The sequence below is a fragment of the Janibacter sp. UYMM211 genome, from assembly GCF_040547045.1.
Classification (GTDB): domain Bacteria; phylum Actinomycetota; class Actinomycetes; order Actinomycetales; family Dermatophilaceae; genus Marihabitans; species Marihabitans melonis.
This window is the reverse complement of the sequence record NZ_JBEPOY010000001.1, coordinates 740,077-795,273: the sequence shown is the minus strand read 5'-3', so window position 1 is coordinate 795,273 and position 55,197 is coordinate 740,077. Positions and strand designations below refer to the sequence as shown.

Below are 55,197 nucleotides of genomic sequence, written 5' to 3'. Positions count from 1 at the left end.
CCGTGGCGCCCCGACCGTCTCGCCGAGCTCGGGTACGCGCCCTACCGCGACATGATCCGCGCCGTGCTGCGCGACGCCGGGGGAGTGCGGGTCGACCACGTCATCGGGCTCTTCCGTCTGTGGTGGATCCCCGTGGGCCACGCGCCGACCGACGGGGCCTACGTGCGCTACGACCACGAGGCGATGATCGGCATCCTCGCGCTCGAGGCGCACCGGGCCGGCGCCGTCGTCGTCGGCGAGGACCTCGGGGTCGTCGAGCCCTGGGTGCGCGAGTACCTCCTCCAGCGCGGGGTGCTCGGCACGAGCATCGTGTGGTTCGAGCAGGGCGAGGACGGACGTCCGCTCCCGCCGCAGGACTACCGCCGCCTCTGCCTGGCCTCGGTGACGACGCACGACCTGCCGCCCACGGCGGGCTACCTCGAGCTGCGGCACGTCGAGCTGCGCGACGAGCTCGGGCTGCTCACCCGGTCGATGGAGGAGGAGCTCGCCGCCGAGCGCGACACGGTCGCGACGATGGAGGAGGCGCTCGTCGAGGCAGGGCATCTCGCCCCCGAGCGCCGGGGCGACGTGCCCGAGGTCGTCGCCGCGCTCCACCGCTGGCTGGCCGCCACCCCGTCGGTCCTGCGCGGCGTCGCCCTCACCGATCTCGTCGGCGACACGCGGACGATCAACCAGCCCGGCACCGACGAGGAGTACCCGAACTGGCGGCTCCCGCTCGCCGACGCGCAGGGCCGCCCGCTGACCCTCGAGGACGTCATCGCCGGGGCCGGCGATCCTGTCTGACGAGCCACCCCTGAGGGTGACGGACGGGTCACAGTTGGGTCTCGACACCTCCACGACCGTGGCGCAACCGACTTCTCATCAGTTGAGATTGCCCCTGCAGCGACGACCGTGCTGCGACCAAGACCGGACTCGGTCCGGGGAGTCCGCCAACGTGGCGGCTTATTCGTAGGAGGACATCTATGCGAGTCAACTCTCGCGCGATGGCCATTGCCGGAATCTCCGCAGCCGCGCTCGTCGCGACTGCGTGCGGCGGTGGCGAAAGCAGCACCGAGGGTGGCAGCGGGGGCGAGGGTCAGGCCGGCGGGTCCTTCTCGATCCACGGCTGCACCCCGCAGAACCCGCTCGTGCCGGGTAACACCAACGAGACCTGCGGTGGCAACATCCTCGACGCCGTGACGGCGAAGCTGGTCCACTACAACCCCGAGACCGCCGAGCCCGAGAACGACCTCGCCGAGTCCATCGAGACCGAGGACAACCAGACCTTCACCGTCAAGCTCAAGGAGGGCCGCAAGTTCTCCGACGGGACCGACGTCACGGCCAAGAGCTTCGTCGACGCGTGGAACTGGAACCGCGCCGGCAAGAACGCCACCCTCTCCTCCTACTTCTTCGACGTCATCGACGGCGCGGCCGACATGGACTGCGGCACGAAGAAGGAGAAGGACAAGGAGTCCGGCGAGATGGTCGACGTCCCGGACTGCGAGGGCAGCCCGGCCAAGGCCGACGAGATGTCGGGCCTGAAGGTCGTCGACGACACCACCTTCACCATCAAGACCACCGAGAAGGTCTCGAACCTCCCGGTCCGCCTGGGCTACACCGCCTTCGCGCCGCTCCCCGAGTCCTTCTTCGAGGACGACGGCAAGGCCTTCGGCGACAAGCCGGTCGGCGCCGGCCCGTACATGGTCAAGACCTACGACAAGGGCCAGCAGGTCGTGCTCGAGAAGAACCCGGAGTACACGGGCGACTTCGCGGGCAACGCCGACGAGGTGACCTTCAAGTTCTACCAGGACACCGACGCCGCCTATAAGGACGTGCAGGCGGGCACGCTGGACATCCTCGACCAGCTCCCCACCTCGGCTCTCGCGGGCAAGAAGTACGAGGGCGACCTGCCCGACCGCACCGAGCAGAAGGCGACCGGCGTCTTCCAGTCGATCAGCTTCCCCTCGCCGAAGGCCGACAAGACCTTCGAGGACAACCTCGAGCTGCGCAAGGCCATCTCCATGGCCATCGACCGCGACACGATCATCGACAAGATCTTCGCGGGCACCCGTCAGCCGGCCACCGGCTGGGTCTCCCCGGCCGTCGACGGCTACAAGGAGGGTGCGTGCGGCGACGCGTGCACCTACGACAAGGCCAAGGCCAAGGAGATGTTCGACCAGGCCGGCGGCTACGACGGCACGATCACCATCTCCTACAACGCCGACGGTGACCACAAGGCGTGGGTCGACGCGACCTGCTCCTCGATCACCGACGCCCTCGGCGTGAAGTGCGTCGGCAAGTCCTACCCGGACTTCGCCACGATGCGCGCGCTCGTCACCGACAAGAAGATGAAGGGCCTCTTCCGCACCGGCTGGCAGATGGACTACCCGTCCATCGAGAACTTCCTCGCCCCGCTGTACGGCACGGGCGCCGGTTCCAACGACGGTGACTACTCCTCGGAGAAGTTCGACACCCTCCTCAAGGAGGCCGCTGCCGGCGAGGACGCCGAGGCCGCGAACACCAAGTACCAGGAGGCGGAGGCCGAGCTGGCCAACGGCTTCCCGGTCATCCCGCTCTGGTACGGCCAGGCCATCGCCGGCTGGAGCGACAAGGTGGACAACGTCAAGCTGACCCCCTTCGGCACCATCGACGTGGCGACTGTCACGGTCAAGTGACGTAACCTGCGGCGGCGTCCCCCACACCCGGGGGGCGCCGCCGCAGGCGCGCCCTCGCTGACGCGGGCGCGCCGAGCACAGGAAGAAGAGACGATGACGAAGTTCGTCCTGAGGCGACTGCTGCAGATGCTGCCGGTCGCGCTCATCGCGATGTTCTTGATCTACTGGATGGTCTTCGCCCTACCGGGTGATCCCACGGCCAACAAGTGCGGAGACAAGCCGTGCTCGCCAGAGTTCATCGCGCAGTTCCGCAAGGAGAACAACCTCGACGACCCGTTGCTGCTGCAGTACGTCAAGTACCTCGGCAACGTCGTCCGCGGTGATCTCGGCACCACCTACCAGGACCTCGACGTGGCCTCCGAGCTCGCGAGCCGCTTCAAGGTGACCGCCAAGCTGGCCCTCATCGCGCTCGGCTTCGAGTTCGTCGTCGGTGTCCTCGCCGGCGTCCTCGCCGGCATCCGCAAGGGCGGCTTCGTCGACAGCCTCGTGCTCGTCTCGACGCTCTTCGTCATCGCGATCCCGAGCTTCGTGCTCGGCTCGGTCGCCCAGACGGCCTTCGGCGTGAAGCTGCAGATCTTCCCGGTGACCGTGAGCTCGCAGGCGACCTTCTACGAGCTCCTCCTGCCCGGCCTCGTCCTCGGGTCCCTCTCGCTGGCCTACGTCGCGCGACTCACCCGCACGAGCCTCGTCGAGAACCTGCGCGCCGACTACGTGCGCACCGCGACCGCGAAGGGCCTGACCCGCAACCGCGTCATCGGCGTCCACACCCTGCGCAACTCGCTCATCCCGGTCGTCACCTTCGCCGGCGCCGACTTCGGCGCCCTGCTCGGCGGCGCGATCGTCACGGAGGCGATCTTCAACATCCCCGGTGTCGGCGGCTTCATCGCGAACGCGGTCCGCGTCCGTGACGGCGTCTCCGTCGTGGGGTCGGTGACCGCGCTCGTGCTCGTCTACCTGCTCATGAACCTGCTCGTCGACCTTCTCTACGGCGTGCTCGACCCGAGGATCAGCAATGACTGAGGCCACTCACGAGATGCTCGTGCGCCAGGACACCCCCGAGGGGGGCGACGTCGGCGAGTCCCGCTCGCTGCTGTCCGACGGCTGGCGTCAGCTGCGCCGCAACTGGATCTTCTGGGCCTCGCTGGTCCTCATCACGGCCTTCATCCTCATGGCCGTCTTCCCCTCGCTGCTCACCAGCCAGGACCCGGGCGCCTCCGGCGCGCTCAAGGACAGCCACCTGCCCCCGAGCAGCGAGCACCTCTTCGGCACGAACCTCCAGGGCCGTGACGTCCTCGCCCGGTGCATCTACGGCGCCCGCGCCTCGATCCTCGTCGGCGTGCTCACGACGCTCGCGACCCTGACCGTCGGCTCGGTCATCGGGATCCTCGCCGGCTACTTCGGCGGGATCTTCGACACGATCTTCATGCGGGTGACGGACATCTTCTTCGCCATCCCGCTGCTGCTCGGCGGCATCCTCTTCATGTCGACCTTCCCCAACGAGGTCGACAGCGGCTACTTCGCCGTCGTCATGAAGGTCGTCATCGCCCTGTCGATCCTCGGCTGGCCGAGCGTCGCCCGCCTCATGCGCGGCTCCGCGCTGCAGGTCAAGCCCAACGACTACGTCCAGGCCGCCCGCGCCCTGGGCGCCAGCCCCTGGCGGATCATCCGCTCGCACGTCCTGCCCAACGCGATGGCCCCGGTCATCGTCGTGTCGATGATCAACCTCGGTGCGTACATCGCCGCCGAGGCGACCCTGTCCTTCCTCGGCATCGGCCTGGCCGAGCCCGCGGTCTCCTGGGGCATCGACATCTCCGGCTCGCTGGACTACATCCGCGTCGCGTGGTGGCCGCTCGTCTTCCCCAGCCTCTTCCTGAGCCTGGCCGTGCTGGCCTTCATCATGCTCGGCGACGCCGTGCGCGACGCCTTCGACCCGAGGAGCCGATGACCATGGCCCGTACCCGTACCGCCCCCACCACGGGGAACGACTTCACCCCTGTCGACGGCAAGCTCCTCGAGGTCGACGACCTCCACGTCGAGTTCGTCACCGACGACGGCGTCGCCAAGGCGATCAACGGCGTGAACTTCAGCCTCGAGGCCGGCAAGACCCTCGCCATCCTCGGCGAGTCCGGCTCGGGCAAGTCCGTGACCGCTCAGGCGATCATGGGCATCCTCCCGATGCCCCCGGGCCGCATCGCCGGTGGCGCGATCCGCTACTGCGGCGAGGACCTGCTGACCATGCCGGAGGACCGTCGCCGCAGCACGCGCGGCCCGGAGATCTCCATGGTCTTCCAGGACGCGCTGAGCGCGCTCAACCCGGTCTTCCCGGTGGGCTGGCAGATCGGCGAGATGTTCCGCAAGCACCGCGGGATGAACAAGTCCGACGCCTACGACGAGGCCGTGCGCCTCATGGAGCGGGTCAACATCCCCGCGGCCCGTGAGCGCGTCAAGGCCTACCCGCACCAGTTCAGCGGCGGCATGCGCCAGCGCATCATGATCGCCATGGCGATCGCGCTGGACCCCAAGGTGCTCATCGCCGACGAGCCGACGACCGCCCTCGACGTCACCGTCCAGGCGCAGATCATGGAGCTGCTCGAGGAGCTGCAGGCCGAGTACAACATGGGCCTGATCCTCATCACCCACGACCTCGGCGTCGTCGCCGACGTCGCGGACCGCATCGCCGTGATGTACGCCGGGCGCATCGTCGAGGAGGCGGACGTCCACGACATCTACGCCAACCCGGCGCACCCGTACACGAAGGGCCTGCTGGAGTCGATCCCGCGCCTGGACCAGAAGGGCCAGGAGCTCGCGGCGATCGGCGGCCTGCCGCCGAACCTCATGCGGATCCCGAGCGGCTGCGCCTTCCACCCGCGCTGCGTGCTCGCCCGGGAGAACTGCGTCCAGGAGCGCCCGCCGCTGGAGCCGGTCGGCCTCAACCGGGCTGCGGCCTGCCACTACTCGCAGGAGGTCCTCAATGCCTGACGACAGCGACATCATCCTCAAGGCCCGAGGCCTGAAGAAGCACTACCCGATCAAGGGCGGCGTCCTGCAGCGCACCGTCGGTGCGGTCAAGGCCGTCGACGGGGTCGACTTCGACCTGCGTCGCGGCGAGACGCTCGGCATCGTCGGCGAGTCCGGCTGCGGCAAGTCCACGCTCGGCCGGCTGCTCATGCGTCTCGAGGAGCCCACCGAGGGCACCGTCGAGTTCGAGGGCGTCGAGATGCACTCGCTCAAGGGTGCCGCGATGCGCAAGATGCGTCGCGACATCCAGATCGTCTTCCAGGACCCGTACACCTCGCTCAACCCGCGGCGCACGGTCGGCGACATCATCGGCGAGACCTTCGACATCCACCCGGACGTCGTGCCGAAGAAGGGGCGCCGGGCGCGGGTGCAGGAGCTGCTCGACCTCGTCGGGCTCAACCCCGAGCACATCAACCGCTACCCGCACCAGTTCTCCGGCGGTCAGCGTCAGCGCATCGGCATCGCCCGCGGCATCGCGCTCAACCCGAAGGTGCTCATCTGCGACGAGCCGGTCTCCGCGCTCGACGTGTCGGTCCAGGCGCAGGTCATCAACCTCATGGAGAAGCTGCAGCGCGAGCTCAACCTCTCCTACGTCTTCATCGCCCACGACCTCTCGGTCGTGCGGCACATCTCGGACCGGGTCGGGGTCATGTACCTCGGCCGCATGGTCGAGATCGGCGACGAGGACGAGGTCTACAGCCGGCCGACGCACCCGTACACGCAGGCGCTGCTCTCCGCCGTGCCGGTGCCGGACCCGACCCTGCGCGGCAAGCGTGACCAGATCACCCTCACCGGTGACGTGCCGTCACCGGCGAACCCGCCGAAGGGCTGCCACTTCCACACGCGATGCTGGCGTGCCCAGGACCTGTGCCGTGAGGAGACCCCGCTGCTCGAGATCCGTCCCGACGGCGAGGGCGGCCACCTGTCGCGCTGCCACTTCGCCGAGGTCCGCGAGGTCATCGCCACCGAGGACGTCCGTGCGAGCGAGCACTCGACGCTCTTCGGCACCGGCATCGTCGACGTCGACCCGGACGACCAGGCGGGCATCGCGCCCGACCGCGACGAGCCCGACACCCCGCGTGACGACGTCGACCGCGACCCTGCACGGGTGAACGAGCGGCCCGACTCGGACTCGCGAGAGCTCGGCGCCTGAGAGTCGACCTCGCCTCGCACGAGCGAAGGGGGCCGGTCACCGTGAGGTGACCGGCCCCCTTCGTCGTGCTCGGGGGAGACGTCCTACGAGAAGGGGATCTCGTCGGTGATCGCGGCCGCCTCGGCGTCGCGGAGGGCCTGGGGCTTCTCCTCGACGACGGTCTCGACGGCGTGGCGCTGGATCTCGCCGCGCTCGATCTCCTCGGCGAAGTGGCAGGCGACCTTGTGCCCCGCGGGGACGCCGTCGACCTCGACGACCCGCAGCTGCGGCCGCTCGTCGTCGCAGCGGGTCTCCTGGCGCCACGGGCAGCGCGTGTGGAAGCGGCAGCCGCTCGGCGGCGCAGCGGGGGAAGGGAGGTCGCCGCTGAGCAGGATCTGCTCGCGGGAGTCCTCGACGACCGGGTCCGGGACGGGCACGGCCGACAGCAGCGCCCGCGTGTACGGGTGCAGCGGCTGGGCGTAGAGGTCGTCGGCGTCGGCCTCCTCGACGAGACCCCCGAGGTACATCACCCCGACGCGGTCGGAGATGTGCCGCACCACCGCGAGGTCGTGGGCGATGACGAGGTAGGTCAGGCCGTACTCCTCCTGGAGGTCGGACAGGAGGTTGATGACCTGGGCCTGCACGGAGACGTCCAGCGCCGAGACCGGCTCGTCGGCGACGACGAGCTCGGGGTTGACCGACAGCGCCCTCGCGATGCCGATGCGCTGGCGCTGACCGCCGGAGAACTCGTGCGGGTACTTCTTCAGCGCGGCGGCGGGCAGGCCGACGTCGGAGAGCAGCTGCTTCAGGCGCGGAGCCGCCTCCTTCGCGTCCTTGACGATCCCGTGCGCCTGCATGCCCTCGACGAGGAGCGACTCGACGCTCTGCCGCGGGTCCAGGCTGCCCATGGGGTCCTGGAAGACCATCTGCAGGTCCTGGCGGCGCCGGCGCAGCGCGTCGCCGCGCAGGTCGGTGAGCGCCTCGCCGTCGAAGGTGACGGTGCCCTCGGTGATCTCCTCGAGCGCGAGGATCGCGCGACCCATCGTCGACTTGCCGCAGCCGGACTCGCCGACGAGCCCGTAGGTCTCGCCGCGCCGGATCTGCAGGTCGACCCCGTCGACGGCGTAGACGTGCCCGACGGTCTTGTCGAAGATCACCCCGCGCTTGATGGGGAAGTGGACCTTCAGGCCCTGGACGTCGACGAGGACGTCGCCGTCCTTCCCCTTCGTCCGGGTGCCGTCCGTGCTCGTCGTGGACCGCGCGCTCATCGGGTCACCTCCGTCGTCTGCTCCGCCGGCGAGGGCTCGCCGTGGAGGGGGTTGAAGCAGCGCACGACGCGGGCGTCGCGCTCGGCGAGACCGGGGGTCTCCTCGCGGCACCGGTCCACGGCGTTGGAGCAGCGCGGCGCGAAGGCGCACGCACTCGTCCACGGCAGGTTGTCGGCGACCGAGCCGGGCACCGGGTTGAGCCGCTCGCCACGGGCGCTCTCGAGACCGGGGACGGACGCGAGGAGGCCACCGGTGTAGGGGTGGCGCGGCTCGGCGAAGAGCGGGTGCCTGTCGCCGCGCTCGACGAGCCGGCCGCCGTAGAGGACGTTGACCTCGTCGCACAGGCCGGCGACGACGCCGAGGTCGTGGGTGATCATGATGAGCGCGGTGCCCATCTCCTGCACGAGGTCGCGCAGCAGGGTGAGGATCTGGGCCTGGATCGTCACGTCGAGGGCCGTCGTCGGCTCGTCGGCGATGAGCAGGCGCGGCTCGCAGGCCAGCGCCATGGCGATGAGCGCGCGCTGGCGCATGCCGCCCGAGAGCTGGTGCGGGTACTCCGAGAGACGCCGGTCCGGGTCGGGGATGCCGACCTTGTGGAGCATCTCCCTCGCGAGCGGGCGGGCGGCCCTCTTCGACATCCCCTTGTGCCGCTCGAGGACCTCGGTGACCTGGCGCCCGATCGGCACGACGGGGTTGAGCGAGGACAGCGGGTCCTGGAAGATCATGCCGATCTCCTGGCCGCGCCGGTCGCGCATCGCCTTGTCCGAGAGCGTCAGCAGGTCGGTGCCCTCGAAGTCGACCGTGCCTGTCACGGTGTTGCCGCGAGCGGGCAGCAGGCCCATGATCGCCAGCGAGGTCACGGACTTGCCGCAGCCGGACTCGCCGACGAGGCCGACGGTCTGACCGGGGGAGACGTCGAAGCTCAGCCCGTCGACCGCGGTGAAGGGCTGCTCGCCGGAGCGGGTGAAGGTCACGGTGAGGTCCCGCACGGACAGCAGCGGGGTCGCGCCGCCACCGGTGGGGCGGGGGTGCTGGGTGCTCGTCGCCGTCATGGCGTCACCTCCGGGTCTTGGGGTCAAGGGCCTCGCGCAGCGACTCGCCCATGAGGGTGAAGCCGAGCGCGACGACGATGATGCAGATCGCCGGGTAGAAGGCGAGGTGCGGGTAGTCGTAGAAGTACTTCTGCGACGCACCGAGCATCTGGCCCCATTCCGGGGTCCGGTCGTCGGGGTTGCCGAGGCCGAGGAAGGACAGCGCGGCCGCGTCGATGATCGCCGTCGCGAGGACGAGCGTCGCCTGGACGATGACCGGGCCGAGCGAGTTCGGCAGCATGTGGCGCAGGACGATCGCCGAGCGCTTGACGCCGAGGGCCCGGGCCGCGAGGACGTGGTCCTTGCTGCGCTGGGCGAGCATCGCGCCCCGCAGGAGCCGGGCGAAGATCGGGATCTGCACGATGGCGATCGCGATGATGAGCGTCCACTGGCTGGGCCGGGCGGCGAGCGCCGAGATCGAGAAGGCGAGCAGCAGGCTGGGGATGGAGAGCATGACGTCGACCGCGCGCATGATGACGCTGTCGACCCAGCCGCTGAAGGCTCCCGCGAGGGTGCCCAGGACGACGCCGCCGGCGAGCCCGATGAGGGTGGCCATGACACCGACGACGAGGGTCTGCCGGCTGCCGACGATGAGGCGGGAGAGCAGGTCTCTGCCCTTGTCGTCACCGCCGAGGGGGAAGCCGTCCCGGGGAGCGGGGACCGGGTCCTTCTGGGCGCTCACCTTGAGCAGCCACTCGGTGGGGTCGTTCGGCGCCAGCAGCGGCGCGAGCAGCGCGATGAGGACGAAGACCGTCGTGATCGCCAGCCCGACGAGGAAGACGGGGTTGCGGCGCAGCCGTTTCCACGCCGAGGCGATGAGGCTCGTCCCGGGGGAGTCGGAGACCGCGCCGGCCTCGGCGAGGGCGTCGATGCGGGCCCGCTTGCGGTCGCCGGGACGCGGCATGGGACGCGGCGTGCCGGGCTCGGGGGTGCTGGGAGTCGTGCTCATCGGGTCCTCACTCGGGGGTCGATGACGGCGTAGAGGACGTCGACGACGAGGTTGACGAGGACGTAGACGATGGCCGCCGCGAGGATGATCACCTGCAGGACGGCGAAGTCGCGGCTGCTGAAGGACTGCGAGAGCGCCTGGCCGATGCCGGGGAAGTTGAAGACGGTCTCGGTGAGCACCGCACCGCCGAGCAGCGCGCCGGTCTGCAGGCCGACGGCGGTGACGATCGGCAGGAGCGCGTTGCGCATGACGTGCCGCCCGCGGATGACCCGCGAGCCCAGGCCCTTGGACTGGGCGGTGCGCACGTAGTCCTCGTCGAGGACGTCGAGGACGCTCGCCCGGGTGATCCGGAAGATCATCGCGAAGGGGATCGAGGCCAGGGCGATGCTCGGCAGGACGAGGTGCTTGAGGGCGTCGAGAGAGGCGTCCCACTCGCGGGTGAGGATGCCGTCGAGGACGAAGAAGCCGGTGACCCGGGTCGCGTCGCCGACGTCCTGACGACCGGAGACCGGCAGCCAGCCGAGCTTGATCGAGAAGTAGTACTTCAGCAGGAAGGCGAGGAAGAAGACGGGGACGGCCACGCCCACGAGCGAGCCGACGACCGAGACGTTGTCCAGCGCGCTGCCGCGCCGCCGGGCGGCGACGTAGCCGAGCGGGATCGCGAGGAGGAGCGCGATGAGCATCGCGCCCAGGGCGAGCTCGATCGTCGCGGGGAAGCGCTCGAGGAATACCTCCATCGCGGGCCGGCCGACCTGCACGGAGGTCGAGGCGCCGAAGTCGCCCTGGAGGGCGCGCTGGAGGAAGCGCCAGTACTGCACGGGGAGGGGGTCGTTGAGCCCCAGCTCGGCGGTGAGAGCGGCGCGGCTCTCGGGGGTCGCGCGCTCGCCGAGCATCGCGGAGACGACGCCGCCGGGCAGCGCGCGCAGCCAGGCGAAGAGCAGGATCGACAGGACGAAGACGACGAGGACCAGCTGGAGCAGCCGGCGGACGATGAATCTCAGCACGGGTAGGTGCCTCCTAGCGCTCGACAGGCGGTGGGGCCGCCTGGTCCGGGGGTGACCCGGAGCAGACGGCCCCAGCCTGGGTGTCGGGACAGATCGGCCGACGTAGGGCTTACTTGCCGCCCTCGACGGTGACCGTGTCGAACTGCTCGGCCGTCAGCGGGCTCGCGGTGAGACCCTCGACGCCCTCGCCGACGACGAGCGCGGGCGGGCTGTGCGAGATCGGCAGCCCGGGGATGTACTCCTCGGCGATCTTCTTGTTCAGCTCCTCGTACATCGTCGTGCGCTCGGCCTCGTCGACCGTCTGGTCGGCCTCCTTGAGCTCCTTGCTCAGGTCGGAGCCGAAGTCGGTCGCCGAGGTGTGGAAGTCGTTGCTCTTGAGGTTGCCGAAGAAGGTGCCGATGAAGTTGTCGGCCGAGTCGTAGTCACCGGTCCAGCCGAGCAGCCACGCGTCGAACTGGCCGTTGTCGACGCCGTCGAGGTACCCGCCGTTCCACGGCTTGGTGACGACCTTGACCTTGATGCCGACCGCCTCGAAGTCGCGGCGGATGGCCTCGTGGATCTTCTGCGGGTTCGGCATGTACGGCCGGGTGACCTCGCTCGGGTAGGCGAAGGTCAGCTCCATGCCCTCGGCGCCGGCCTCCTTGAGCAGCTTCTTGGCGCCCTCGACGTCCTTCTTCATGGGCTGCAGCTCGGAGTTGTAGCCCTTGACGGTGTCGGGCATGAACTGCGACGCGGCGACAGCGCCCTCGGGCAGCTGGGAGGTCACGAGGTTCTCGCGGTCGACGGCCATGGACAGCGCCTGGCGGACCTTGAGGTCCTTGAGCTTGGTGTTCTTCTCGGGGTTGAGGCCGACGTAGAGGATGTTGAAGGCGGGGCGGACCTCGACGGTGTTGCCGGAGTCCTCCAGGCCCTTCCAGTCCACGGGGTTCGGCAGGTCGTAGCCGTTGATCGAGCCGGCCTCGAGCTCCTGACGACGGGTCGACTCGTCGGGGATGATCTTGAAGACGATCTCGGCGTTCTTGGCCTTCTCGCCCCAGTACTCGTCGTTGCGCTTGAGCGTCACCGTGCTGTTCGCGGTGTCGTACTTGTCCAGCGTGTACGGGCCGGTGCCGACGGGCTCCTGCGCGTTCTTCGGGTAGGCGAAGCCCTCGCCCTGCTTCTTGACGTTGTTCGCGTCGCCGGACTCGAGCGCCTTGGGCGACTGCATCGCGAAGGCCGACAGCGAGAGCATCGCCGGGAACTTCGAGGTGGCGCGAGAGATCTTCAGCTCGACGGTCTTGGCGTCGGTGGCCTTGCAGGAGCGGTAGAGCGAGTCCTCGCCGAAGCCCTCCATGGAGTAGGCCCAGTACTCGGCCGGACCGGCCTGCGCGGTCTCGTTCTGGTCGGCCATGCGCTCGAAGTTCGCGCAGACGGCCTCGGCGTCGAAGGTCTCGCCGTCGGTGAACTTCACGCCCTCGCGCAGGGTGAAGGTCCAGGTCTTGCCGTCCTCGCTGGGCTCCCACTTCTCCGCCAGGCCCGGGCCGATCTCGGCGCTGCCGGGCTTGACCTCGACGAGGCCCTCGAACATCTGGCGGGTGACGCGGAAGGTCTCGCCGTCGCTGGCGTAGAAGGGGTCGAAGACCTCCGGCGCGCCCGCGGCGCCGAAGGTGAAGGTGGCGTCGGTGGCGGCGGAGTCGCCGCCGCTGTCACCGCTGCCGCTGTCTTCGCGGTCGCTCTGGGCACAGGCGCTCATGGTCAGAGCGGCCGTGGCCAGGAGGACCACGGGAGTGGACTTCCGCATGGACATCGTCTACCTCGCTGGTGTGGCGTTCGGTCGACCGAGGAGTCGGTGACCCTCGGCAGCCACCCTGTGACGCGGTCACCCGGAGGAGGCCGACGCGCCATGGACGCGGCTGGTTGGTGAACCTAACCGAGTGAGCACCCGCTGGGTAGGCCGTCGGCGACGCCTTTACCGGTCTGAGACCGAGCGGGCGAAGGGGGTCCCCCTTCGCCCGGAGGGTCGGGAGCGGGCCATGGGCGCGACCGCGGATTTCCGGCATCGGCGCTCCTGCTGAGACAATCGCGCTCATGCCCATGAAGACCCGCTCAGACGTGCGCAACGTCGCCATCGTCGCCCACGTCGATCACGGCAAGACCACCCTCGTGGACAAGATGCTGTGGCAGGGCGGCACCTTCGGCGAGCACGACAAGAGCGGCTCCGTCGACCGCGTCATGGACTCCGGTGACCTCGAGCGCGAGAAGGGGATCACGATCCTCGCGAAGAACACCGCGATCCGCTACACCGGTCCGTCCGCCTCCGACTTCGACGCCCCCGAGGGCGTCACCATCAACATCATCGACACCCCCGGCCACGCCGACTTCGGCGGCGAGGTCGAGCGCGGCCTGTCGATGGTCGACGGCGTCGTCCTGCTCGTCGACGCGTCCGAGGGCCCGCTGCCCCAGACCCGCTTCGTCCTGCGCAAGGCGCTCGCCGCGAAGATGCCGGTCATCTTGTGCATCAACAAGGTCGACCGCCCCGACAGCCGCATCGCCGAGGTCGTCGACGAGGCCTACGAGCTCTTCATGGACCTCGACGCCGACGCGGACCAGATCGAGTTCCCCATCGTCTACGCCTCGGCGAAGGCGGGAGCGGCCAGCCTCAACCGTCCCGAGGACGGCGGGCTGCCCGACAACGGCGACCTCGAGCCGCTCTTCCGCACGATCATGGAGACGATCCCGGCGCCGGCCTACGACGACGAGACCCCGCTCCAGGCGCACGTCACCAACCTCGACTCGAGCAACTTCCTCGGTCGCCTGGCCCTGCTGCGCGTCTTCAACGGCGAGATCCGCAAGGGCCAGCAGGTCACGTGGTGCCGTCACGACGGCTCGCAGGAGCGCGTGAAGATCACCGAGCTGCTCATGACCGAGGGCCTGGAGCGCAAGCCGCTCGAGGACAAGCCCGCGCGCCCGGGCGACATCATCGCCATCGCCGGCATCCCCGAGATCATGATCGGCGACACCATCGCCGACGCCGAGAACCCCGTCGCGCTGCCCGTCATCACCGTCGACGAGCCGGCCATCTCGATGACCATCGGCACGAACACCTCGCCGCTCGTCGGCCGTGGCGCGACCCGCGGCACGAAGGTCACCGCCCGCCTCGTCAAGGACCGGCTCGACCGCGAGCTCGTCGGCAACGTCTCACTGCGCATCCTGCCGACCGAGCGTCCCGACGCCTGGGAGGTCCAGGGCCGAGGTGAGCTCGCGCTCGCCATCCTCGTCGAGCAGATGCGCCGCGAGGGCTTCGAGCTCACCGTCGGCAAGCCGCAGGTCGTCACCCGCGAGGTCGACGGCAAGACCCACGAGCCGGTCGAGCGCCTGACGATCGACACCCCCGAGGAGCACCTCGGCGCGATCACCCAGATCCTCGCCTCCCGCAAGGGGCGCATGGAGCAGATGACCAACCACGGCACCGGCTGGATCCGCATGGAGTTCCTCGTGCCCAGCCGCGGGCTCATCGGCTTCCGCACGGAGTTCCTCACCGAGACGCGCGGCACCGGCATCGCCCACCACGTCTTCGAGGGCTACGAGCCGTGGTTCGGCACGATCACCACGCGCATCTCCGGCTCCCTCGTCGCCGACCGCAGCGGTCCCGTCACCGCCTACGCGATGGTCAACCTCCAGGAGCGCGGCACGCTCTTCGTCGAGCCGACGACCGAGGTCTACGAGGGCATGATCGTCGGCGAGAACTCCCGCGCCGACGACATGGACGTCAACATCACCAAGGAGAAGAAGCTCACCAACGTGCGCGCCAGCTCCGCGGACAACTTCGAGAAGGTCGTGCCCCCGCGCAAGCTCTCGCTCGAGCAGTCGCTGGAGTTCTGCCGCGAGGACGAGTGCGTCGAGGTCACCCCCGACGCCGTGCGGATCCGCAAGGTCGAGCTCGACCAGGTGCTGCGCAACCGGCTGGCCCGCTCGCGCAGCTGAGCCCCAGGACGTCCCCAGGAGGACCTCACCGATGACCCCCACCCCCCGCCGCGCCGCGGCGCTCGTCACGACGAGCGGCCTGCTGCTCGTCTCCGCGTGCACCTCGGCAGACGGCGGCGGGGGAGGGGGCGCGTCGGGCGCGAGCACGACGCCCCTCGCGGGCCCGGAGCAGCAGCTCACGGTGCTCTCCCAGGGCCCGGTCCTCTCCTGGGACCCCCAGCGGATCACCTCGCGCCAGCAGTCGGCCTTCGCCGGCCGCACCTACCTGCGGACGCTGACGACCTACGCGCCCGCGACCGACCTCGCCGGGCAGAAGGAGCTCGTCGGCGACCTCGCGACGAGCACCGGCCGGGCGAGCAAGGACCAGACGCGGTGGTCCTTCACCCTGCGCAAGGGCGTCAGCTGGCAGGACGGCTCGCGGATCACCTGCGGCGACCTGCGCTACGGGGTCTCCCGCTCCTTCAGCAAGGACACCGCCTCCGCCGGGTACGCGCTGACCTATCTCGACATCCCGAAGAAGCCGGACGGCAGCTCGCGCTACCCCGGCCCCTTCGGCAGCGCGGGTCGCAGCGCCGGGGCGACGAACCTCATCCAGGCCGCCGTCACGTGCTCCGGCGACACGATCACCTACCGGCTCAGCGAGCCCGTCGCCGACTTCGGCGAGGTCGTCTCCACCCCCGAGTTCGCCCCCGTCAAGCGCAGCACCGACAAGGGCGACGACTCCGCCTACCTCGCCTACTCCAACGGCCCGTACAAGCTCGAGGACGCGTGGCAGCCCGGTGAGGGCGGCACGTGGGTGCGCAACGAGGAGTGGGACGAGCAGAGCGACCCGGTGCGCGAGCCCACCCTCGAGCGCATCGTCCACCGCGAGGGAGTCGAGCCGGTCGAGGCGGTCGAGACGATCACCGACGGCGACGACGGCTCGCGCTCGGTGCTCCTCGACCCGCTGCCCGACGGGCTGCAGCAGCCCGTGGCCGACGCCGCCGACCAGGTGCAGAGCGTCACCAGCGACGGCCAGATCGTCGACTACCTCGCCCCGAACCACACGAGCGAGGTCATGCGCAGCGCCCGGGTGCGCACCGCCCTGGCTCTCGCGACCGACCGCGAGGGCTACGCACGGGCCCTCGGCGGCCAGGCGGTCGCCACCCCGGTGTGGTCGCTGCTCAGCACCGCCCTGCCCTCCGCCCACGAGCCGGTCCTCGACCGTGGCCCCACCGGCGACCCCGCGGCCGCCCGCGCCCTGCTCACCCGGGCGAAGCAGGAGAGCCCGCGCATCCGGGTCGCCTACCGCTCCGGCGAGCAGAGCGACGCGGCGATGGCCGCGCTGAAGTCCGGCTGGGAGAAGGCCGGCTTCGTCGTCGAGCTCGAGGGCCTCGGCGAGGACTACTACACGACGATCGCGCAGCCGGCCTCGGCCAAGAAGTACGACGTCTTCTGGTCGAGCTGGGGCGCGGACTACCCCTCGGCGGCGACGGTGCTCCCGCCGCTCTTCGACGACCGGATCAACATCACGAGCGCCTCCTCCGGGCGCGACTACGGCTACGTGCGCGACGACGCGGTCAACGCGGCGATGGACAAGGCGATGGCCGTCGCCGACGCCGACCGGCGAGCCGCGGCGTGGACGAAGGTCGACGCCACCCTGCTCGAGCAGGGCAGCTACGTCCCGCTCGTGCAGCACCGGTCGACCTTCGTCGCCGGCCAGGAGGTCACCGGGCTGAGCAGCAACGCCGTCTTCGGGGGCACCCCGGAGATGGGCACGATCGGCGTGGCTCGGTGAGCCTGCGCCTGCTCCTCGTCCACGCCCACCCCGACGACGAGAGCATCGCCACGGGGGTCTGCCTCGCCCACCACGTCGCCGCCGGTGACGAGGTGCACGTGCTCACGTGCACCCTCGGCGAGCAGGGCGAGGTCATCCCGCCCGATCTCGCCCACCTCGACGCCGATCACGACGACGCCCTCGGGCCCTACCGCCGTGAGGAGCTGCGCCGCGCGATGAGCGCGATCGGCGCGCAGCACCGCGTCCTCGGCGAGGGAGCGGGCACGCTCTCGCGCTACCGGGACTCGGGCATGGTCGGCACCCCCTCGCAGGACGACCCCCGCGCCTTCGCCCGGGCCGACGTCGCCGAGGCGGCGGCCCTCGTGCGCGACGTCGTCGAGGAGGTCGACCCCGACCTCGTCATCACCTACGACCCGCAGGGTGGGTACCGCCACCCCGACCACGTCCAGACCCACCGTGTCGTCTGCGCCGCGGTCGCCGCCCTGCCCGCGGCCGCCCGGCCGGCCGTTCTCGCCGTGCTCACCCCGCGCAGCTGGGCCGACGAGGACCGGGCCCACCTCGCGCAGCACGGCCCGGCGCGCGCCTCGTGGACGCTGCCGACCGGCGAGCACCCGCCCCAGGTCGTGCCCGACGAGCTCGTCGCCTTCGAGGTCGTCGACCCGCAGGCCGTCGCCGGCCAGGTCGCCGCGCTGCGCGAGCACCGCACCCAGGTGAGCGTCGAAGGCGATCAGTACGCGTTGTCCAACGACATCGCGGCCCGGCTCTCCGGACGCGAGGGCTACGCCGAGCTCGACGTCGAGACCGGGGCGCTCGTCCCCCCTTCGTCCCCCGCTCGCCGACCCCTCGCCGAGGCGGTGCGCCGATGAGCCTCGAGCCCAGCGCCGCCCTGCGCCAGGCGATGAGCCGGCTCGCGACGGGTGTGTGCGTCGTGACGACGACCGTCGACGGCCACGACCACGCGATGACCGCCAACGCCTTCACGTCCGTCTCCCTCGAGCCGCCGCTCGTCCTGCTCTGCGTGCGTCTCGACAGCGGGTTCCAGGACGCCGTGAGCACGGCGCGTCGGTGGGGCGTGAGCGTCCTCGCCGAGGAGCACCGTCGCATCGCGAGCTGGCTGAGCACCCCGGGGCGCCCCCTGCAGGGCCAGCTCACCCGGGTCCCGCACCACCGCGGCGAGTCCGGGGTCGTCCTGCTCGACGGAGCCCTGGCCACCATGGAGTGCGAGACTGTCGAGGAGCACGTGGCGGGCGACCACGTCATCGTCGTCGCCGAGGTCATCAGGGCCGACCACGCCGACAGCGGCAGCCCGCTGGTCTACTACCGCAGCACGTACACGAGCACGAGGTGAACGCATGAGTGACCGCCGCGACGACGGCCGCCTGACGGACGAGGAGCTGGACGGCCAGGGGCCGCGCCGCCGCGGCCGTGGGGTCCTCGCCGGGCTCTTCGTGCTCCTCGTCCTCGGGGCGCTCTACGTCGGCACCGCGGTGTACTTCGGCGACCGGGTGCCCGCGAGCACGACCGTCGGCGGCGTGAGCATCGGCGGCATGGACGAGTCGGAGGCGCGTGCCGCCCTCGAGCGGGGCACGAAGGACGCCGTGACCCAGCCCCTGCAGGTCGAGGGCGCCGGCTCGAAGACCCGCATCGACCCGGCGAAGGCCGGCCTGACCGTCGACTACGACGCGTCGCTGGCCGGGCTCACCGGCTTCAGCCTCAACCCCGCCGACGTCGTCGCCCACGTGCGCGGCGGCACCTCGCGCGACCTCGAGGCCGACGTCGACGACGACGCGCTGACCCGCGCCGTCGCCACGGCCGCGAAGACCTTCGAGAAGAAGCCCGTCGAGGGGTCGGTCGCGGTGACTGACGGCGAGGTCGTGACGAAGAAGTCCGCCACCGGGCGCGCGGTCGACCGTGACGCGCTCGTCGAGCAGATCTCCTCCGGCTGGCCGCAGACCCGGACGTACTCCGCGAAGACCTCGACCCTCGAGCCGACGCTCGCCCAGGACGAGATCGAGCGCTTCACCACCGAGGAGCTCGAGCCCCTCGCCGACGGCCCGGTGAAGATCACGACGACCGACCCGGCGGCGAAGGGGGCGGCGCGGAGCGTGAGCTTCAGCGTCCCCGCGAAGGAGCTCATGAAGGCGGTCACGGTGTCGGCCGACAAGGGCGAGCTGTCCTACGACGTCGACGAGGCCAAGGTCTCCGCGGCGGTCGTCGCTGCGGGCACGAGCTCGGGCACCCTTCGCCCGGCCAAGGACGCCGAGGTCGTCCTCAGCGGCTCCCAGGACTTCTCGGTCACGCCGAGCCAGTCCGGCCTGAGCCTGAAGAAGGACGGGGTAGCCGCGCCCGTCGTCGCCGCGATGGCGAAGTCGGGCGACCAGCGCACCGCCGCCGTGCCCTCCGAGGCGACGAAGCCCGAGGTGACGACCGCGATCGCGCGCAAGACCATCCCGAAGGAGGAGATCTCCACCTTCACGACGTACATGTCGACCTACGGGCCCCGCGTCGAGAACATCAAGCTCGCCGCGAGCCGGCTCGACGGCGCCTACGTCGGCCCGGGGCAGACCTTCAGCCTCAACGACCATCTCGGGCCGCGCACCGCGGCGAAGGGGTACAAGTCGGCGGGCGTCATCATGAACGGTCGCCTCGCCGAGGACTACGGCGGCGGCATCAGCCAGCTGTCGACGACGCTCTTCAACGCCGTCTTCTTCTCCGGGGCGCGGATCGAGGAGTTCCACCCCCACTCCTTCTACATCTCGCGCTACCCCGAGGGCCGCGAGGCGACGATCAGCTACCCGGACGTGGACAACCGCTTCACGAACAACACCAAGGGCGGCATCCTCATCCGCGCGAACGCCACGAACTCGCAGGTGACGGTGAGCTTCTACGGCGTCAAGACGTGGGACGTCGAGGCGAAGAAGGGCCCGCGGCGCAACGTCGTGCAGCCCAAGACGATCACCGACGACTCGAAGGGGTGCGTGCCCCAGGCGCCGACCCCGGGCTTCGACGTCACGGTGACGCGCGTGCTCAAGCCCGTCGCCGGCGGTGCCGCGACGACGAGCACCTTCGACACGCACTACATCCCTGAGGACGACGTCACCTGCACCAACCCGTGACCTCCCTCGTGCGGTGGCTCGCGGTCGCCGACGTCGACCCGGGCTGGCGCTCGGTGCTCGACGACGGGGAGCGCGAGCGGCTCGCGGCCAAGTCCGCGCCCGAGGAGCAGGCGCGCTTCGTCGGGGCCGCCGCGCTCATGCGGCGGGTGGTCGGGGAGCTCGCGGGCTGCGACCCGGCCGACGTCGGCCTGCGGCGTGACTGCCCCGACTGCGACCTGCCGCACGGCCGGCCCGTGCCCACGGGAGCCGCGCAGGGGTGGCACGTCAGCGCGTCGCACTCGGGCCCGCACGTCCTCGTCGCCGCGTCCGCGCGGCCGGTCGGCGTCGACGTCGAGCTCGTCCGGTCGCGCCCGCCGTCGACGGCGCTCGTCGCCCGGGTGGTCTCGCGCGGCGAGCCCGAGCCTGCCGACGCCGAGGGCTTCGCCCGGCTGTGGGCGGCCAAGGAGGCCTACCTCAAGGCCCTCGGGACCGGTCTGGCCCTGCCGATGTCGTCGGTGCAGGTGGCCGAGGACCGGGCCGTCCTGCTCGACGGGAGCGCGCCGCAGGGCCGCCTCGAGCGGCTCGACGCCCCCACGGGCGCCGTCGCGTGGGTGTGCCTGACCTGAGCTAGAGCAGGCGCAGGTACGCGTAGTGGTGGTGCCGGCGCAGCCCGAGGTCCTCGTAGAGACGGACCGCGGGCAGGTTGTCGGTCTCGACCTGGAGGTAGACCAGACCGGCGCCGCGCTGCGCCCCGGCGGCGGTCGCCGCCGTCGTCAGCCATCGCCCGACGCCCAGACGTCGGGCCCGCTCGGCGACGTGCACCGAGTACACGCCGGTCCACCCGTCGTCGATGCTCGCCCGCCCGACCCCCAGCAGCTCGCCGTCGGCGTCGCGGGCGTGGAGGAAGACCTGCTCCCGGGGCGCGCCGAGCACGGCTCGTGCCGCCTCGCGGTGGTCGGTGATGCCCGCCCCGCTCGCCGAGAGCCACGCGTCGTCGATGCTGTCGCGCTGCTCGAGCCGCCACCCCGGCGGCGCCGGACTGGCCGGGACGGCCCGCCCGGTGAGCACGAGGGCGGGGGTGATCGGGGTCCACCCCTGGGCGAGGAGCCGCGCGGCGAAGGGGTCGTCCGCCAGCTCGACGTGGAGCGGCAGCGGCACCTGCAGGCGCGGCACGAGGTCGCGCTCGCGGTACCAGGCGACGACGTGCTCGACGGCCTCCTCATCGGTCGTGCCCGGGTCGCCGAGGGGGAGCGCGGAGTTGGCGCGACCGGTGAAGCCGAGCCCGGCGCGCAGCATCCAGCCCCGCCCGGGGGTGCCGAGCCACGCGACCTCGAGGCCGGGGTTCCCCTTCGTCATGACGCGGTGGAGGTCCTCGATGCCGATCGCCCGCTCCGGGGCGCCCCGACGGGTCGGTCGCGGCGGGATGACGCGGGCGGCGACGACGGACCCGAGGGGCAGCGCCACCTCGCCGCGGCGGGTGGCCAGGACGACGCTCTCGTCGTCGACGGCGAGCACCTTGCCGACCGTGTCGGTGAGGGTGGGGGAGCCCGGCAGGTCGGGCGCGCCCGCCGGGATCCGGGTCCGGATCGCCATCCGCGAACCTAAGGGGTACCTCACCGCCGACGCCGTCACGAGCGGCATAGTATTGCCGCCATGACGTACGTGATCGCCCAGCCCTGTGTGGACCTCAAGGACAAGGCCTGCATCGAGGAGTGCCCGGTCGACTGCATCTACGAGGGTGAGCGCAGTCTCTACATCCACCCCGACGAGTGCGTCGACTGCGGTGCGTGCGAGCCGGTGTGCCCGGTCGAGGCGATCTACTACGAGGACGACACCCCCGAGGAGTGGGCCGACTACTACAAGGCCAACGTCGAGTTCTTCGACGACCTCGGCAGCCCCGGCGGCGCCGCCAAGATGGGCATGATCAAGAAGGACCACCCCCTCATCGCCGCGCTGCCCCCGCAGGAGCACGACGAGTGACGACGGCGTCCGGGCTCTCCGGCCTGCCGGACTTCCCCTGGGACTCGCTCGCTCCGCTCAAGGAGCGGGCGAGAGCCTTTTCCGGCGCGGACCAGGCGCAGGGCGACGGGCTCGTCGACCTCTCCGTCGGCACCCCCGTCGACAGCACCCCGGCCGTCGTCCAGGACGCGCTGCGCGCGGCCGCCGACGCCCCGGGCTACCCCCAGACGTACGGCACCCCGCCGCTGCGCGAGGCCGTCGCCGCGTGGTTCGCCCGGCGTCGCGGTGCGCCCGACGTCGACCCCGACGGGGTCCTGCCGACGATCGGCAGCAAGGAGCTCGTCGCCTGGCTGCCGACGCTGCTCGGCATCGGTGCCGGTGAGTCCGTCGTCTTCCCGACCGTCGCGTACCCGACGTACGACGTCGGCGCCCGGATCGCCGGGGCGACCCCGGTGCCGGCCGACGCGACGACCGCGCTGGGGCCGGTGAGCGGCGCCTCCGCCCCGCGCCTCATGTGGCTCAACTCCCCGAGCAACCCGACCGGGCGCGTCCTCGGGGTCGAGCACCTGCGCAAGGTCGTGCGCTGGGCGCGCGAGCGCGGTGTCGTCGTCGCCTCCGACGAGTGCTACGCCGAGCTGGACTGGCGCTCCGAGGAGGAGCGCGGCCAGTCCTACGACGAGCTGCCCACCACGCCGAGCATCCTCGACCCGCGCGTGTGCGAGGGCTCCCACGAGGGCCTGCTCGCCGTGTACTCGACGAGCAAGCAGTCCAACCTCGCCGGGTACCGCGCCGCCTTCGTCGCCGGAGACCCGATCCTCGTGCGCCGCGTCCTCGAGGTCCGCAAGCACGCCGGCATGATCGTGCCCGCCCCCGTCCAGTCCGCCCTCGCCGCGGCGGTGTCCGACGACGCCCACGTCGCCGAGCAGCGGGCCCGCTACGCCGCCCGCCGCGACGTGCTCCTGCCAGCCGTGCAGGCCTTCGGCCTGCGCGTCGAGGACTCCGCGGCCGGGCTGTACCTGTGGGCGACGGCCGACGAGCCGGCCGCGACCACCCTTCGCCGTCTGTCCGACCGGGGCGTGCTCGTGGCGCCGGGCACCTTCTACGGGGCGGCCGGCGCGCACCACGTGCGCATCGCCCTCACGGCCACCGACGCCCAGATCGCCGCTGCCGCAGCCCGGCTCACGGCCTGAGCGCCGGCGTTCCCCAGGGTGGGCCCGTGTGGATCGGGCCGCGACGGCTGGGGTAGTTTCGGACGAGACCACGCGGTGCGTCTGCCCTCACCCGGGCGTGACGGGCCAGGCGTCACGACTGCGAAAGGGCAGGAGTTCTTCTTATGACTGACAGCGCCACCTTCTCCGCCGGGGGCAAGGACCTGAGCTTCCCGCTGATCCCCGCCGCCGAGGGCAACAGCGGCTACGACATCTCGAGCCTGATGAAGGAGACCGGCAACACCACGCTCGACGTCGGCTTCGTCAACACCGCCTCGGCCGAGTCGAAGATCACCTACATCGACGGCGACCAGGGCATCCTGCGCTATCGCGGCTACCCGATCGACCAGCTGGCCTCGAAGTCCACCTTCACCGAGGTCGCCTACCTGCTCATCTACGGCGAGCTGCCGACGACCTCCGAGCTCGAGGACTTCGAGGAGCGGATCAGCCGCCACACGATGCTCCACGAGGACCTCAAGGCCTTCTTCAACGGCTTCCCGCGGGACGCGCACCCGATGCCGGTGCTCTCCTCGGCCGTCTCGGCGCTGGGCACCTTCTACCAGGACAGCCTCGACCCCTTCGACCACGAGCAGGTCGAGATCTCGACGATCCGCCTCCTCGCGAAGCTGCCGACCATCGCCGCGTACGCGCACAAGAAGAGTGTCGGCCAGCCCTTCCTGTACCCGGACAACTCGCTCTCGCTCACCGAGAACTTCCTGCGGATGACCTTCGGCTTCCCGGCCGAGCCCTACGACCTCGACCCCGAGATCGTCAAGGCGCTCGACCAGCTCTTCATCCTCCACGCCGACCACGAGCAGAACTGCTCGACGTCGACCGTCCGCCTCGTCGGCTCGGCCCACGCGAACCTCTTCAACTCGGTCTCCGCCGGCATCCACGCCCTGTCCGGCCCGCTCCACGGCGGCGCCAACCAGGCCGTGCTCGAGATGCTCGAGCAGATCCAGAAGTCCGACGACGGCGCCGAGACCTTCATGAAGAAGGTCAAGAACAAGGAGGACGGCGTCCGCCTCATGGGCTTCGGCCACCGCGTCTACAAGAGCTACGACCCGCGCGCGGCCATCGTCAAGGACGCGGCGCACACCGTGCTCGAGAAGATGGGCGGCGACGAGCAGCTCGAGATCGCGATGAAGCTCGAGGAGATCGCGCTCAAGGACGACTACTTCGTCGAGCGCAAGCTCTACCCGAACGTCGACTTCTACACCGGCCTCATCTACACGGCGATGGGCTTCCAGCCCAAGATGTTCACCGTGCTCTTCGCCATCGGCCGCCTCCCGGGCTGGATCGCCCAGTGGCGCGAGATGATCGAGGACCCGAAGACCAAGATCGGCCGTCCGCGCCAGATCTACATCGGCGAGACCGAGCGCGACTACGTCGGCATCGACGAGCGCTGACCTCGGGGTCGAGCGAAGGGGGACCACCCGGCCGGGTGGTCCCCCTTCGTCGTGCTCGGGGCGGGTTCGGCGTGGGGCGGGTCAGCCGTCGGCGAGGGTGATCCGGACGGTCGAGGCGTCGACCGGGTCCGGTGCTGCCGACCAGCTGGACCCGTCCTCGCGGGTCCACACGCGGTCGCCGACCTGCACGGAGGTGACGCCGTGCCCCTTCGCCGTCGCGACCGCCCACGCCCCGACACCCCACGCGCGACGCTCCTGCGAGGCCCGGACGACCACGACGCCGTCCCCGGTGTCGGCGCGGTACCCGGTTTCGGTCCGCAGGCTCTCGACGAGACGCTCGCGGTCGCCCGCGCCCGTCGGCGGGTCGAGGCGGCAGACCAGGCCTTCGGGGGAGTGGCCGGAGATCGCCGAGGCGATGGTGCGGCCCTCGTGCTCGTGGTCGGCGTAGGCCTCGGGGTAGGCGCTGCGCTGGACCTCCTGGGCGATCTCGGTGATCCGCATGTCCTGCCAGCCGTCGACCTTGACGAGCGCGTCGTAGAAGGCGTTCGTCGAGTAGCGGGGATCGAGGATCTGCTCGACGGTGCCCCAGCCCTGGCTCGGGCGCTGCTGGAAGAGGCCGACGCTGTCGCGGTCGCCGTAGGTGATGTTGCGCAGCTTGCTCTCCTGGATCGCCGTGGCGACCCCGATCGAGCCGGCACGGGCGGGCAGGCCGCGGCGCTCGGCGACCTGGACGATCGTCGCGGCGTTGTGCATCTGCTCGGGGGTGAAGCTCACGTCCTGCTCGAGCGCGGTGGCCTCGCAGGACTCGCTCCACGGGGTGATGACCTTGTCGCGCACCCACCACGCGGCTCCGCCGAGGAGCCCGAGCACGGCCACGCTCGCGACGAGCGCGCGGTTGCGGCGCACCCGGGCGCGCGAGACCGCCCGTTCCTCGGCGAGGGGCGGGCGGTCGGCGGTGGGACGGCGGGGCGGCATGGCTAGTTCGTGTGGAGGGCCTCGTTGAGGGCGACGCCGTCACCCGTGCGGTCCTTGGCCTCGACGGCGCCGGTGACCGAGTTGCGCAGGTAGAGCAGGCCGCTGCGGCCGGAGAGGTCGCGCGCCTTGACGACGGTGCCGTCGGGGAGGGCGACCTTCGTGCCGGCGGTGAGGTAGAGCCCGGCCTCGACGACGCAGTCGTCGCCCAGGGCGATGCCGACGCCGGCCTCGGCGCCGACGAGGCAGCGCCGGCCGATGGCGACGCGCTGGGTGCCGCCGCCGGAGAGGGTGCCCATCGTCGAGGCGCCGCCGCCGATGTCGGAGCCGTCGCCGACGACGACGCCCTGGCTGATCCGGCCCTCGACCATCGAGGTGCCGAGGGTGCCGGCGTTGAAGTTGACGAAGCCCTCGTGCATGACGGTCGTGCCGCTGGCGAGGTGGGCGCCGAGACGCACGCGGTCGGCGTCGCCGATGCGCACGCCGGCCGGGATGACGTAGTCGACGAGGCGCGGGAACTTGTCGACGGAGTAGACGGTCACCTGGCCGCGGGTGCGCAGCCGGGCGCGGGTGGTCTCGAAGCCCTCGACCGCGCACGGGCCGTGGTTGGTCCACACGACGTTGGTGAGCACGCCGAAGAGCCCGTCGAGGTTGATCGAGTTGGGCTCGACGAGGCAGTGCGAGAGCAGGTGCAGGCGCAGGTAGGCGTCACTCGCGTCCTGCGGGGCCGCGTCGAGGTCGATCGCGACGGTGACGACCTCGGTGCGCACGCCCCGGGCCTCGTCCTGCCCGACGAGGGCGGTGAGCTCGGTGGGCACCTGGTCGGCCTCGGGGGCCTCCCCGAGCCGCGGCTGCGGGTACCACGTGTCGAGCACCGTGCCGTCCGTCGTCGTCGTGGCGATCCCATGGCCCCAGGCTGCGCGCGTCGTCATGCCCCGGAGTCTACGAACTGCTGCCCGTTGCCCCGAACTCGCTTGCCGTCTCCCCGTGGTCGCCTGGCCCGGGAGCGACAAAACCCTGCTGGCTGGGTCTTGATGGGCCAGCCGGGTCTCGACAGGGTCCTGGCACATCAAGAGGCTGCTGGCAGGGTCTTGTAGGCCGGCGGGGTGTGCCCGAAGAGGCTGACTAGAGGGGGTGGTGGCGAAGGGGGGTCAGGCGGCCAGGGCGAGGGCGCGACTGATCTTGGCCCGTGCGATCGTCGGCTGCCTCAGGTCGCGCCACATGAGCCGCACCACGACGTACCCCCGGGCACGCAGGTCGTCCTCGCGGGTCTTCTCGTCGACGAGGACCTGGCGGTCCGTGTACTTCAGCGCGCCGTCGAACTCGAGGATCACCCGGGTGCCCGCGATGAGGAAGTCCACGCGCCACGGGCCGATGTCGACCTGGGGGATGAGCGGCACGTCGAGCAGGTCGCACACCAGCGCGGTGAAGCTCTCGCCCGGTGACTCGCGCCGGCGATCAGCGAGCCGAAGCGCATTCCTCACGGCCCCGATGCCGCGCGTCCCCCGTGGGACGCGGGCCACTGCCGCCTCGAGGTCGGCAGGCTCGACGAGCCCCGCGTGCAGGGCCGCATCGGCGGCGGCGAGCGCGGTGACGGGGTGCCCGGTCAGACCTGCGGCGACCGTGGCGTCCGCCGGCCTCACGGTGGGGACCGGGGTCGTGACCAGCGGGTGGCGGTCCGAGGTCATGACGTCCCGCCGATATGTCCGCAACGTGTAGCCCTTCTCGAGCCGGGTCGACGCCGCCTCGGCCCTCACGAGATGGACGAGCCCAAGGTCGGCCTCGACGACCGGCAGGTCGTGCAGCAAGAGGGCCGATACCGAGTCGGCGGCTGTGCGGCGGGTCAGACGCGACAGGTACGCCACGGTGCGCAAGACATGCATGTCGGCGGGATCCGCGGGAGGCGAGATGCTCCAGACGCCCCGGACCACCTGGGTGATGAGACCGGCCCGACGCATCTGCTGCAGGACGAGGCGATGCACGCCGGCCCTGCCGGCGGCCCCGGTGGTGAAGACGCCGTTGACCTCGATCGCGGCGAGCAGCGGCAGGGTGTCCTCCATCGCCGAAGTCTGGCGCGGATCCCCCTTCGCGCCGATCGTCTCTCCACAGCCCGGCTCGTACGAAACACTGCCAGCAGCCCTTTGATGTGGCAGGACCCTCTCGAAACCCTGCTGGCTCACCAAAGGGCAGCCAGCAGGGTTTTGTCACGGGTCGGAGGGGGGTTTGTAGGGTGCGGGGCATGGGCCTGGACCTCAGCACGGACATCGTCACCCTCACGGCAGCTCTCTGCGACGTCGAGTCGGTGAGCCTGGGGGAGGAGGCGATCGCCGACGCGATCGAGGAGGCGCTGCGCGCGCTGCCGCACCTCACGACGACCCGCCACGGGCACACCGTCGTCGCGCGCACCGACCTCGGGCGGGAGGAGCGGGTGGTGCTCGCCGGGCACATCGACACGGTGCCGCTCATTGACCCGCCGAACCTGCCCGTGCGACGCGAGGTCGTCGACGGCGAGGAGGTCCTCTACGGCCGCGGGACCGTCGACATGAAGGGCGGGGTCGCGGTGCAGCTGCGCCTGGCCCACGAGGTGCGCGAGCCCTCCCGCGACATCACCTTCATCTTCTACGAGGCCGAGGAGATCGAGGAGAGCCACAACGGGCTCAAGGCCCTCGGCGACACCCGCCCCGACCTGCTCGCCGCCGACCTCGCCGTGCTCCTCGAGCCCACCGCCGCCGCCGTCGAAGGGGGGTGCAAGGGCACGATGCGCGTCGAGATCCGCACGAAGGGGATCGCCGCCCACTCCGCCCGCCCGTGGAAGGGGCACAACGCGATCCACGACGCCGCCGACGTGCTGCGCCGCCTCGGCGAGCACGAGGAGCGCTCGGTCGAGGTCGACGGGCTGACCTACCACGAGGCCCTCCAGGCGGTCGCCATCACCGGCGGCATCGCCGGCAACGTCATCCCCGACGCGTGCACGATCACGGTCAACTACCGCTTCGCGCCGGACAAGAGCGCCGACGACGCGCTCGCCTACGTGCAGACCGTCCTGCCCGGCTACGAGCTGACGGTCACCGACCTCGCCGAAGGGGCCCGCCCGGGTCTGGACCGGCCCGCCGCCCAGTCCTTCGTCGCCGCGCTCGACGTGCCCGTCGGCCCGAAGGAGGGGTGGACGGACGTCGCCCGCTTCTCCGCGCTGGGGGTGCCGGCGGTCAACTTCGGCCCGGGCGACCCCAACCTCGCCCACCACGACGAGGAGCGCTGCCCCACCGCGCAGCTGCGCGAGGCGGAGGCCGCCATGATGCGCTGGCTCGCGTAGGGTCGGCGGCGTGAGCCAGCGGCACGAGGACAGCGAGCGGGCATACCACAAGGGGCCGGTCGTCATGCGCGGCGCCCAGGTGCCCAGCTCGACCACCGACCAGCGTCTCCTCGACACCCGGGGCACCGCCGACTGGGTCCACACGGACCCGTGGCGCGTCCTGCGCATCCAGGCGGAGTTCGTCGAGGGCTTCGGCGCGCTCGCCGAGCTCGGGCCGGCGATCAGCGTCTTCGGCAGCGCCCGCACCAAGCCCGGCACCCGCGAGTACGCGATGGGCGTCGAGGTCGGTCGCCGGCTCGCGCTCGCCGGCTACGGCGTCATCACCGGCGGCGGGCCGGGCGCGATGGAGGCGGCCAACCAGGGGGCGCGCGAAGGGGGAGGCGTCTCCGTCGGTCTGGGGATCGAGCTCCCCTTCGAGGCCGGGCTCAACCCCTACGTCGACCTCGGCGTGAACTTCCGCTACTTCTTCGCCCGCAAGACGATGTTCATCAAGTACGCCGAGGGCTTCATCGTCCTGCCCGGCGGCTTCGGCACGCTCGACGAGCTCTTCGAGGCCGTCACCCTCGTCCAGACGCAGAAGAAGACCTCCTTCCCCATCGTCCTGCTCGGCACCGACTACTGGGGCGGGCTGCTGGACTGGTTGCGCGGCACCGCGGTACCGGCCGGCACGATCAGCGAGGTCGACGTCGACCTGCTCCACCTCACCGACGACCCGGCGCACGCCGTGCGCATCGTCAGCGAGTACGAGGACGAGCGCCCGCACCCGCACTTCACCCAGCAAGGACCCGAGTGATGGTCTGGGTCTTCCTCATCGGTGTCGCGATCCTGCTCGTCGTGGGCCTCGGGTCGCTCGTCGTCGGCCGCGCGAGCGTCGACCCCGTACCGCCCCCGGTCTCGACGACCCCGTCGACCGGCCTGGGCGCCGACGTCCACGCCGCGGACATCCACGACATCCGCTTCGACACCGCGCTGCGCGGCTACCGGATGGACCAGGTCGACGACGTCCTCGACACGCTCCACGCCCGCATCGCCGAGCTCGAGGCGCAGCAGCCCGTGACGCCCGCGGGGGAGGCGGCTCCCCCTTCGCCCCCGACCACCACTCGCCCGACCACCACGCCGCCGACGACCGAGCCCTCCACCACCCAGGAGCCGGCATGAGCGCCGTCACCGAGCGTCGCCGCGTCGCGGCCGACGTGCAGGAGGTGTGGGACCGCGTCACCGACATGGCGGCCCACGGCCGGCACGTCCCGCTCACCCGGATCACGCGGCAGGAGGAGCTCGCCCTCGGCGGCACCTTCGTCATGCGCACCTCGCTCGGGCCGCTCGGCTTCGACGACCCGATGACGGTCACCGGCTTCGACCCGCCGCCGGCGCAGCCCGCGCGGCTGCGGCTGGTGAAGTCCGGACGGCTGCTCTCCGGCTGGGCCGAGATCGTCGTTCGTCCTGTCGACGGGGGGTCCGAGGTCTCCTGGACCGAGGAGGCCGTGCCGACCTCGGCGCTCCTGCGCGCCCTCAGCCGACCGGCCGACCGGCTCTCGCGTCGCGCCACCTCCGAGCTGCTCACCCGCATCCTCGACGGGACCCTCGCGGGCCTGCCGGCGCTGCCGCCGGTCCCGCCCCACGGCAGGGGCTGATGAGCGGGCTGTCCTTCGCCGCCCGCGAGCGGTGGAGCACCACCGCGCTGCGCCACCCCGTGCGGACGCTGCTCGCCGTCTACGTCGTCTCGCGGCTCGTCGCCTTCGCCGCCATCTGGGTCGCCGCCCGGTACTACCAGGCGCCCGCCGGCGTCGGCCATCTCGACCCGACGCTCACCGACATGCTCCAGCTGTGGGACGCCGAGTGGTACGAGCGGATCGTGCGCGAGGGCTACCCGGTGCCGCTGCCGGCGGACCCGACGACGGGCCAGATCACCTACAGCCAGTGGGCCTTCTTCCCGGTCTTCCCCCTCCTCGTGCGGTTGCTCATGACGACCGGGCTGGGCTTCACGACCGCCGCCGTCCTGCTCAACCTCGTCCTCGGGGCGCTCGCGGTCGTCCTCGTGTGGAAGGTCCTGTCCTTCCCCGTCCACGCCGGCTCGCAGCCCGCCCGCGAGCGGCTCGCCCTCGTCGCCGCCGCGCTGTGGTGCCTCTACCCGGCGACCGGCGTCATGGTGCTGCCGTACACCGAGGCGCTCGCCGCGTGCCTCATCGCCGGGGCGCTGCTGCTGCTCATGCGCCGGCAGTACCTCGCCTTCGCCGTCGTCGCCCTCGTCCTGGGCTACACCCGCGCCGTCGCGCCGGCGCTCGGTCTCGCCGTGCTCGTCCACCTGTGGCTTCGGTGGCGCGAGGACCGTGCGGCCGGCACGGCCCCCCTTCGTCACGACCGCCCGCAGGTCGTCGTCATGCTCCTGGCCACCGCCCTCTCGGCGGTCGCCTGGCCGCTCACGGTCGGCTACGTCTCGGGCCTGCCGGGCGCCTTCTTCGACGTCCAGGCGGCGTGGGGGCAGCGCCCCGACCAGGGCCCCTTCGTCCTGTGGTTCAGCTGGGCGTGGGGCGAGCACGGCCTCATCTCGGTCCTCGTCATGGTCGCGCTCGTCGCGACCTACGTCGCCCTCGTCATCGGGCGGCACGGCGCGTGGATGCCGCTCGAGGTGCGCATGTGGGCCATGGCCTACCCGCTCTACCTCTTCGCCGTGGTCCGCCCGATCACGAGCATGTGGCGCTTCCTGCTCCTCGACTTCCCGCTGGCGGCGCTCGTCGCGTCGGTGGCGATGCGCACCTCGACCGGTCGCGAGGTCGTGCGGCACTGGCGGCTGCGGGTCGCGGTCGTCGCCGTCTGCCTCGTCGGCGGCATCCTCGCGTGGTCGTGCGGCCTGCTGCCGTACGTCCCGTGGCACGTCACACCTCCGTGAGCACGGGCGACGGGGAGCGACGCGCCCACGTCGGATTAGGAGTGATCCGGATCGCCTGGGATAATGGCGGGTAACGTACGGCGGCGCGACGGGCGCCGTTGCCACCACCCGGTGGTCGGGCGGTGACGAGAAGGGATTGCATCATGGCGGCAATGAAGCCTCGGACCGGCGACGGACCCCTTGAGGTCGTGAAGGAAGGACGGGGGATCGTCCTGCGCATGCCCCTCGAAGGTGGCGGCCGTCTCGTCGTCGAGATGACCCCCGACGAGGTCAGGGCCCTGGGCCAGGCCATCGACAGCTGCGAGGGCCTGAAGTAGGACCCGCCGAACGGCCCCCGACGCACCCGCGTCGGGGGCCGTCGTCGTCCCCGCAGGGCGCAGGCGAAGGGGTGGCCCCTCACCGCCATGGGGCGCCCGGATGATGACATCAGGCTGACGGTCCGGCAGGCCGCGGGCTACGGTGCACGCTCCTGACACCCCTGACGGCTGGGAGGCCTCATCCATGAACGCTGGCTACGGGCTCGCCGTGCGCTGGTCCCTCACCGAGACCTCGCCGGAGGTCGCGCAGGAGCTGCGGGAGTACGTCGTCGGCACGTCGATGGCGAGCTTCATGTTCCTCGACGGCCTCGCCTTCAAGACGTGGCGGATGCGCGAGGGCGAGTGGTTCGAGGGGACCTACGTCTTCGGCGAGGAGAAGGCCCGCGACGACTTCCAGGCCGACTTCGCCGGCCGGGCGGCGCAGTCGCCGGGCAGCGCGATCATCGGGTCCGCGCCGCTGAGCATCGAGGCCTTCGAGGTCGTCGCCGTGGCCGAGGGCCCGGCGCAGTTCCGCCGCGGCGCCGGCCCAGGCACCCTCTGACCCGCTAGCGCTTGACGGCCGCGAGCAGGCCGTCGCCCACCGGCAGCAGTGCCGGCAGGAGGCGGTCGTCGTCGCGCAGCGACTTGCCGAGGTCGCGCAGCACGCGCGTCGTCTCGTCGCGCTGGGCCGGGTCGGCGACGCGGTCGTGCCAGAGCATGTTGTCGAGCGCCAGCACGCCGCCCGGGCGCAGCAGCCGGATCGCGTGCTCGACGTAGGCGGGGTAGGCGCCCGTGTCGGCGTCGACGTGGACCATGTCGTACGCGCCGTCGGTCATCCGGGGCAGCACCTCGTCGGCGCGGCCGACGATGACGCGGGTGCGCTGCGAGGGGATGCCCGCGTCGGCGAAGGCCCGTCGGGCCGCCCGGGCGTGCTCGGGCTCGAGCTCGATGCTCGTGAGGACGCCGTCCTCGGGCATGCCGGCGAGCAGCCACAGGCCCGAGGTGCCCGCGCCCGTGCCGATCTCGACGACGTGCTGGGCCCGGCTCGCGGCGGCGAGCAGGCGCAGCGCGGCACCTGCCCCCGTGCCGACCGGGGTGGCGCCGAGCTCCTCGCCCGAGCGGCGGGCGGTCTCGGCGATCTCGGGCTCGGAGACGAAGTCCTCGGCGTAGACATAGCTGTTCAGGCGCGATCCGCTCATGGCGGGCCAGCCTAGTCGCAGCCACGGGGCGGTCCGGGGTCGCCTCCACGCACCGCAGGCCTGGACAGCGCTCAGGCTTTCCCCAGGTGAGTGGCCCAAGATCGTCGTGTCGGCAGATGCGAGGTCGGCGGGACCCGCCGCCGCGCGCAGCACGCACAGGAGGCGACGTGAGCACCCAGGAGTCGCTCGACTGGACCCCGCCCACGTGGCACGAGGTCGTCGAGCAGCACGGCCCGCAGGTCTACCGGCTGGCCTACCGCCTCACCGGCGACCACCACGACGCCGAGGACCTCACCCACGACGTCTTCGTGCGCGTCTTCCGCTCGCTGGACTCCTACAGCCCCGGCACCTTCGAGGGCTGGCTGCACCGCATCACGACCAACCTCTTCCTCGACCGTGCGCGCCGCTCGCAGCGGCTGCGCTTCGACGTGATCGGCGAGGGCCTCGCGGCCCGGCTGCGCACGACGAGCCCGGACCCCTACGAGGTCTACGAGCGCACCCACCTCGACGCCGACATCCAGGCCGCCCTCGACGCCCTGCCCCCGCAGTTCCGCGCCGCCGTCGTGCTGTGCGACCTCGAGGGGCTGACCTACGAGGAGGTCGCGGACGTCCTCGGGGTCAAGCTCGGCACGGTGCGCTCGCGGATCCACCGCGGCCGGGCCCACCTGCGCGAGTCGCTCGCCCACCGCCAGCCCGCCGAGCGCCCGAGCGCCCCGCGCCGCACCGGCGGCGGACGCCGCGGTCGGCCCACGGTGTCCGGCTTCCCGGTCGCCGCCCCCGTGCAGTGACGGCTGCCCGCCCCGGCAAGGCAGAATCGACGACATGACGCAGAGCAGCGACCACCCGGAGACCCCCGAGCGGGCCGACGGCACCCAGCCGCTGCCCGCGGCGGAGGACACCCAGGCGTTGCCGCCCCAGCAGCCGGTGTCGCCGCAGCAGGACGCGCTACCCTCCGAGCAGCACGAGGGCGCCTCGCAGCCCGCGCAGGACGCTGCCGCGCCGGCGGGCGCGCAGGAGGCTCCCGCGCAGGCGGGGGACAACCCCTTCGCCCCCGGGTGGTCCGCAGCGCAGCCGGGCGACCAGTCCGCGCCCGACCCGTACGCCGGGCCGCACGACCCCCAGCACGACCCGCAGGGCGACCCGTACGCCGCGCCGCAGGCGCAGCACGACCCCTCCGCGGGTCAGCCCCAGCACGACCCCTACGCCGCGAGCTACGGCTACGGGCAGCCGCAGCAGCAGGGCTACCCCGCGTGGACCGCGAGCGCCCCGCAGCCCGGCCCGGCCCCGGTGGCCGCGGCGCCGCGGCGCGAACGGCGCAAGGTCTCCTTCCTCGGTGCCGCGACCGCGGTCGCCGCGACCGCGCTGCTCGCCGGCACGGTCGGTGGCGCCATCGGTGGCCTCGCGGCCGACCAGCAGGCAGGGACGGGCGTCGTCACCCTCGACGGCCCGCCCGTCGAGCGCCCGGAGGGCTCGGTCGCAGCCATCGCGGGTCGCGCGGTGCCGAGCGTGCTGACGATCCGCGTCGGCAGCTCCGGCCGCGGGGGCACGGGCTCGGGCTGGGTCTACGACGGCAAGGGCCACGTCGTGACGAACAACCACGTCGTCTCCGCCGCCGGTGACGACGGCACCATCGTCGTCGAGCTCGCCGACGGCACCCGGCGCGACGCCGAGCTGGTCGGCCGGGACGTCAGCTACGACCTCGCCGTCCTCGAGGTCGACCCCAAGGGCCTGAAGCCGCTGCCCGTCGGCAACTCCGACGACGTCGTCGTCGGCGACCAGGTCGTCGCCGTCGGCTCGCCGCTCGGCCTCGACAGCACCGTCACCGCGGGCATCGTCAGCGCGCTTGAGCGACCCGTCGCCGCGGGCGAGCAGGGCGACCAGTCCTACATCAGCGCGATCCAGACCGACGCCGCGATCAACCCCGGCAACTCCGGCGGGCCGCTGCTCAACGCCCGTGGCGAGGTCGTCGGCGTCAACTCGGCCATCGCGCAGATCCCCGGGGGTGCCCGCGACTCGGCGTCGGGCTCGATCGGCGTCGGCTTCTCGATCCCGAGCACCCAGGTGCGTCGCACCGTCGACCAGCTCATCAGCACCGGTGAGGCCGTGCACCCCGTCATCGGGGTGCACCTCGACACGCAGTACTCCGGCGAGGGCGCCCGCGTGCTGCCCGACGCGGTCCAGGGCACCGAGCCGGTCGTGCCCGACGGGCCGGCCGACAAGGCCGGTGTCGAGGCGGGCGACGTCATCACGAAGATCGACGGCCGACGGGTCAGCGACAACGACCAGCTGGTGGTGCGCATCCGGGCCAAGGCCGTGGGCGATACGGTGCAGCTGACGGTCCAGCGCGACGGCAGGGAGCGTCAGCTGACCATGACGCTCGAGGCCGCGGAGGAGGACTGAGCCATGCCGATGAACGGCTGGGAGTTCATCATCCTCATCGTGCTCGCGGTGGTGATCCTCGGACCCGACCGCCTGCCCGAGTACGCGCAAAAGCTGGCACGCTTCGTCGTCGGCGCCCGCCGGATGGCCAACGACGCGCGGGGCCAGCTCCAGGACCAGCTCGGCCCGGAGTACGAGGACATCGACTGGCGTCAGTACGACCCGCGCCAGTACGACCCGCGGCGGATCGTGCGCGAGGCGCTCCTCGAGCCGATCGAGGACTCGGTGCGCGACGTGCGCGAGATCGGCACCTCCACCCGCGCGGACATCGACGGGTTGTCCCGTCGGCGTCGTGACCGCGACGAGGACGTGCGCCACGACGACGCCGCGCCGGAGCCCCTCGAGGGCACGCCCTACGACCTCGAGGCGACCTGACGCAGCACGCCTGCCACCCTGGGCCCGACCCGCCCGGTCACGACGAGGGCCCCCGACCGCATGCGCGGCGGGGGCCCTCGTCGTGGGTGACCTCGGTGGGTGACCCTGCGCGGGTCAGCGCCCGGTGGGGCTCAGCCCGAGCGAGCGGCCGGCGAGGCCGCGGGAGCGGGAGGCCAGCCCCTTCGCCACGCCACGGATCGCGACCGCGGCCGCGCTCTCCGGGTGGCCGAGGACGACGGGGGTGCCGCCGTCGGAGCCCTCGCGCAGGGTGACGTCGAGGGGGATCTGCCCGAGCAGCGGCACGGGGGCGCCGACGGTGCGGGTGAGGCTGTCGGCGACGGACTGGCCGCCACCGGAGCCGAAGATCTCCTGGCGGGAGCCGTCGGGCAGCTCGAGCCACGACATGTTCTCGACGACGCCGACGATGCGCTGGTGGGTCTGCATCGCGATCGAGCCGGCCCGCTCGGCGACCTCGGCGGCCGCCTGCTGCGGGGTGGTGACGACGAGGATCTCGCTGCTCGGGATGAGCTGGGCGATGGAGATCGCGATGTCGCCGGTGCCGGGCGGCAGGTCGAGGAGCAGGACGTCGAGGTCGCCCCAGAAGACGTCGGCGAGGAACTGCTGCAGCGCGCGGTGGAGCATCGGGCCGCGCCATACGACGGGCTGGTTGCCGGGGACGAACATGCCGATCGAGATGACCTTCACGTCGTGCGCGACGGGCGGCAGGATCATGTCGTCGACCTGCGTCGGCTGGTGGGTCACGCCGAGCATGCGCGGGATCGAGAAGCCGTAGATGTCGGCGTCGACGACCCCGACCTTGAGGCCCTGCTGCGCGAGCGAGGCCGCGAGGTTGGCGGTGATCGAGGACTTGCCGACGCCGCCCTTGCCCGAGGCGATGGCGTACACGCGGGTGAGCGAGCCGGCCTTGGCGAAGGGGATCTCGCGCTCGGCCGTGCCGCCGCGCAGCATCTGGCGCAGCTCGGCGCGCTGCTCGTCGGACATGACGCCGAGCGTGACGGTGACGTCGGTGACGCCCTCGACACCGCGCACGGCGCGCTCGGTGTCGGTCGTCAGGGTGTCCTTCATCGGGCACCCGGAGACGGTGAGCAGGATCGTCACGGCGACGTGCCCGGAGGCGTCGACCTCGGCGGACTCGATCATGCCGAGCTCGGTGACCGGCTTGCGGATCTCGGGGTCGATGACGGTGCTCAACGCCTCGCGGAGCATCTCGTCGGTGATCGTGGGGTGGGTCGAGGGCATTGCTCCATGCTAGGCGCCGTCGGCGACACCGCCGTCATCGCCTCCGGCGTCCGGGGCGAAGGGGGAGCGAGCTCACCCCTTCGAGGCGGGGCCCTCCGACTGCTCGCGCAGGCGCACCTCGAGACCCTTCTCCTCCATCTCCTCGAGCAGCGAGCGCAGCTCGCTGCGTACGAAGTCTCGCGTCGCGGCGTCGCGCAGCGCGATCCGCAGGGCGGCGACCTCACGGGTGAGGTACTCGGTGTCGGCGAGCGCCCGCTCGGCCTGCACGCGGTCCTGCTCGAGCGCGACGCGGTCGCGGTCGTCCTGCCTGTTCTGCGCGAGGAGGATGAGCGGCGCGGCGTAGCTGGCCTGCAGCGAGAGGATGAGCGTGAGCAGCGTGTAGTTGAGCGAGCGCGGGTCGAACTGCGCCGCCTCGGGCACGAAGGTGTTCCACGCGAGCCAGGCGACGACGAAGACCGACATCCACAGCAGGAAGGTCGGGGTGCCCATGAAGCGGGCGAACTTCTCCGAGAGCACGCCGAAGGACTCGGTGCTGAGGTTCGAGGGGCGCCGCAGGGTGCGCCGGCTCAGCTCGCGCGGCTGGTCGACGCGCACGTCGGAGCGGGCGTCGGGACGCCGCTGACGGGGCTTGCCGTCGCGCTCAGCCATCGGTCACCTCGTGCCGCTCGTCGCGCCAGTCCTCGGGGAGGATGTGGTCGAGCACGTCGTCGACGGTGATGACGCCGATGAGACGCTGCTGGTCGTCGACGACGGGCACCGAGATGAGGTTGTACGTCGCGAGGGTGCGCGTCACCTGGCCGAGCGGCGCGTCGGCGCGCAGCGGGTCGACCCCGGTGTCGAGGAAGGACCCGACCGAGGCGTGCGGGGGCTCGCGCAGCAGGCGCTGGATGTGGAGCATGCCGAGGTACTTGCCGGTCGGCGTCTCGTGCGGCGGGCGGCAGACGTAGGCGGTCGCGGCCAGGCCGGCGGCGATCTCCTCGCGGCGCACGACGGCCAGCGCCTCGGCGACGGAGTCGTCGGGGCCGAGGACGACCGGCTCGGTCGTCATGAGACCGCCCGCGGTGTTCTCCTCGTAGGTGAGCAGCCGGCGCAGGGGGGCGGCGTCGTCGGGCCGCATGAGCTGCAGCAGCCCCTCGGCGCGCTCGGGCGCGAGGGCGGAGAGCAGGTCGGCGGCGTCGTCGGGGTCCATCGCCTCGAGGACGTCGGCGGCACGCGACTGCTTGAGGGTGCCGATGATCTCGGACTGCTCCTCCTCGTCGAGCTCCTGGAGCACGTCGGCGAGGCGCTCGTCGTCGAGGGCGGCGACGACCTCGGCGCGCCGCTTCGGGGTGAGGTCGGTGACGACCTCGGCGAGGTCGGCGGGCTTGGAGTCCTCGAACTGCTCGAGGAACTTCGCGGCCGACTGGTCGGCGTCGCTCGTGTGCAGCCCGGTGACGTCCTCGAAGGGGACGGTGAAGGTCTCGCCGCGGCGTCGGGTGAGCAGCCCCCGCGTGCTGCGTCGGCCGGCGCGCACGAAGACGCGGGTGACCATCCAGTCGCGGTTGCTCGCCTGCTCGACGCCGATGTCCTCGACCGTCGCCTCGACCGGGCCGTCGTCGGTGCGCACGCTCACGGTGCGCTCGAGGAGCTCGGCGAGCACGAGGGTCTCGTTGGCGCGCTGCTCGAAGCGGCGCATGTTGACCAGCCCGGTCGTGATGACCTGCCCGCCCTCGACGGAGGTGACCCGGGTCATCGGGACGAAGACGCGGCGGGCACCGGGGACCTCGACGACGAGGCCGATGACGCGCGGGCGGCGACCGGAGCTGAAGGTGACGACGACGTCGCGCACCCGGCCCACCTGGTCGCCGAGCGGGTCGAAGACGTTGAGGCTCGCCAGCCGGGCGACGAAGAAGCGGGACGAGGCACTCACGCCGACCACAGTAGTGGCCGACCCGTCGTGCGGCTTAGCCGCCGTCGAGCCTCAGCGACGACGGGTGCGCCGACCCCCGAGGTGCCAGGGTCGACGGACCTGAGGGGCGGCGGCGCTCGGACGCACGGGGGCCGCGACGAGCTCGGTCGAGGGCGCGGCCGCCGGGGAGTCGAGGGGCTGGCCGAAGGGGGAGAGCAGCCACAGCGTCGCGCCCTCGCGCCAGCGCTCGAGGGTGCCGTCGGAGGCGTTGAGCCGGGCGGCAAGGGCGGTCTCGGCGGCGGGCTGCCAGCGCTCGTCGGCCGGGTCGAGGGCGAGCGCCCGGGCCTGCAGGACGAGCAGGCGGCGGCCGTCCCCCCTCGAGCGCAGGACGAGCTCGACCGGGTCGGGCAGCGCCCCGAGGTCGGGCTCGCCCCCGCCGCTCACGAGGAGCACCGAGCCCTCGGGCAGGTCGGTGCCCGCGCCGATCACGGCGAACCACGTCGCGCGCTCGCGCTCGGGGGTGCGCAGCCACAGCAGGTCCGACTTCGAGAGCGCCTCGCTCGTCACCGCGCTGAGGTTGACCATGGGCCCGATCCTCGCAGGAGGGCGGGTGTCGTGCGTCATAACCGGGCCGGGGCGCCCGCTGGTACGTTCGCGACCGACTCGCCCTGCCCCCTTCGGAAAGGACCTGCACCCCGTCATGCGCAGCGCCAAGGACTTCTTCGCCCCGCTCGCCGTCGGGGCGCCCGCCCCGGTCCGCGAGGTCCCCGCCCGACCCAGCCGGATGATCCACTTCTTCGACCCGAGCAACCCGAAGATGGCGGCGAAGGTCCCCGGCATGGTCGGCACCGTCGACGTCCTGCTCGGCAACCTCGAGGACGCGGTCAAGGCGGAGTCGAAGGAGGCCGCCCGCCAGGGCCTGGTCGACATCGCCCGCGCGACCGACCTGGGCGAGCACACCCAGCTGTGGACGCGGATCAACAGCCTCGACAGCCCGTGGGCGCTCGACGACCTCACGACCCTCGTGACGCAGATCGGCGCGAAGCTCGACGTCGTCATGGTCCCGAAGGTCCAGGGCGCCGAGGACATCCACTACGTCGACCGCCTGCTCGCCCAGCTCGAGGCCAAGGCCGGTCTGACCCGCCCGATCCTCGTCCACGCGATCCTCGAGACCGCGCGCGGCATGGCCAACGTCGAGGAGATCTGCGGGGCGAGCCCGCGCATGCAGGGCATCAGCCTCGGCCCGGCCGACCTCGCCGCGGACCGGCGGATGAAGACGACGCGCGTCGGCGGCGGCCACCCCGGCTACCTCGTGCGCGAGGACCCCTCCCGCGACCTCGGCGAGGGGGTCGACCCCGTGACCGCGCCGCGCTCGGTCCACCAGCAGGACCTGTGGCACTACACGATCGCCCGGATGGTCGACGCGTGCGCGATGCACGGGATCTTCCCGTACTACGGCCCCTTCGGCGACATCAAGGACGTCGTCGCGTGCGAGGACCAGTTCCGCAACGCCTTCCTCCTCGGCTGCGTCGGCGCGTGGTCGCTGCACCCGGTCCAGGTCGACATCGCCAAGCGCGTCTTCAGCCCCTCCGCCGAGGACGTCGCGCACGCGCGCCGCGTCAAGGAGGCGATGGGCGACGGCACGGGCGCGGTGATGCTCGACGGCAAGATGGAGGACGACGCGAGCCTCAAGCAGTGCCTCGTCATCCTCGAGCTCGCCGACCGCCTCTCGGCCGGCGACCCCGAGCTCGCCGAGCTCTACGCGACGCAGGAGGCCTGAGCGATGAGCGAGCTCGCCTACACCCCCCGCCGCTCGGTGCTCTACATGCCGAGCAGCAACGCCCGGGCCCTCGAGAAGGCCAAGACCTTGCCCGTCGACGCCCTCATCCTCGACCTCGAGGACGCCGTCGCACCGGCCGACAAGCCCGCCGCCCGCGACGCGGCGTGCGCCGCCGTCGCCTCGGGCGAGTACGGCGAGCGCGAGCTGACGATCCGCGTCAACGCGATCGGGACGCAGTGGCACGACGACGACATGGCCGCGGTCGCCCAGGCAGGTCCGGCCGGTGTCGTCGTGCCGAAGGTGAGCAGCGCCGACGAGGTCCGCCGGCTCGTCGCCGCCCTCGAGGCCGCCGGGGCGCCGGAGAGCACGCGGCTGTGGGCGATGGTCGAGACGCCGACCGCGGTGCTCGACGTGCGCGAGATCGCCCGTGCCTCGGACCGCCTCGCCGCCCTCGTCATCGGCAGCAACGACCTCGTCAAGGAGCTGCAGGCCGACCACGTGCCGGGCCGTGCCCCGCTGCTCACCGCCCTGTCGTGGTCGCTGCTCGCGGCCCGCGAGGCGGGCGTCGCGATCCTCGACGGCGTGTACAACGACGTGCGCGACGCCGAGGGCTTCCGCGCGGAGTGCGAGCAGGGCCGCGACCTCGGCTTCGACGGCAAGACCCTCATCCACCCCGGCCAGGTCGAGGTGTGCAACGAGGTCTTCGCCCCGTCGGCCGAGGCCGTCGAGGACGCGAAGGGGGTCCTCGCGGCCTGGGAGGAGGGCGCCGGCAGCGGCGTCGTCACCTACGGCGGCAAGATGGTCGAGCAGCTGCACGTCGACGTCGCGCAGCGGGTCCTCGCGACCCACGAGGTGATCTCCGCCCGCGGCTGAGGCCACGTACGTCGCGGCCGTCCCGGCGCGCCTGGGGACGAGTGCTCGCGGGGTGTTGACAGGTCGCAGTAGATTGTCAGCGGCTCGAGACAACCGGACGGGCCGGTGCGTCGTCGAAGCAGGGGGCACCACATCGGGTGCCGGCACCGATCAGTCCAGGGGAGCACGTACACATGTCTCGTTATCAGCCTCGTCACGCCGTCGGCACCACCCGCGTCGACATCGCACCGCTCGAGATCGCGCCGGTCGAGACCGCCCGGTCCGACCGCCGCACCGTCTTGCGTCTCGGGGCGGCCACCGTCGCCGTCGGCGCGACCGCGCTCGCCGCGCCCTCGGTGGCCGGTGCTGCCTCGCGCCCGACCCTCAAGCTCGGCTCGCGCGGCTGGCAGGTGAAGTCCCTGCAGACCAAGCTGCGGGCCAACGGCTACTGGTGCAAGGGCGCCAACGGCGTCTACGACAGCAGCACCCAGCAGGCCGTCATGGCGCTGCAGAAGATGCGCGGGCTCTCCCGCGACGGGGTCTGCGGCCCGAACACGTGGAAGGCCGTCGACACGATCTACCGCCCCGTCTCGCGGACGAAGAGCGGCAACATCATGGAGATCAACAAGGGCCGCCAGGTCATCCTCTTCGTGCGCGCCGGCAAGGTGAAGTGGGTCTTCAACACCTCGACCGGCAACGGCGAGCGCTACTGGTCCTCGGCCTCGGGGCGCTACCTCTACGCGACGACCCCGAGCGGGCGATTCGCCTTCCAGCGGGCCATCGACGGCATGCGTCGCGCGCCCCTGGGCAACCTGTGGCGCCCGCGGTACTTCAACGGCGGCATCGCGATCCACGGCTCGCCCTCGATCCCCGGCTACCCGGCCAGCCACGGCTGCGCCCGCCTGGACAACAAGGCGATCGACTACATCTGGTCGGCGGACCTCGCCCCGATCGGCAGCCGCGTCTGGGTCTACTGACCCCTCTCGTCCGCCACCACGGGCCGCGCACCTCACCGGGTGCGCGGCCCGTGGTCTGCCCGCAGGTCACGAGCAGGTCACGAAGGGCGCCCGAGGGCAACCGTCGTCGGGGTCGCCGCGTCCTAGGGGTGTGGCGGCGCGCAGGGGGCGCCGCCACACCAGCTTCTCGCCCTCGGGCGGTCAGGACAGGTGATGGTCGGCAGGGCGAAGGGGGAGCGCCGTCGCGCGACCGGGTCGGCAGCGCTCGTCGCCGGTCTCGTGCTCGGGCTGGGGGCCTGCGCCGGGGGCGGCACGAGCGACGCGGGCGGGCCCGCGAGCCAGACCTCCACCGGGCGGTCGACGACCGCGCCGAGCGCGTCGTCCACCAGCCCGTCGTCCGGCAGCACGTCGACGAGCGGCACCTCGTCAAGCAGCACGTCGCCCAGCAGCACGGGCTCCTCGAGCAGCGCGCCGTCCAGCAGCTCGTCGTCGAGCACCTCGACGCCCTCGCCGTCGGCGACGCCGCGGGACACCTCCCTTCGCCCGGGTGACTCCGGACCACGGGTCCGCTCGCTGCAGCGCTCGCTCACACGGCTCGGCTACTGGGGCGGCACGGCCGACGGCACGTACGGCGGTCTCACCGAGCAGGCGGTCCTCGCGCTGCAGAAGCAGGCGGGCCTGGACCGCGACGGCGTCGCCGGGCCGCGCACGCTGCGCGCCGTGGCCGACGGGACCCGGCCGACGGTCGGGGCGGGCGCGCCGGACCGCGTCGAGATCGACCTCGAGCGCCAGCTGCTCTACGTCGTGCGCGACGGCAGCGTGCGCTGGGCGATCAGCACGAGCACCGGCTCGGGCGAGACCTACGAGAGCTCCTACGACGGTCTCGCCGTGGCGGTGACGCCGCCGGGGACCTTCGCGGTCGGGCGGGTCTACGACGGGTCGGAGGTCGCGAAGCTCGGCACGCTCTACCGCCCGCGGTACTTCAACGGCGGCATCGCCGTCCACGGCGCCGCCTCCGTGCCCGGCTGGCCCGCGTCGCACGGGTGCGCGCGGGTGAGCGACCCGGCGATGGACCTCATCTGGTCGCAGGACCTCATGCCCGTGGGCAGCACCGTCGTCGTGCGCTGACGGATCTCACCCGAAGGCTGCCGCGCACACCTCGCCGACGAGCTCCTCGACGTCGACCTCGAGACCGCGGCGCACGAACCACGTGCACATCGTGCGCAGGTCCCGGTCGAGGAAGTCCATGCCGCGCGGGTTGCCGACGACGTCGACGACCTGAGGCCAGTCGATGACGACGAGGTCGCCGTCGCGGACGAGGACGTTGTACGGCGAGAGGTCGCCGTGGGTCCAGCCGAGCTCGACGAGGTCGAGCATGAAGCCCCGCAGCTGCTCGAAGAGGTCGGCGAGCTCGTCGGGGCCGGGGCGCAGCTGGACGAGGCGGGGTGCCACGGCGCCGTCGCTGCCGACGAGCTCCATGAGCATCTCGGTCTCGTCGAGCTGGACGGGGTAGGGGACCGGCAGGCCCTCGGCCCACAGCCGAGAGAGCGTGGCGAACTCCGCCATCGCCCACTGGCCGGCGATCATCTCCTTGCCGAAGGCGGTGCGGCGGGCCATCGCCCGCATCTCGCGGCTCTTGCGCACCCGGCGGCCCTCGAGGTAGCCGGAGTCGCGGTGGAAGAGGCGGTGGTCGGCGCTGCGGTAGCGCTTGGCCGCCATGAGGCACGCGCGACCGGTGCCGGGCACCCAGCGCCGCACGAGGTGGACGTCGGCCTCCTTGCCGGTCTTGAGCACGCCGAGATCGGCGTCGACGGCGCCGAGGTCGGTGACGACCCACTCGGGCAGCGGACCGGGGCCGTGGCTGGCGCGGTCCCACGAGGTCCAGCGCTCGCCCTCGGGCGGGGCGTCGGGCGCCGAGTCGACGGCGAAGGCGCCCGCCGGGGCGAGTCCCTCCCGCGCGGGGAGGTGGAAGGGTTGGTGAGCCATGCCGTCCAGGGAAGCGCTGCACCCCTTCGCCCGACAACCGAATTACCGGCTGCGGGCGGCTCGCAGCGTGTCCCATCCCACGCCCGGCGGGCCTGTCCCCGCGACGGTGCGCTGAGGCAGGATCGAGGAGTTCTCGCGCGCCCCGGCGTGCCCCCCAGACGCGAAGGCGGCTCATCGATCATGTCCCGACTGCAGACGACCGACGGCCTGAGCGAGGAGCAGCACGACCTGCTGGGTCTGGTGCGTGAGTTCGTCGACGAGCAGATCATCCCGGTGGCTCAGCAGCTGGAGCACGCGGACGAGTACCCGCAGGGGATCGTGGACCAGATGAAGGAGATGGGGATCTTCGGTCTGATGATCCCCGAGGAGTACGGCGGGCTGGGTGAGTCGCTGCTGACGTACGCGCTGTGCGTGGAGGAGATCTCGCGGGGCTGGATGCCGGTGTCGGGGATCATCAACACCCACTTCATCGTGGCGTACATGATCCTCAAGCACGGCACGACCGAGCAGAAGGAGCACTACCTGCCGAAGATGGCCACCGGGGAGATCCGGGGGGCCTTCTCGATGAGCGAGCCGGGGCTGGGCTCGGACGTGGCGGGGATCAAGACCAAGGCCGTGCGGGACGGGGAGTCCGACGACTGGACGATCACGGGTCAGAAGATGTGGCTGACCAACGGCGGCAGCGCCAACCTCGTCGCGGTGCTCGTCAAGACCGACCTGGGCGCGGACAGCGCGCACAAGAACATGACGACCTTCCTCGTCGACAAGACCGAGGGCTTCGGCGAGACCGCGCAGGGCGTGACGGTGCCGGGCAAGATCGAGAAGATGGGTTACAAGGGCGTCGACACCACCGAGCTCGTCCTCGACGGGCACCGCACGAGCACCGCGCAGATCCTCGGCGGGGAGCCCGGTCGCGGCTTCTACCAGATGATGGACGGGGTCGAGGTGGGCCGGGTCAACGTCGCGGCGCGGGCGTGCGGGCTGGCGATGCGGGCCTTCGAGCTGGGGGTGGCGTACGCGCAGCAGCGCGAGACCTTCGGCAAGAAGATCGTCGACCACCAGGCGATCCTCTTCCGCATCGCCGACATGGCCGCCAAGGTCGAGGCCGCCCACCAGCTCATGGTCAAGGCGGCGCGGCTGAAGGACAAGGGCGAGCGCAACGACCTCGAGGCCGGGATCGCGAAGTACATGGCCGCGGAGTACTGCGCCGACGTCGTGGGCCAGTCCTTCCGCATCCACGGCGGGTACGGCTACTCCAAGGAGTACGAGATCGAGCGCCTGTACCGCGAGGCCCCGATGCTCCTCATCGGCGAGGGCACCGCCGAGATCCAGAAGATGATCATCGGCCGCTCGATCCTCAAGGACTACCCCGCGAAGGGGTGAGCGGGGGGTCTACCCTCCTGCCAGCCGGGTCGCTCGGCCCGCCCCTCGAGAGGACACCCATGAAGCGCTCCACCATCGTCGCCGCCGCCGGTGCGGTGACCCTGCTCGCCGCCTCGCCAGCCGCGGCCATCAACACCTACAACGCCCAGCCCGCCCCGGAGCGCACCGAGGTCGGCGCCTACCTCGCGCTGTGGGACACGACCGGCGACGGCGTGCCCGACCGCTTCGACTGGCGGTGCAGCGGGACGATGGTCGACGACGACACCTTCCTCACGGCGGCGCACTGCACCGACGGCTCCCCGGCTGGCACCCGGACCTTCGTCTCGCTCGAGGAGGACGTGCAGAGCCTGCTCGACGAGCACGCCGACCTGTCGCCGAGCGCGCAGGCCGATCTCTTCCTCGCCAACGGCTGGGTCGTCGAGGGCGACCCGCACCAGGACGCGCGCTACCCCGGCCCGGCGAGCGACACCGCCGACATCGCCGTCGTCGACTTCGCCGGGCGCGACGTCACCCCGGCGGACGTCTGGGACTTCACGCCGGCGACGCTGCCGAGCGCGGGCCAGCTCGACCGGGTCGGCGGGACGACCCTGGCGCGCGCGCCGTGGACGGTCGTCGGCTACGGCACCGCCGAGGCGCAGAACGGGCCCGGCGGTCACACGCACCCCGGTGGCGGCGTGCGGCTCAAGGCCAGCGAGGGCTTCAACGCCCTGACGAAGAGCTGGGTGCGCCTGTCGATCAACGAGTCGAAGGGGTACGGCGGCGCCTGCTACGGCGACAGCGGCGGCCCGAACTTCGTCACCGTCGACGGGCGGCAGGTCCTCGCCGGGACGACGATCACCGGCGACGTGCCGTGCAAGGCGACGAACGTCGTCTACCGCCTCGACACCGCCCCCGCCCGGGCCTTCCTCGCCCCCTTCGTCACCCTGCGCTGACCCCGCGACGGGCCGTGCCCGGGTCGGGTGACCGGGGCGCGGCCCTCACAGCCCTCGTCCAGCGGACGGTGAGACAATCGCACCATGAGCCAGACCCCGCTGACCGCGGCCCGTCAGCAGATCCTGCACCTGGAGTTCCCCCAGTCGCTCGGCACGTACGACGCGTACCCCGAGGCGCAGCAGGCGGTCGACTTCCTCGCCGACCGTGAGTTCCCCGTGCAGGACGTCATGATCGTCGGGACCGACCTCAAGCAGATCGAGCGCGTCACCGGACGCCTCACGACCGGGCGCGTGCTGCTCGGCGGGGCGCTCTCGGGCGTGTGGATCGGTGTCTTCGTCGGGCTCGTCTTCGCCGTCTTCGAGGGCGGCGAGCAGTTCCTCGTGCGGATGCTCTCGACGATGATCATCGGTGCCTTCTTCGGGCTCGTGTGGGGCTGGCTGGGCTACAAGGCGACCGGCGGGCAGCGCGACTTCACCTCGGTGAGCCAGGTCGTCGCGACCCGGTACGAGGTCCTCGTCGAGCACCGCCACGTGCAGCAGGCGCGCGAGCTGCTCGCCGAGCACGACCCGATGCGTGCCGCCGTCGAGAAGGCCCGCATCATGCGCGAGGAGGCCGACCGCGCCGCGGCGGCCCGCGCGGCGCGCGAGACGCGCGACCACCCGCGCGCCTGATCCTCCCCGGGGGAACCAGAGCTGCGCCGACGGCGTCGAAGGGGGACCACCCCCGCCGTCAGGAGCCGTCATGGCATCTCCTCGTCCGACCATCGCCCTCGTCGTGGGCGGCCTGCTCGCCGCCGGGCTCGCCGGTACGACCGCCGCGTCGGCTCGTGCCGGTGACGGCTCGCCCGTGGCGACACCCCCGCCGCCCGCTCTGCTGAGCTGCCCCGCCCGTTACGACGGGACCGAGGACCGCCCTGTCGTCCCGACGTACGACGCGCCGGACGGCTTCGACCCGGGTGATGCCCTCGCACCGGCACAGACGCCGAGGCGCGCGCTCGTCTGCCTCTACGCGGCCGGGACGAACGCCGAGCCGGCCCCGCCCCCGCGTCCGCTCTCCGACGAGCTCGAGCTCACCGGCGGCCTGGCGCAGGTGGCGACCGACCTGTCCGGGGCGCCGGAGAGCGGCAGCTTCGACGGGTGCGGGGAGGTCGGCGGGCCGCTCACCCATCAGCTCGTGGGGCTGGAGTACCCGACCGGCACGGTGTGGGTCTCGGCGACCGACGAGGCCAACGCGTGCGTGCTCGGCTCGAACGGCGACTTCACGACCGACGGGGCGGTGGGTCGGCAAGTCGCGAAGGCGGTCGCCGACGGGGGCTGGGTCGTGCCGACGCAGGGCGAGCGGCCGGTGTGCGGCGCCACCGAGGCGGTGGGTCGTGCCGGGGTCGACTCCGAGCTCGTGCCGGCGGACCCGGTCGCCCTGTGGGTGTGCCGCGTCGACACCGACGTACCGGGCCGGAGCAGCGGGACCTTCGCGGTCCTGCGGGCCGACCGCCCACGCCTGCTCGCGGCGCTCAGGGCGCTGCCCACCCGCGCGGCGTCGGGCGACCTGCTGTGCGTCGACGACACCGCCGACCGCTGGCAGGTCGAGGCGCGCTACGAGCGGGGAGCCCCGGTCGTCCTCGACGTCACGACCGGCGCGTGCGGCCCCGGCGGGGTCGTGAGCAACGGCGCGCTCGAGGCCGACGTCTCGGGCGAGGTCGTCGCCCTCCTGCGCCGGACGACCACCCAGCCCTGACCCCCCTTCGCCCAGCTCTGACCCCCCTTCGCCCAGCTCTGACCCCCCTTCGCTGAGGTATGGCAATCCGTCGTCAGAGCGAGCCTCCGGCGACCGATCTCCATACCTCGGCGAAGGGGGAGGGGGCGGGTCAGCGGGTGAGGGCGGGGGCTGGGGCGTCCGAGCGGATCTGCGCGAGCAGGGCCTCGTGGGCGGCGGTGTCGCCGGTGAGCTCGGGGTGCAGCGAGATCGCGAGGACCGCGCCGCATCGCACGCCGACGACGCGGTCGACGCCGTCGACGGCCATCGTCGAGACGACCTCGACACCCGGACCGACGTCGAGCACCTCGGGGGCGCGGATCGCGGCGGCCCGGATGCGGTCGGGGCCGCCCGGCACCCGCCAGCTCGCCCACGTCTCGACGGAGTCGACCTGGCGCCCGAAGGCGTTGCGGCGCACGGTGACGTCGAGGACGCCGAGGCTGCGCTGACCGGGGGCGGGGTTCTCGACACGCGCGGCGAGCAGGACGAGCCCGGCGCACGTGCCGAGGGTGGGCAGCCCGCCGCCGACCGCCTCGAGCAGCGGTTCGCGCAGGCCGGCCACGTCGACGAGACGGTCGAGCACCGAGGACTCTCCGCCGGGGATCACGAGGGCGTCGAGCCCGACGACGTGCGCGGGGGAGCGGACCGGGACCGGCGTCGCGCCGAGACCGGCGAGCATCCGCTCGTGCTCGGCGACCCCGCCCTGCAGGGCGAGGACGCCGACCCGGGCCGCGCTCACCAGCCGCGGTCGGCGAGGCGGTGCGGCGCCGGGATGTCGGCGACGCTGATGCCGACCATCGCCTCGCCGAGCCCGCGCGACGCGGCCGTGATCGCCTCGACGTCGTCGTAGAAGGTCGTCGCCCGCACGATCGCCTCGGCGCGGGCGGCGGGGTTGCCGGACAGGAAGATCCCGCTGCCGACGAAGACGCCCTCGGCGCCCATCTGGCGCAGCATCGCCGCGTCGGCCGGCGTCGCGATGCCGCCGGCGGTGAACATCACGACGGGCAGCCGGCCGGTGCGGGCCACCTCGGTGACGAGCTGGATCGGCGCGGCGAGCTCCTTGGCGCGGGTGTAGAGCTCCTCTGGCGCGCTCGCGTGGAGCGCCTGCAGCTGGGCGATCTCGGAGCGGATGGTGCGGATGTGCCGCACGGCCTCGGAGACGTCGCCGGTGCCGGCCTCCCCCTTCGAGCGGATCATCGCGGCGCCCTCGGCGATGCGACGCAGCGCCTCGCCGAGATTCGTCGCGCCGCAGACGAAGGGGACCTCGAAGGCGTGCTTGTCGATGTGGTGCGTGTAGTCGGCCGGGGAGAGGACCTCGGACTCGTCGACGTAGTCGACCCCGAGGTGCTGCAGGACCTGCGCCTCGACGCTGTGGCCGATCCGGGCCTTGGCCATGACGGGGATCGAGACCGAGTCGACGATCTCGGAGATGAGGTCGGGGTCGGACATGCGCGCGACGCCGCCCTGCGCCCGGATGTCGGCGGGGACGCGCTCGAGGGCCATGACGGCCACGGCGCCGGCGTCCTCGGCGATGCGCGCCTGCTCGGCGGTGACGACGTCCATGATGACGCCGCCCTTGAGCATCTCGGCCAGACCGCGCTTGACGAGGTCGGTGCCGGCGCGGGGCCCGTCGGCGCTCGGGGTGGTCGGGTCGGTCGGGCGAAGGGGGGTCTGCGTGCTCATGCGGACAGCGTGCGTCGCGAAGTGGTCCAGCGAGAAGATCCAGAACGACGGATCTGAGATGGACCACTTCGAGTAGCGTGGGGGCGTGAGACATCCCCACGACGTCGACCTGCCGCTCGTCGTCGACCGCGGTGCCGGCACCTCGCTCGTCGTCCAGATCGCCGACGGGGTCCGACGTGCCATCGAGTCGGGTGCGCTGCGCGGCGGGGACGTGCTGCCCTCGACCCGCACGCTCGCCGAGCGGGTCGGGGTCTCGCGGGGCACGGTCGTCGCCGCCTTCGACCAGCTGCACGGCGAGGGCTGGCTCGTCGCCGACCAGGGGGCGACCCGGGTCGACCCCGGGCTCGCCGACCACCCGGTACCCGGCCGGGCGACCCGGCCGACCTCGACCTCATCGGCCAGATCTGGGCGTCGGGTCGGCGCGTCCGTGGCCGACCTGCGCCCGGGGCAGCCGGACGTCAGCGGCATCGTCGACCCGACGTGGCGGGCGGCGTGGCGCGAGGCCGCTGCCGGGGCGGGCACCCAGCACCCGCCGCAGGGCTCGCCCGCGCTGCGCGCCGCGCTCGCGGAGCACGTCCGGGTCGCCCGGGGGACGGCCGTCGACCCCGATGCGGTCGTCGTCACCGCCGGGGTCCGCGAGGGCCTGCAGCTCGTCCTCACGACCCTCTCGCGGAGGGCCGGGCGCCCCCTTCGCGTCGTCGTCGAGGACCCCGGGTACCCGGCGCTGCGGCGGGTCGTCGCCGCCCTCGGGCACGAGGTCCGACCGGTGCCCGTCGACGGCGACGGGCTGTCCGTCGAGCTCCTCGACGACGAGCCGGGGGCCGACGTCGTCCTCGTGACACCCGGCCACCAGTACCCCCTCGGCGGCGCGATGCCCGTCGCCCGCCGGCTCGCGCTCGTGGGCTGGGCGCGGGCGCACGGGGCCGTCGTCGTCGAGGACGACTACGACGGCGAGCTGCGCTTCACGGGCGAACCCGTGCCGGCGCTGGCCGCTCTCGACCGGCGAGGGGGCGAGGACGACGGGGTGGTCGTCACCCTCGGGTCGTTCGCGAAGGTCCTCGCCCCCGGCATCGGGGTCGGTCACGCCCTCGTGCCCGACGGGCTGCGCCCGGACGCCCTCGCGCTGCGCGGCGACCTCGGCTCGCCGGTGCCCGCCACGGTCCAGGACGCGCTCGCTCACTACCTCGACGCAGGGGCCCTGCGGCGGCGCACCGGGAGGATGCGCCGCCGCTACCGGGCGCGACGCGATCTCGCCGTCGCTGCCCTGTCGGACCTGCCCGAGGCGCGCCTGCGTCCTATGGACGGCGGTCTGCACGGGGTCGTCGAGCTGCTCGGCGCCGACGCCGAGCGCGAGCATGCCGTCGTCGACGCCGCGGCCCGGGCCGGGGTGCTCGTCGCCGGCATGGGTGACTACTGGGCGGACCCGGGAGGTCTCGTCGTCAGCGCCGACCTGCCCCGGCACGGGCTCGTCATCGGGCTCGGCTCGCCCCATCTGGAGCGCGGGCTGCGCCGGCTGCGCCCGCTGCTCGCCGGTGCCGAGTCACCCGCCCGATAGCGGCTCGCCGGACGAGCGGGATCCCTACGCTGGCGGCATGAGCGAGCCCGAGCTGCAGCCCCTGGACGAGGACGGGATCGAGACGGTCCTGTGCGTCGTCGCCCACCCCGACGACATCGAGTACGGCACGAGCGCCGCGGTCGCCCGCTGGACCGACGACGGCAAGAGCGTCTCGTACTACCTGCTCACCCGCGGCGAGGCCGGGATCGAGGGCATGGACCCGGTCGACGCGGCTCCGGCGCGCGCCGACGAGGAGCGGGCGAGCGCCGCGGTCGTCGGCGTCGACCGGGTCGAGTTCGCCGATCTCGCCGACGGCACGATCGAGTACGGCATCCCCCTTCGCCGGCTCGTCGCCGAGCAGATCCGTCGAACCAGGCCCGATCTCGTCGTCAGCCTCAACCGGCACGAGGTCTTCGGGCCCGGGCAGCTCAACCAGGCCGACCACCGCGCCGTGGGCCAGGCCGTCATCGACGCCTGCGCCGACGCGGGCAACCGGTGGATCCACCCGGAGCTGGCCGCCGACGGGCTCGAGCCCTGGCACGTGCGGATGATCGCCTTCGCCGCCTCGCCCGAGGCGACGCACTACGTCGACGTCACCGGGTACGCGGAGCGGGCCGTCGAGTCGCTCGAGGAGCACCGGCTCTACAACGCGGCGCTGCCGGAGAGCTTCCCCAGCCCGCGCGAGATCGTCGAGGGCTCGCTCGGCGGGGGAGCGGAGCGTCTCGGCGACCCGGACATCACGCACGCGCTGCTGCTCGAGGTCTTCACCCGCTAGCCGATCGGCTCGCCGGCCAGCGCCCGCGCGTCGAGACGCTCGACCTCGCTGGCCTCCCACACCTCGTGGGCGGCGTGCAGGGCCAGTGCGATGATCGCGCAGCCGAGGACGAGGTCCGGCACGCCGGAGCCGGTCGCGACGGTGAGCGCTGCCATTGCGATGATCGCGAGGTTGACGAGGACGTCGTTGCGCGCGGACAGGAAGGCCGCCCGGCTCAGCGAGCCCCCGTGGCTGCGCCACGAGAGCAGGAGCCACGCGGACACCCCGTTGACGACCACGGCGCCGAGGGAGGCGAGGACGACCGGGCCCGCGTCCGGCGCGACGGGGTCGCCGACGCGCTGCACGGCCTGCCATCCCGCGACCAGCGCGGGGACGAGGATGACCGCCGCCATCGCCTTGCCCGCTGCCGCTCGGCGGGCCAGCGGCCAGCCCAGCGCCAGCGCGACGAGCAGGTTGATCGACGCGTCCTCGAGGAAGTCGACGCTGTCGGCGAGCAGCGCCACCGACCCCGCCGCGAGGGCGACCGCGGCCTCGACGACGAAGTACGCGAGGTTGAGCCCCGCGACGACGAGGACGACCCGGCGCAGCCGGGCCCTGTCGGCTGTGCCGGTCAGCGCCCCTGCACCTCGGCGATCCACGCCTCGACCTCGGCGGAGGTGTGCGGCCACTCGCCGGTGAGGTTGCGCGAGCCGTCCTGGGTGACGACGACGTCGTCCTCGATGCGCACCCCGATGCCGCGGAAGCGCTCCGGGACGAGCAGGTCGTCGGCCTTGAAGTACAGGCCGGGCTCGACGGTGAGGACCATGCCGGGGGCGAGCTCGGCGTCCATGTACTCGGCGCGGGTGGCGAGCGCGCAGTCGTGGACGTCGAGACCGAGGTGGTGGCTCGTGCCGTGCACCATCCAGCGGCGGTGGTACTGGCCGTGCTCGGTGTCGAGGGTGTCCTCGACGGAGACGCCCTCGGGGAGCAGGCCCCAGCCGTGGAGGCGCTCGGCGATGACCCGGATGGCGGCGGCGTGGACGTCGGAGAACTTCGCGCCCGGGCGGATCGCGTCGATGCCGGCCTGCTGCGCGTCGCACACGGCGTCGTAGACCTCGCGCTGCGCGTCGGTGAAGGTGCCGTTGATCGGCAGGGTGCGGGTGACGTCGGCGGTGAAGAGGCTGTCGACCTCGACCCCGGCGTCGAGCAGGAGCAGCTCGTCGGGGGCGATGTCGCCGGTGTTCTTGATCCAGTGCAGGGTGTTGGCGTGGTCGCCGGCGGCGCAGATCGAGTCGTAGCCGACGCCATTGCCCTGGTGGCGGGCGTGGAGGCCGAAGACGCCCTCGACCCAGCGCTCGCCGCGGCCGCGCTCGGCGACGGTCGGCAGCTCGGCGATGACGGCGTCGAAGCCGACGCGGGTCGCGTCGACGGCGTCCTGCATCTGCCCGAGCTCCCAGTCGTCCTTGACCATGCGCATCGTCGAGACGCGGTGGGCGAGCTCGTCGTCGGCAGCGGTGAGGGCCTCGGGCTGCGCGCCGTTCTGGGTGCGCAGCTCGTCGACGCGCGCGGTGAGGCTGGCCTCGGCGTCGCGCACGACGCGCACGGTGACGGCGCCCGCGTCCTTGCCGACCGCGTCGGCGAAGCCGTCGACGTGCGCACCGGTGAGGCCCAGCTCGGCCTCGACGTCCTCGATGCTCGGGCGGGCACCTACCCAGAACTCGCCGTAGCGAGAGTCGCCGAAGAACTCCTCGGTGTCGCGGCCGGCCAGCGGGCGGAAGTACAGGACGGACTCGTGCCCGCCCTGCTCCGTCGGCTCCATGACGAGCACCGCGTCGGGCTCGCGGTCCGCACCGAGACCGGTGAGGTAGGCGAAGGCGGTGTGCGGGCGGAAGACGTAGTCGCTGTCGTTGGAGCGGACCTTGAGACCACCGGCGGGGATGACGAGGCGGTCGCCGGGGAAGGCGGCCGACAGCTCGTCGCGGCGCACGGCGGCGCGGCGGGCCGCCTCGGTCAGCTCCGGCAGCTGCGTCGAGCGCGGGGCCCAGCCCTGCGCGACGAAGGTGCGGAACTCATCGGTGGTCGGGCGGGCGCGGTTCTCGGGCTTGGTCTGCTCTTCGCTCACCGGCCCATCGTGGCACGACCCGCCGTCAGGGCACCCGGCGACGGCGAAGGGGGACCCGACCGCACGCGGCCGGGTCCCCCTTCGCCTCGTGTCACTGGTAGAGGTCGACCACGGCGACGCTGCTCACGGTGCCGCCACCGAGGACCGTCGTGTTGCGGCCGGTCGACAGGTCGTGGCGGGCGAGGCGGACGGTGCCGGGGCCGTCACAGCTGGCGCCGCTGGCGAGGTGGTACAGGCCGTCGCCGACGACCGTCTGGACCTCGGTGTGGTCGCTCGGGACGC

The 55,197-nt window shown here is 72.3% G+C and carries 55 protein-coding genes (2 of these 55 cut by a window edge); 35 read left to right on the top strand and 20 right to left on the bottom strand.

What is annotated here, in order from left to right; genetic code table 11:
- The 6 genes from malQ to ABIB53_RS03540 all read left to right on the top strand — a co-directional run.
- Positions 1-783, top strand: partial view of a 4-alpha-glucanotransferase gene (malQ, locus tag ABIB53_RS03565; protein WP_354587153.1) — the 3' portion only. The gene continues 1,338 nt to the left of window position 1, outside the view; the window shows 783 of its 2,121 coding nt (coding positions 1,339-2,121); the start codon falls outside the window, past its left edge; the stop codon is at positions 781-783.
- A gap of 200 nt (positions 784-983) precedes the next feature.
- The gene (locus ABIB53_RS03560) at positions 984-2,654 is read left to right on the top strand and encodes a peptide ABC transporter substrate-binding protein (protein ID WP_354587152.1); all 1,671 of its coding nucleotides are present in this window, start codon (positions 984-986) and stop codon (positions 2,652-2,654) included.
- Positions 2,655-2,747: 93 nt separating this feature from the next.
- Positions 2,748-3,674, top strand: a complete 927-nt coding sequence (locus ABIB53_RS03555; RefSeq protein ID WP_123092190.1) for an ABC transporter permease — start codon at positions 2,748-2,750, stop codon at positions 3,672-3,674.
- Positions 3,667-4,599, top strand: a complete 933-nt coding sequence (locus ABIB53_RS03550) for an ABC transporter permease (protein ID WP_502914623.1) — start codon at positions 3,667-3,669, stop codon at positions 4,597-4,599. Before ABIB53_RS03555 ends, ABIB53_RS03550 begins: the two co-directional genes overlap by 8 nt.
- Before the next feature lie 2 nt (positions 4,600-4,601).
- Entirely contained in the window at positions 4,602-5,633 is a 1,032-nt protein-coding gene (locus ABIB53_RS03545; RefSeq protein WP_225985134.1) for an ABC transporter ATP-binding protein, read from the top strand.
- Positions 5,626-6,825, top strand: a complete 1,200-nt coding sequence (locus ABIB53_RS03540; RefSeq protein ID WP_354587150.1) for an ABC transporter ATP-binding protein — start codon at positions 5,626-5,628, stop codon at positions 6,823-6,825. The genes ABIB53_RS03545 and ABIB53_RS03540 overlap by 8 nt, the downstream gene beginning before the upstream one ends.
- 83 nt (positions 6,826-6,908) lie before the next feature.
- On the opposite strand, the gene ABIB53_RS03535 is transcribed toward ABIB53_RS03540, so the two are convergent.
- The 5 genes from ABIB53_RS03535 to ABIB53_RS03515 form a co-directional block, all read right to left on the bottom strand.
- Positions 6,909-8,072: an ABC transporter ATP-binding protein gene (locus ABIB53_RS03535; RefSeq protein ID WP_354587148.1), complete on the bottom strand. Its 1,164-nt coding sequence runs from the start codon at positions 8,070-8,072 to the stop codon at positions 6,909-6,911.
- Positions 8,069-9,124: an ABC transporter ATP-binding protein gene (locus tag ABIB53_RS03530; protein ID WP_354587147.1), complete on the bottom strand. Its 1,056-nt coding sequence runs from the start codon at positions 9,122-9,124 to the stop codon at positions 8,069-8,071. The genes ABIB53_RS03535 and ABIB53_RS03530 overlap by 4 nt, the downstream gene beginning before the upstream one ends.
- Positions 9,125-9,128: 4 nt before the next feature.
- Positions 9,129-10,112, bottom strand: a complete 984-nt coding sequence (locus ABIB53_RS03525) for an ABC transporter permease (RefSeq protein ID WP_224766801.1) — start codon at positions 10,110-10,112, stop codon at positions 9,129-9,131.
- Positions 10,109-11,116, bottom strand: coding sequence for an ABC transporter permease (locus tag ABIB53_RS03520; RefSeq protein WP_354587146.1), 1,008 nt, complete (start codon positions 11,114-11,116; stop codon positions 10,109-10,111). Before ABIB53_RS03520 ends, ABIB53_RS03525 begins: the two co-directional genes overlap by 4 nt.
- Positions 11,117-11,225: 109 nt before the next feature.
- Positions 11,226-12,848 carry an ABC transporter substrate-binding protein gene (locus ABIB53_RS03515; protein ID WP_502914622.1) on the bottom strand — a complete coding sequence of 541 codons (1,623 nt, stop codon included), beginning with the start codon at positions 12,846-12,848 and terminating at the stop codon, positions 11,226-11,228.
- Positions 12,849-13,183: 335 nt separating this feature from the next.
- Here ABIB53_RS03515 and typA point away from each other — a divergent pair, with 335 nt between their 5' ends.
- Genes typA through ABIB53_RS03485 form a run of 6 tightly spaced genes read left to right on the top strand, consistent with a single transcriptional unit; the run spans position 13,184 to position 20,577 of the window.
- The gene (gene typA, locus ABIB53_RS03510; RefSeq protein ID WP_123092182.1) at positions 13,184-15,079 is read left to right on the top strand and encodes a translational GTPase TypA; all 1,896 of its coding nucleotides are present in this window, start codon (positions 13,184-13,186) and stop codon (positions 15,077-15,079) included.
- Between the two features lie 31 nt (positions 15,080-15,110).
- Entirely contained in the window at positions 15,111-16,856 is a 1,746-nt protein-coding gene (locus ABIB53_RS03505) for an ABC transporter substrate-binding protein (protein WP_354587143.1), read from the top strand.
- A complete protein-coding gene (gene mshB / locus ABIB53_RS03500) occupies positions 16,853-17,722 on the top strand; it encodes an N-acetyl-1-D-myo-inositol-2-amino-2-deoxy-alpha-D-glucopyranoside deacetylase (protein ID WP_354587142.1) in 870 nt (289 codons plus the stop codon). Before ABIB53_RS03505 ends, mshB begins: the two co-directional genes overlap by 4 nt.
- The gene (locus ABIB53_RS03495) at positions 17,719-18,204 is read left to right on the top strand and encodes a flavin reductase family protein (RefSeq protein WP_191563374.1); all 486 of its coding nucleotides are present in this window, start codon (positions 17,719-17,721) and stop codon (positions 18,202-18,204) included. Before mshB ends, ABIB53_RS03495 begins: the two co-directional genes overlap by 4 nt.
- A 4-nt stretch (positions 18,205-18,208) precedes the next feature.
- Positions 18,209-19,972, top strand: a complete 1,764-nt coding sequence (locus tag ABIB53_RS03490; protein WP_354587141.1) for a VanW family protein — start codon at positions 18,209-18,211, stop codon at positions 19,970-19,972.
- Positions 19,969-20,577 carry a 4'-phosphopantetheinyl transferase family protein gene (locus tag ABIB53_RS03485; RefSeq protein WP_354587140.1) on the top strand — a complete coding sequence of 203 codons (609 nt, stop codon included), beginning with the start codon at positions 19,969-19,971 and terminating at the stop codon, positions 20,575-20,577. Before ABIB53_RS03490 ends, ABIB53_RS03485 begins: the two co-directional genes overlap by 4 nt.
- Position 20,578: 1 nt before the next feature.
- Here the strand turns inward: ABIB53_RS03485 and ABIB53_RS03480 are convergent, their stop codons facing one another.
- Positions 20,579-21,544: a GNAT family N-acetyltransferase gene (locus tag ABIB53_RS03480; RefSeq protein ID WP_354587139.1), complete on the bottom strand. Its 966-nt coding sequence runs from the start codon at positions 21,542-21,544 to the stop codon at positions 20,579-20,581.
- 60 nt (positions 21,545-21,604) lie between these two features.
- On the opposite strand from ABIB53_RS03480, the gene fdxA reads away from it, so the two are divergent.
- The 3 genes from fdxA to ABIB53_RS03465 all read left to right on the top strand — a co-directional run bounded on the left by fdxA (position 21,605) and on the right by ABIB53_RS03465 (position 24,527).
- Positions 21,605-21,931, top strand: coding sequence for a ferredoxin (gene fdxA / locus ABIB53_RS03475; protein ID WP_068277350.1), 327 nt, complete (start codon positions 21,605-21,607; stop codon positions 21,929-21,931).
- Positions 21,928-23,100, top strand: a complete 1,173-nt coding sequence (gene dapC, locus ABIB53_RS03470; protein WP_123092175.1) for a succinyldiaminopimelate transaminase — start codon at positions 21,928-21,930, stop codon at positions 23,098-23,100. Before fdxA ends, dapC begins: the two co-directional genes overlap by 4 nt.
- A gap of 143 nt (positions 23,101-23,243) precedes the next feature.
- A complete protein-coding gene (locus tag ABIB53_RS03465) occupies positions 23,244-24,527 on the top strand; it encodes a citrate synthase (RefSeq protein ID WP_123092174.1) in 1,284 nt (427 codons plus the stop codon).
- Between the two features lie 81 nt (positions 24,528-24,608).
- On the opposite strand, the gene ABIB53_RS03460 is transcribed toward ABIB53_RS03465, so the two are convergent.
- The 3 genes from ABIB53_RS03460 to ABIB53_RS03450 all read right to left on the bottom strand — a co-directional run bounded on the left by ABIB53_RS03460 (position 24,609) and on the right by ABIB53_RS03450 (position 27,559).
- Positions 24,609-25,502 (bottom strand): hypothetical protein, encoded by an 894-nt coding sequence (locus ABIB53_RS03460; RefSeq protein WP_354587137.1) that lies wholly within the window; start codon positions 25,500-25,502, stop codon positions 24,609-24,611.
- A 2-nt stretch (positions 25,503-25,504) separates the two neighbouring features.
- Positions 25,505-26,431 carry a 2,3,4,5-tetrahydropyridine-2,6-dicarboxylate N-succinyltransferase gene (dapD, locus tag ABIB53_RS03455; RefSeq protein ID WP_354587136.1) on the bottom strand — a complete coding sequence of 309 codons (927 nt, stop codon included), beginning with the start codon at positions 26,429-26,431 and terminating at the stop codon, positions 25,505-25,507.
- A 219-nt stretch (positions 26,432-26,650) separates the two neighbouring features.
- Positions 26,651-27,559, bottom strand: a complete 909-nt coding sequence (locus ABIB53_RS03450; RefSeq protein WP_354587135.1) for a DUF559 domain-containing protein — start codon at positions 27,557-27,559, stop codon at positions 26,651-26,653.
- Between the two features lie 179 nt (positions 27,560-27,738).
- On the opposite strand from ABIB53_RS03450, the gene dapE reads away from it, so the two are divergent.
- From dapE to ABIB53_RS03415, 7 genes are all read left to right on the top strand, one after another.
- Positions 27,739-28,812: a succinyl-diaminopimelate desuccinylase gene (dapE, locus tag ABIB53_RS03445; RefSeq protein WP_354587134.1), complete on the top strand. Its 1,074-nt coding sequence runs from the start codon at positions 27,739-27,741 to the stop codon at positions 28,810-28,812.
- Positions 28,813-28,876: 64 nt separating this feature from the next.
- Complete coding sequence (locus tag ABIB53_RS03440; RefSeq protein ID WP_123092369.1) at positions 28,877-29,605, top strand: LOG family protein; 729 nt, start codon at positions 28,877-28,879, stop codon at positions 29,603-29,605.
- Positions 29,605-29,970, top strand: coding sequence for a DivIVA domain-containing protein (locus tag ABIB53_RS03435; RefSeq protein ID WP_354587133.1), 366 nt, complete (start codon positions 29,605-29,607; stop codon positions 29,968-29,970). The genes ABIB53_RS03440 and ABIB53_RS03435 overlap by 1 nt, the downstream gene beginning before the upstream one ends.
- Positions 29,967-30,446, top strand: a complete 480-nt coding sequence (locus tag ABIB53_RS03430; RefSeq protein WP_123092168.1) for an SRPBCC family protein — start codon at positions 29,967-29,969, stop codon at positions 30,444-30,446. Before ABIB53_RS03435 ends, ABIB53_RS03430 begins: the two co-directional genes overlap by 4 nt.
- The gene (locus ABIB53_RS03425; protein ID WP_191563384.1) at positions 30,446-31,702 is read left to right on the top strand and encodes a putative hexosyltransferase; all 1,257 of its coding nucleotides are present in this window, start codon (positions 30,446-30,448) and stop codon (positions 31,700-31,702) included. Before ABIB53_RS03430 ends, ABIB53_RS03425 begins: the two co-directional genes overlap by 1 nt.
- 143 nt (positions 31,703-31,845) lie before the next feature.
- A complete protein-coding gene (locus ABIB53_RS03420; protein ID WP_083969016.1) occupies positions 31,846-32,019 on the top strand; it encodes a DUF3117 domain-containing protein in 174 nt (57 codons plus the stop codon).
- Between the two features lie 184 nt (positions 32,020-32,203).
- Positions 32,204-32,560, top strand: a complete 357-nt coding sequence (locus tag ABIB53_RS03415) for a hypothetical protein (RefSeq protein WP_354587132.1) — start codon at positions 32,204-32,206, stop codon at positions 32,558-32,560.
- A gap of 4 nt (positions 32,561-32,564) precedes the next feature.
- On the opposite strand, the gene ABIB53_RS03410 is transcribed toward ABIB53_RS03415, so the two are convergent.
- Positions 32,565-33,197 (bottom strand): O-methyltransferase, encoded by a 633-nt coding sequence (locus ABIB53_RS03410; protein WP_229299374.1) that lies wholly within the window; start codon positions 33,195-33,197, stop codon positions 32,565-32,567.
- 167 nt (positions 33,198-33,364) lie between these two features.
- Here ABIB53_RS03410 and sigE point away from each other — a divergent pair, with 167 nt between their 5' ends.
- Genes sigE through ABIB53_RS03395 form a run of 3 tightly spaced genes read left to right on the top strand, consistent with a single transcriptional unit; the run spans position 33,365 to position 36,011 of the window.
- Complete coding sequence (gene sigE / locus ABIB53_RS03405; RefSeq protein ID WP_354587131.1) at positions 33,365-33,985, top strand: RNA polymerase sigma factor SigE; 621 nt, start codon at positions 33,365-33,367, stop codon at positions 33,983-33,985.
- A 34-nt stretch (positions 33,986-34,019) separates the two neighbouring features.
- Positions 34,020-35,597 (top strand): S1C family serine protease, encoded by a 1,578-nt coding sequence (locus tag ABIB53_RS03400; protein WP_354587130.1) that lies wholly within the window; start codon positions 34,020-34,022, stop codon positions 35,595-35,597.
- A gap of 3 nt (positions 35,598-35,600) precedes the next feature.
- A complete protein-coding gene (locus ABIB53_RS03395) occupies positions 35,601-36,011 on the top strand; it encodes a twin-arginine translocase TatA/TatE family subunit (RefSeq protein WP_123092163.1) in 411 nt (136 codons plus the stop codon).
- A 114-nt stretch (positions 36,012-36,125) separates the two neighbouring features.
- Here ABIB53_RS03395 and ABIB53_RS03390 read toward each other — a convergent pair whose 3' ends face one another.
- From ABIB53_RS03390 to ABIB53_RS03375, 4 genes are all read right to left on the bottom strand, one after another.
- Positions 36,126-37,271, bottom strand: a complete 1,146-nt coding sequence (locus ABIB53_RS03390) for an Mrp/NBP35 family ATP-binding protein (RefSeq protein ID WP_354587129.1) — start codon at positions 37,269-37,271, stop codon at positions 36,126-36,128.
- Between the two features lie 72 nt (positions 37,272-37,343).
- Positions 37,344-37,919 (bottom strand): DUF1003 domain-containing protein, encoded by a 576-nt coding sequence (locus ABIB53_RS03385; RefSeq protein ID WP_354587128.1) that lies wholly within the window; start codon positions 37,917-37,919, stop codon positions 37,344-37,346.
- Complete coding sequence (locus tag ABIB53_RS03380; protein WP_123092367.1) at positions 37,912-39,180, bottom strand: magnesium transporter MgtE N-terminal domain-containing protein; 1,269 nt, start codon at positions 39,178-39,180, stop codon at positions 37,912-37,914. The genes ABIB53_RS03385 and ABIB53_RS03380 overlap by 8 nt, the downstream gene beginning before the upstream one ends.
- A gap of 51 nt (positions 39,181-39,231) precedes the next feature.
- Complete coding sequence (locus ABIB53_RS03375) at positions 39,232-39,744, bottom strand: hypothetical protein (RefSeq protein WP_354587127.1); 513 nt, start codon at positions 39,742-39,744, stop codon at positions 39,232-39,234.
- Between the two features lie 115 nt (positions 39,745-39,859).
- Between ABIB53_RS03375 and ABIB53_RS03370 the strand changes: the two genes are divergently transcribed.
- The 4 genes from ABIB53_RS03370 to ABIB53_RS03355 all read left to right on the top strand — a co-directional run bounded on the left by ABIB53_RS03370 (position 39,860) and on the right by ABIB53_RS03355 (position 43,875).
- The gene (locus ABIB53_RS03370; protein ID WP_354587126.1) at positions 39,860-40,939 is read left to right on the top strand and encodes an HpcH/HpaI aldolase/citrate lyase family protein; all 1,080 of its coding nucleotides are present in this window, start codon (positions 39,860-39,862) and stop codon (positions 40,937-40,939) included.
- 3 nt (positions 40,940-40,942) lie between these two features.
- The gene (locus ABIB53_RS03365) at positions 40,943-41,812 is read left to right on the top strand and encodes an HpcH/HpaI aldolase/citrate lyase family protein (RefSeq protein ID WP_354587125.1); all 870 of its coding nucleotides are present in this window, start codon (positions 40,943-40,945) and stop codon (positions 41,810-41,812) included.
- A gap of 173 nt (positions 41,813-41,985) precedes the next feature.
- Positions 41,986-42,768 (top strand): L,D-transpeptidase family protein, encoded by a 783-nt coding sequence (locus tag ABIB53_RS03360; RefSeq protein WP_354587124.1) that lies wholly within the window; start codon positions 41,986-41,988, stop codon positions 42,766-42,768.
- 192 nt (positions 42,769-42,960) lie between these two features.
- Positions 42,961-43,875 (top strand): L,D-transpeptidase family protein, encoded by a 915-nt coding sequence (locus ABIB53_RS03355; protein ID WP_354587122.1) that lies wholly within the window; start codon positions 42,961-42,963, stop codon positions 43,873-43,875.
- Between the two features lie 6 nt (positions 43,876-43,881).
- On the opposite strand, the gene ABIB53_RS03350 is transcribed toward ABIB53_RS03355, so the two are convergent.
- Positions 43,882-44,733, bottom strand: a complete 852-nt coding sequence (locus ABIB53_RS03350) for a serine protein kinase RIO (protein WP_068277406.1) — start codon at positions 44,731-44,733, stop codon at positions 43,882-43,884.
- Between the two features lie 180 nt (positions 44,734-44,913).
- On the opposite strand from ABIB53_RS03350, the gene ABIB53_RS03345 reads away from it, so the two are divergent.
- The 4 genes from ABIB53_RS03345 (at position 44,914) to ABIB53_RS03330 (ending at position 48,783) form a co-directional block, all read left to right on the top strand.
- The gene (locus tag ABIB53_RS03345; protein ID WP_068277408.1) at positions 44,914-46,116 is read left to right on the top strand and encodes an acyl-CoA dehydrogenase family protein; all 1,203 of its coding nucleotides are present in this window, start codon (positions 44,914-44,916) and stop codon (positions 46,114-46,116) included.
- Positions 46,117-46,175: 59 nt separating this feature from the next.
- Positions 46,176-47,048, top strand: a complete 873-nt coding sequence (locus tag ABIB53_RS03340) for a trypsin-like serine protease (protein WP_354587120.1) — start codon at positions 46,176-46,178, stop codon at positions 47,046-47,048.
- A gap of 84 nt (positions 47,049-47,132) precedes the next feature.
- On the top strand, positions 47,133-47,720 hold the full coding sequence (locus tag ABIB53_RS03335) for a general stress protein (RefSeq protein ID WP_068277412.1): 588 nt from the start codon (positions 47,133-47,135) through the stop codon (positions 47,718-47,720).
- Between the two features lie 70 nt (positions 47,721-47,790).
- On the top strand, positions 47,791-48,783 hold the full coding sequence (locus tag ABIB53_RS03330; protein WP_354587119.1) for a hypothetical protein: 993 nt from the start codon (positions 47,791-47,793) through the stop codon (positions 48,781-48,783).
- A gap of 130 nt (positions 48,784-48,913) precedes the next feature.
- Here ABIB53_RS03330 and pdxT read toward each other — a convergent pair whose 3' ends face one another.
- Positions 48,914-49,540 carry a pyridoxal 5'-phosphate synthase glutaminase subunit PdxT gene (gene pdxT / locus ABIB53_RS03325; protein WP_354587118.1) on the bottom strand — a complete coding sequence of 209 codons (627 nt, stop codon included), beginning with the start codon at positions 49,538-49,540 and terminating at the stop codon, positions 48,914-48,916.
- Positions 49,537-50,484: a pyridoxal 5'-phosphate synthase lyase subunit PdxS gene (gene pdxS, locus ABIB53_RS03320; protein WP_354587117.1), complete on the bottom strand. Its 948-nt coding sequence runs from the start codon at positions 50,482-50,484 to the stop codon at positions 49,537-49,539. The genes pdxT and pdxS overlap by 4 nt, the downstream gene beginning before the upstream one ends.
- An 85-nt stretch (positions 50,485-50,569) precedes the next feature.
- Between pdxS and pdxR the strand changes: the two genes are divergently transcribed.
- Positions 50,570-52,039, top strand: a complete 1,470-nt coding sequence (gene pdxR, locus ABIB53_RS03315) for a MocR-like pyridoxine biosynthesis transcription factor PdxR (protein ID WP_354587116.1) — start codon at positions 50,570-50,572, stop codon at positions 52,037-52,039.
- A gap of 37 nt (positions 52,040-52,076) precedes the next feature.
- Positions 52,077-52,814, top strand: a complete 738-nt coding sequence (locus tag ABIB53_RS03310) for a PIG-L deacetylase family protein (protein ID WP_354587115.1) — start codon at positions 52,077-52,079, stop codon at positions 52,812-52,814.
- Here ABIB53_RS03310 and ABIB53_RS03305 read toward each other — a convergent pair.
- The 3 genes from ABIB53_RS03305 to ABIB53_RS03295 form a co-directional block, all read right to left on the bottom strand.
- The gene (locus tag ABIB53_RS03305) at positions 52,811-53,452 is read right to left on the bottom strand and encodes a cation diffusion facilitator family transporter (protein ID WP_229299361.1); all 642 of its coding nucleotides are present in this window, start codon (positions 53,450-53,452) and stop codon (positions 52,811-52,813) included. The two genes, ABIB53_RS03310 and ABIB53_RS03305, sit on opposite strands and share 4 nt — an antisense overlap.
- Entirely contained in the window at positions 53,425-54,915 is a 1,491-nt protein-coding gene (locus ABIB53_RS03300; protein WP_123092152.1) for an aminopeptidase P family protein, read from the bottom strand. The genes ABIB53_RS03305 and ABIB53_RS03300 overlap by 28 nt, the downstream gene beginning before the upstream one ends.
- Before the next feature lie 91 nt (positions 54,916-55,006).
- Positions 55,007-55,197 carry the 3' end of a hypothetical protein gene (locus ABIB53_RS03295; protein WP_354587114.1) on the bottom strand. The gene runs 895 nt beyond the window's last position, so 191 of the gene's 1,086 nt are visible here — the last part of the coding sequence; its start codon lies beyond the right edge, outside the window; it ends in the stop codon at positions 55,007-55,009.

Excerpts from the sequence above, each read along its gene's own strand:
- ABIB53_RS03560 (WP_354587152.1), top strand. The coding sequence starts at position 984 with ATGGCCATTGCCGGAATCTCCGCAGCCGCGCTCGTCGCGACTGCGTGC.
- ABIB53_RS03555 (WP_123092190.1), top strand. The coding sequence starts at position 2,748 with ATGACGAAGTTCGTCCTGAGGCGACTGCTGCAGATGCTGCCGGTCGCG.
- ABIB53_RS03550 (WP_502914623.1), top strand. The coding sequence starts at position 3,667 with ATGACTGAGGCCACTCACGAGATGCTCGTGCGCCAGGACACCCCCGAG.
- ABIB53_RS03545 (WP_225985134.1), top strand. The coding sequence starts at position 4,602 with ATGGCCCGTACCCGTACCGCCCCCACCACGGGGAACGACTTCACCCCT.
- ABIB53_RS03540 (WP_354587150.1), top strand. The coding sequence starts at position 5,626 with ATGCCTGACGACAGCGACATCATCCTCAAGGCCCGAGGCCTGAAGAAG.
- ABIB53_RS03535 (WP_354587148.1), bottom strand. The coding sequence starts at position 8,072 with ATGAGCGCGCGGTCCACGACGAGCACGGACGGCACCCGGACGAAGGGG.
- ABIB53_RS03530 (WP_354587147.1), bottom strand. The coding sequence starts at position 9,124 with ATGACGGCGACGAGCACCCAGCACCCCCGCCCCACCGGTGGCGGCGCG.
- ABIB53_RS03525 (WP_224766801.1), bottom strand. The coding sequence starts at position 10,112 with ATGAGCACGACTCCCAGCACCCCCGAGCCCGGCACGCCGCGTCCCATG.
- ABIB53_RS03515 (WP_502914622.1), bottom strand. The coding sequence starts at position 12,848 with ATGAGCGCCTGTGCCCAGAGCGACCGCGAAGACAGCGGCAGCGGTGAC.
- typA (WP_123092182.1), top strand. The coding sequence starts at position 13,184 with ATGCCCATGAAGACCCGCTCAGACGTGCGCAACGTCGCCATCGTCGCC.
- ABIB53_RS03505 (WP_354587143.1), top strand. The coding sequence starts at position 15,111 with ATGACCCCCACCCCCCGCCGCGCCGCGGCGCTCGTCACGACGAGCGGC.
- ABIB53_RS03495 (WP_191563374.1), top strand. The coding sequence starts at position 17,719 with ATGAGCCTCGAGCCCAGCGCCGCCCTGCGCCAGGCGATGAGCCGGCTC.
- ABIB53_RS03490 (WP_354587141.1), top strand. The coding sequence starts at position 18,209 with ATGAGTGACCGCCGCGACGACGGCCGCCTGACGGACGAGGAGCTGGAC.
- ABIB53_RS03480 (WP_354587139.1), bottom strand. The coding sequence starts at position 21,544 with ATGGCGATCCGGACCCGGATCCCGGCGGGCGCGCCCGACCTGCCGGGC.
- fdxA (WP_068277350.1), top strand. The coding sequence starts at position 21,605 with ATGACGTACGTGATCGCCCAGCCCTGTGTGGACCTCAAGGACAAGGCC.
- ABIB53_RS03465 (WP_123092174.1), top strand. The coding sequence starts at position 23,244 with ATGACTGACAGCGCCACCTTCTCCGCCGGGGGCAAGGACCTGAGCTTC.
- ABIB53_RS03460 (WP_354587137.1), bottom strand. The coding sequence starts at position 25,502 with ATGCCGCCCCGCCGTCCCACCGCCGACCGCCCGCCCCTCGCCGAGGAA.
- dapD (WP_354587136.1), bottom strand. The coding sequence starts at position 26,431 with ATGACGACGCGCGCAGCCTGGGGCCATGGGATCGCCACGACGACGACG.
- ABIB53_RS03450 (WP_354587135.1), bottom strand. The coding sequence starts at position 27,559 with ATGGAGGACACCCTGCCGCTGCTCGCCGCGATCGAGGTCAACGGCGTC.
- dapE (WP_354587134.1), top strand. The coding sequence starts at position 27,739 with ATGGGCCTGGACCTCAGCACGGACATCGTCACCCTCACGGCAGCTCTC.
- ABIB53_RS03440 (WP_123092369.1), top strand. The coding sequence starts at position 28,877 with ATGCGCGGCGCCCAGGTGCCCAGCTCGACCACCGACCAGCGTCTCCTC.
- ABIB53_RS03435 (WP_354587133.1), top strand. The coding sequence starts at position 29,605 with ATGGTCTGGGTCTTCCTCATCGGTGTCGCGATCCTGCTCGTCGTGGGC.
- ABIB53_RS03430 (WP_123092168.1), top strand. The coding sequence starts at position 29,967 with ATGAGCGCCGTCACCGAGCGTCGCCGCGTCGCGGCCGACGTGCAGGAG.
- ABIB53_RS03425 (WP_191563384.1), top strand. The coding sequence starts at position 30,446 with ATGAGCGGGCTGTCCTTCGCCGCCCGCGAGCGGTGGAGCACCACCGCG.
- ABIB53_RS03420 (WP_083969016.1), top strand. The coding sequence starts at position 31,846 with ATGGCGGCAATGAAGCCTCGGACCGGCGACGGACCCCTTGAGGTCGTG.
- ABIB53_RS03415 (WP_354587132.1), top strand. The coding sequence starts at position 32,204 with ATGAACGCTGGCTACGGGCTCGCCGTGCGCTGGTCCCTCACCGAGACC.
- ABIB53_RS03410 (WP_229299374.1), bottom strand. The coding sequence starts at position 33,197 with ATGAGCGGATCGCGCCTGAACAGCTATGTCTACGCCGAGGACTTCGTC.
- ABIB53_RS03400 (WP_354587130.1), top strand. The coding sequence starts at position 34,020 with ATGACGCAGAGCAGCGACCACCCGGAGACCCCCGAGCGGGCCGACGGC.
- ABIB53_RS03395 (WP_123092163.1), top strand. The coding sequence starts at position 35,601 with ATGCCGATGAACGGCTGGGAGTTCATCATCCTCATCGTGCTCGCGGTG.
- ABIB53_RS03390 (WP_354587129.1), bottom strand. The coding sequence starts at position 37,271 with ATGCCCTCGACCCACCCCACGATCACCGACGAGATGCTCCGCGAGGCG.
- ABIB53_RS03385 (WP_354587128.1), bottom strand. The coding sequence starts at position 37,919 with ATGGCTGAGCGCGACGGCAAGCCCCGTCAGCGGCGTCCCGACGCCCGC.
- ABIB53_RS03375 (WP_354587127.1), bottom strand. The coding sequence starts at position 39,744 with ATGGTCAACCTCAGCGCGGTGACGAGCGAGGCGCTCTCGAAGTCGGAC.
- ABIB53_RS03370 (WP_354587126.1), top strand. The coding sequence starts at position 39,860 with ATGCGCAGCGCCAAGGACTTCTTCGCCCCGCTCGCCGTCGGGGCGCCC.
- ABIB53_RS03365 (WP_354587125.1), top strand. The coding sequence starts at position 40,943 with ATGAGCGAGCTCGCCTACACCCCCCGCCGCTCGGTGCTCTACATGCCG.
- ABIB53_RS03360 (WP_354587124.1), top strand. The coding sequence starts at position 41,986 with ATGTCTCGTTATCAGCCTCGTCACGCCGTCGGCACCACCCGCGTCGAC.
- ABIB53_RS03355 (WP_354587122.1), top strand. The coding sequence starts at position 42,961 with ATGGTCGGCAGGGCGAAGGGGGAGCGCCGTCGCGCGACCGGGTCGGCA.
- ABIB53_RS03350 (WP_068277406.1), bottom strand. The coding sequence starts at position 44,733 with ATGGCTCACCAACCCTTCCACCTCCCCGCGCGGGAGGGACTCGCCCCG.
- ABIB53_RS03345 (WP_068277408.1), top strand. The coding sequence starts at position 44,914 with ATGTCCCGACTGCAGACGACCGACGGCCTGAGCGAGGAGCAGCACGAC.
- ABIB53_RS03340 (WP_354587120.1), top strand. The coding sequence starts at position 46,176 with ATGAAGCGCTCCACCATCGTCGCCGCCGCCGGTGCGGTGACCCTGCTC.
- ABIB53_RS03335 (WP_068277412.1), top strand. The coding sequence starts at position 47,133 with ATGAGCCAGACCCCGCTGACCGCGGCCCGTCAGCAGATCCTGCACCTG.
- ABIB53_RS03330 (WP_354587119.1), top strand. The coding sequence starts at position 47,791 with ATGGCATCTCCTCGTCCGACCATCGCCCTCGTCGTGGGCGGCCTGCTC.
- pdxS (WP_354587117.1), bottom strand. The coding sequence starts at position 50,484 with ATGAGCACGCAGACCCCCCTTCGCCCGACCGACCCGACCACCCCGAGC.
- ABIB53_RS03310 (WP_354587115.1), top strand. The coding sequence starts at position 52,077 with ATGAGCGAGCCCGAGCTGCAGCCCCTGGACGAGGACGGGATCGAGACG.